The sequence below is a fragment of the Blautia ammoniilytica genome, assembly GCF_025566965.1.
GTDB lineage: Bacteria > Bacillota > Clostridia > Lachnospirales > Lachnospiraceae > Blautia_A > Blautia_A ammoniilytica.
The window spans coordinates 53,942-111,612 of record NZ_JAOQJL010000009.1; the positions used below are offsets into that span (position 1 = coordinate 53,942).

At 43.9% G+C, this 57,671-nt stretch carries 52 protein-coding genes and 1 other annotated feature (2 of these 53 running past the window's edge); of the genes, 47 read left to right on the forward strand and 5 right to left on the reverse strand.

Annotated elements, in window-relative coordinates; all coding sequences use genetic code 11:
• The 10 genes from OCV61_RS06175 to larC all read left to right on the forward strand — a co-directional run.
• A protein-coding gene (locus tag OCV61_RS06175) for a peptide ABC transporter substrate-binding protein (protein WP_158421067.1) crosses the window boundary here: on the forward strand, positions 1–565 show its end. It extends 1,067 nt beyond the left edge of the window; only the last 565 of its 1,632 coding nucleotides appear in the window; the start codon falls outside the window, past its left edge; its stop codon occupies positions 563–565.
• Between the two features lie 115 nt (positions 566–680).
• Positions 681–2,021 carry an MATE family efflux transporter gene (locus OCV61_RS06180; protein ID WP_158421068.1) on the forward strand — a complete coding sequence of 447 codons (1,341 nt, stop codon included), beginning with the start codon at positions 681–683 and terminating at the stop codon, positions 2,019–2,021.
• 11 nt (positions 2,022–2,032) lie between these two features.
• Positions 2,033–3,616: an aminopeptidase gene (locus OCV61_RS06185; protein ID WP_158421069.1), complete on the forward strand. Its 1,584-nt coding sequence runs from the start codon at positions 2,033–2,035 to the stop codon at positions 3,614–3,616.
• Positions 3,613–4,806: a metal-dependent hydrolase family protein gene (locus tag OCV61_RS06190; RefSeq protein ID WP_158421070.1), complete on the forward strand. Its 1,194-nt coding sequence runs from the start codon at positions 3,613–3,615 to the stop codon at positions 4,804–4,806. Before OCV61_RS06185 ends, OCV61_RS06190 begins: the two co-directional genes overlap by 4 nt.
• A 49-nt stretch (positions 4,807–4,855) precedes the next feature.
• The gene (locus OCV61_RS06195; RefSeq protein ID WP_158421071.1) at positions 4,856–6,037 is read left to right on the forward strand and encodes an iron-containing alcohol dehydrogenase; all 1,182 of its coding nucleotides are present in this window, start codon (positions 4,856–4,858) and stop codon (positions 6,035–6,037) included.
• Positions 6,034–7,743 carry a M3 family oligoendopeptidase gene (locus tag OCV61_RS06200; RefSeq protein ID WP_158421072.1) on the forward strand — a complete coding sequence of 570 codons (1,710 nt, stop codon included), beginning with the start codon at positions 6,034–6,036 and terminating at the stop codon, positions 7,741–7,743. Before OCV61_RS06195 ends, OCV61_RS06200 begins: the two co-directional genes overlap by 4 nt.
• Positions 7,736–8,905, forward strand: a complete 1,170-nt coding sequence (locus tag OCV61_RS06205; protein ID WP_330382890.1) for an amidohydrolase — start codon at positions 7,736–7,738, stop codon at positions 8,903–8,905. The genes OCV61_RS06200 and OCV61_RS06205 overlap by 8 nt, the downstream gene beginning before the upstream one ends.
• A 29-nt stretch (positions 8,906–8,934) precedes the next feature.
• The gene (locus OCV61_RS06210; RefSeq protein ID WP_158421073.1) at positions 8,935–9,651 is read left to right on the forward strand and encodes a ribulose-phosphate 3-epimerase; all 717 of its coding nucleotides are present in this window, start codon (positions 8,935–8,937) and stop codon (positions 9,649–9,651) included.
• A gap of 5 nt (positions 9,652–9,656) precedes the next feature.
• Positions 9,657–11,444 carry an aminopeptidase P family protein gene (locus OCV61_RS06215; RefSeq protein WP_158421074.1) on the forward strand — a complete coding sequence of 596 codons (1,788 nt, stop codon included), beginning with the start codon at positions 9,657–9,659 and terminating at the stop codon, positions 11,442–11,444.
• Between the two features lie 151 nt (positions 11,445–11,595).
• Positions 11,596–12,915, forward strand: a complete 1,320-nt coding sequence (gene larC, locus OCV61_RS06220; protein ID WP_158421075.1) for a nickel pincer cofactor biosynthesis protein LarC — start codon at positions 11,596–11,598, stop codon at positions 12,913–12,915.
• A 34-nt stretch (positions 12,916–12,949) separates the two neighbouring features.
• Here the strand turns inward: larC and uvrB are convergent, their stop codons facing one another.
• Complete coding sequence (uvrB, locus tag OCV61_RS06225) at positions 12,950–14,941, reverse strand: excinuclease ABC subunit UvrB (protein ID WP_158421076.1); 1,992 nt, start codon at positions 14,939–14,941, stop codon at positions 12,950–12,952.
• A gap of 265 nt (positions 14,942–15,206) precedes the next feature.
• Between uvrB and OCV61_RS06230 the strand changes: the two genes are divergently transcribed.
• Entirely contained in the window at positions 15,207–15,389 is a 183-nt protein-coding gene (locus OCV61_RS06230) for a hypothetical protein (protein ID WP_158421077.1), read from the forward strand.
• A gap of 58 nt (positions 15,390–15,447) precedes the next feature.
• Here the strand turns inward: OCV61_RS06230 and OCV61_RS06235 are convergent, their stop codons facing one another.
• The gene (locus tag OCV61_RS06235; protein WP_158421078.1) at positions 15,448–16,350 is read right to left on the reverse strand and encodes a ComEC/Rec2 family competence protein; all 903 of its coding nucleotides are present in this window, start codon (positions 16,348–16,350) and stop codon (positions 15,448–15,450) included.
• A gap of 213 nt (positions 16,351–16,563) precedes the next feature.
• Between OCV61_RS06235 and hrcA the strand changes: the two genes are divergently transcribed.
• From hrcA to thiI, 9 genes are all read left to right on the forward strand, one after another.
• Positions 16,564–17,604 carry a heat-inducible transcriptional repressor HrcA gene (hrcA, locus tag OCV61_RS06240; RefSeq protein ID WP_158421079.1) on the forward strand — a complete coding sequence of 347 codons (1,041 nt, stop codon included), beginning with the start codon at positions 16,564–16,566 and terminating at the stop codon, positions 17,602–17,604.
• 16 nt (positions 17,605–17,620) lie between these two features.
• Positions 17,621–18,277 (forward strand): nucleotide exchange factor GrpE, encoded by a 657-nt coding sequence (gene grpE, locus OCV61_RS06245; protein ID WP_173727013.1) that lies wholly within the window; start codon positions 17,621–17,623, stop codon positions 18,275–18,277.
• A gap of 16 nt (positions 18,278–18,293) precedes the next feature.
• On the forward strand, positions 18,294–20,183 hold the full coding sequence (dnaK, locus tag OCV61_RS06250) for a molecular chaperone DnaK (protein WP_158421080.1): 1,890 nt from the start codon (positions 18,294–18,296) through the stop codon (positions 20,181–20,183).
• 132 nt (positions 20,184–20,315) lie between these two features.
• On the forward strand, positions 20,316–21,491 hold the full coding sequence (gene dnaJ, locus OCV61_RS06255) for a molecular chaperone DnaJ (protein ID WP_158421081.1): 1,176 nt from the start codon (positions 20,316–20,318) through the stop codon (positions 21,489–21,491).
• Between the two features lie 113 nt (positions 21,492–21,604).
• Positions 21,605–22,342: a phosphatase PAP2 family protein gene (locus tag OCV61_RS06260; RefSeq protein ID WP_158421082.1), complete on the forward strand. Its 738-nt coding sequence runs from the start codon at positions 21,605–21,607 to the stop codon at positions 22,340–22,342.
• Entirely contained in the window at positions 22,317–23,270 is a 954-nt protein-coding gene (gene prmA, locus OCV61_RS06265; protein ID WP_158421083.1) for a 50S ribosomal protein L11 methyltransferase, read from the forward strand. The genes OCV61_RS06260 and prmA overlap by 26 nt, the downstream gene beginning before the upstream one ends.
• A gap of 2 nt (positions 23,271–23,272) precedes the next feature.
• Entirely contained in the window at positions 23,273–24,019 is a 747-nt protein-coding gene (locus OCV61_RS06270; RefSeq protein WP_158421084.1) for a 16S rRNA (uracil(1498)-N(3))-methyltransferase, read from the forward strand.
• A gap of 1 nt (position 24,020) precedes the next feature.
• Positions 24,021–25,175, forward strand: a complete 1,155-nt coding sequence (locus OCV61_RS06275; protein WP_158421085.1) for a cysteine desulfurase family protein — start codon at positions 24,021–24,023, stop codon at positions 25,173–25,175.
• Between the two features lie 11 nt (positions 25,176–25,186).
• Complete coding sequence (gene thiI, locus OCV61_RS06280; protein WP_158421086.1) at positions 25,187–26,368, forward strand: tRNA uracil 4-sulfurtransferase ThiI; 1,182 nt, start codon at positions 25,187–25,189, stop codon at positions 26,366–26,368.
• 58 nt (positions 26,369–26,426) lie between these two features.
• Here thiI and OCV61_RS06285 read toward each other — a convergent pair whose 3' ends face one another.
• Positions 26,427–26,663, reverse strand: coding sequence for an HPr family phosphocarrier protein (locus OCV61_RS06285; protein ID WP_158421087.1), 237 nt, complete (start codon positions 26,661–26,663; stop codon positions 26,427–26,429).
• A gap of 272 nt (positions 26,664–26,935) precedes the next feature.
• Here OCV61_RS06285 and mtaB point away from each other — a divergent pair, with 272 nt between their 5' ends.
• From mtaB to OCV61_RS06330, 9 genes are all read left to right on the forward strand, one after another.
• Entirely contained in the window at positions 26,936–28,255 is a 1,320-nt protein-coding gene (gene mtaB, locus OCV61_RS06290; protein WP_158421088.1) for a tRNA (N(6)-L-threonylcarbamoyladenosine(37)-C(2))-methylthiotransferase MtaB, read from the forward strand.
• 62 nt (positions 28,256–28,317) lie between these two features.
• Complete coding sequence (locus tag OCV61_RS06295) at positions 28,318–28,590, forward strand: IreB family regulatory phosphoprotein (protein ID WP_158421089.1); 273 nt, start codon at positions 28,318–28,320, stop codon at positions 28,588–28,590.
• Positions 28,591–28,592: 2 nt separating this feature from the next.
• Positions 28,593–29,042, forward strand: a complete 450-nt coding sequence (ruvX, locus tag OCV61_RS06300) for a Holliday junction resolvase RuvX (protein ID WP_158421090.1) — start codon at positions 28,593–28,595, stop codon at positions 29,040–29,042.
• Complete coding sequence (locus OCV61_RS06305) at positions 29,042–29,296, forward strand: DUF1292 domain-containing protein (RefSeq protein ID WP_158421091.1); 255 nt, start codon at positions 29,042–29,044, stop codon at positions 29,294–29,296. The genes ruvX and OCV61_RS06305 overlap by 1 nt, the downstream gene beginning before the upstream one ends.
• Before the next feature lie 71 nt (positions 29,297–29,367).
• Complete coding sequence (locus tag OCV61_RS06310) at positions 29,368–31,278, forward strand: ribonuclease J (protein ID WP_262582715.1); 1,911 nt, start codon at positions 29,368–29,370, stop codon at positions 31,276–31,278.
• A gap of 26 nt (positions 31,279–31,304) precedes the next feature.
• Entirely contained in the window at positions 31,305–31,649 is a 345-nt protein-coding gene (locus OCV61_RS06315; RefSeq protein WP_158421092.1) for a YlbF/YmcA family competence regulator, read from the forward strand.
• A gap of 38 nt (positions 31,650–31,687) precedes the next feature.
• Positions 31,688–32,092 (forward strand): endolytic transglycosylase MltG, encoded by a 405-nt coding sequence (locus OCV61_RS06320; protein WP_158421093.1) that lies wholly within the window; start codon positions 31,688–31,690, stop codon positions 32,090–32,092.
• Positions 32,089–32,754, forward strand: a complete 666-nt coding sequence (locus OCV61_RS06325; RefSeq protein ID WP_158421094.1) for an O-methyltransferase — start codon at positions 32,089–32,091, stop codon at positions 32,752–32,754. The genes OCV61_RS06320 and OCV61_RS06325 overlap by 4 nt, the downstream gene beginning before the upstream one ends.
• On the forward strand, positions 32,739–33,980 hold the full coding sequence (locus OCV61_RS06330; RefSeq protein WP_158421095.1) for a peptidase U32 family protein: 1,242 nt from the start codon (positions 32,739–32,741) through the stop codon (positions 33,978–33,980). The genes OCV61_RS06325 and OCV61_RS06330 overlap by 16 nt, the downstream gene beginning before the upstream one ends.
• A gap of 39 nt (positions 33,981–34,019) precedes the next feature.
• On the opposite strand, the gene sigK is transcribed toward OCV61_RS06330, so the two are convergent.
• Complete coding sequence (gene sigK / locus OCV61_RS06335) at positions 34,020–34,661, reverse strand: RNA polymerase sporulation sigma factor SigK (RefSeq protein WP_158421096.1); 642 nt, start codon at positions 34,659–34,661, stop codon at positions 34,020–34,022.
• 163 nt (positions 34,662–34,824) lie between these two features.
• Between sigK and OCV61_RS06340 the strand changes: the two genes are divergently transcribed.
• From OCV61_RS06340 to thrS, 14 genes are all read left to right on the forward strand, one after another.
• Positions 34,825–38,364 carry a DUF5717 family protein gene (locus tag OCV61_RS06340; RefSeq protein ID WP_262582713.1) on the forward strand — a complete coding sequence of 1,180 codons (3,540 nt, stop codon included), beginning with the start codon at positions 34,825–34,827 and terminating at the stop codon, positions 38,362–38,364.
• Positions 38,365–38,367: 3 nt separating this feature from the next.
• Positions 38,368–39,648, forward strand: coding sequence for a DUF5716 family protein (locus tag OCV61_RS06345; RefSeq protein ID WP_158421097.1), 1,281 nt, complete (start codon positions 38,368–38,370; stop codon positions 39,646–39,648).
• Between the two features lie 13 nt (positions 39,649–39,661).
• Entirely contained in the window at positions 39,662–40,444 is a 783-nt protein-coding gene (locus OCV61_RS06350) for a hypothetical protein (protein WP_158421098.1), read from the forward strand.
• 253 nt (positions 40,445–40,697) lie between these two features.
• Positions 40,698–41,570, forward strand: a complete 873-nt coding sequence (locus OCV61_RS06355) for a transporter substrate-binding domain-containing protein (protein WP_158421099.1) — start codon at positions 40,698–40,700, stop codon at positions 41,568–41,570.
• 128 nt (positions 41,571–41,698) lie between these two features.
• On the forward strand, positions 41,699–42,349 hold the full coding sequence (locus tag OCV61_RS06360) for an amino acid ABC transporter permease (RefSeq protein WP_158421100.1): 651 nt from the start codon (positions 41,699–41,701) through the stop codon (positions 42,347–42,349).
• 14 nt (positions 42,350–42,363) lie between these two features.
• Positions 42,364–43,050: an amino acid ABC transporter ATP-binding protein gene (locus tag OCV61_RS06365; RefSeq protein WP_158421101.1), complete on the forward strand. Its 687-nt coding sequence runs from the start codon at positions 42,364–42,366 to the stop codon at positions 43,048–43,050.
• A 145-nt stretch (positions 43,051–43,195) separates the two neighbouring features.
• Positions 43,196–44,629 (forward strand): adenylosuccinate lyase, encoded by a 1,434-nt coding sequence (purB, locus tag OCV61_RS06370; RefSeq protein WP_158421102.1) that lies wholly within the window; start codon positions 43,196–43,198, stop codon positions 44,627–44,629.
• 246 nt (positions 44,630–44,875) lie between these two features.
• The gene (locus OCV61_RS06375) at positions 44,876–45,433 is read left to right on the forward strand and encodes a LemA family protein (protein ID WP_158421103.1); all 558 of its coding nucleotides are present in this window, start codon (positions 44,876–44,878) and stop codon (positions 45,431–45,433) included.
• A 34-nt stretch (positions 45,434–45,467) separates the two neighbouring features.
• Positions 45,468–47,441: a DUF2207 domain-containing protein gene (locus OCV61_RS06380; RefSeq protein WP_158421104.1), complete on the forward strand. Its 1,974-nt coding sequence runs from the start codon at positions 45,468–45,470 to the stop codon at positions 47,439–47,441.
• Positions 47,442–47,702: 261 nt separating this feature from the next.
• The gene (locus tag OCV61_RS06385) at positions 47,703–48,983 is read left to right on the forward strand and encodes an adenylosuccinate synthase (protein ID WP_158421106.1); all 1,281 of its coding nucleotides are present in this window, start codon (positions 47,703–47,705) and stop codon (positions 48,981–48,983) included.
• 74 nt (positions 48,984–49,057) lie between these two features.
• The gene (locus OCV61_RS06390; RefSeq protein ID WP_158421107.1) at positions 49,058–49,861 is read left to right on the forward strand and encodes an HAD family hydrolase; all 804 of its coding nucleotides are present in this window, start codon (positions 49,058–49,060) and stop codon (positions 49,859–49,861) included.
• A 324-nt stretch (positions 49,862–50,185) separates the two neighbouring features.
• A complete protein-coding gene (locus OCV61_RS06395; protein ID WP_158421108.1) occupies positions 50,186–50,701 on the forward strand; it encodes an SEC-C metal-binding domain-containing protein in 516 nt (171 codons plus the stop codon).
• A 12-nt stretch (positions 50,702–50,713) separates the two neighbouring features.
• A complete protein-coding gene (locus OCV61_RS06400; RefSeq protein ID WP_158421109.1) occupies positions 50,714–51,460 on the forward strand; it encodes a YdcF family protein in 747 nt (248 codons plus the stop codon).
• A gap of 51 nt (positions 51,461–51,511) precedes the next feature.
• Positions 51,512–51,733: a binding site (T-box leader), on the forward strand.
• A 100-nt stretch (positions 51,734–51,833) separates the two neighbouring features.
• Positions 51,834–53,768, forward strand: coding sequence for a threonine--tRNA ligase (thrS, locus tag OCV61_RS06405; protein ID WP_158421110.1), 1,935 nt, complete (start codon positions 51,834–51,836; stop codon positions 53,766–53,768).
• 100 nt (positions 53,769–53,868) lie between these two features.
• Here thrS and OCV61_RS06410 read toward each other — a convergent pair whose 3' ends face one another.
• Positions 53,869–54,738, reverse strand: a complete 870-nt coding sequence (locus OCV61_RS06410; protein WP_158421111.1) for a shikimate dehydrogenase — start codon at positions 54,736–54,738, stop codon at positions 53,869–53,871.
• Positions 54,739–54,815: 77 nt separating this feature from the next.
• On the opposite strand from OCV61_RS06410, the gene aroD reads away from it, so the two are divergent.
• The 4 genes from aroD to OCV61_RS06430 all read left to right on the forward strand — a co-directional run.
• Entirely contained in the window at positions 54,816–55,595 is a 780-nt protein-coding gene (gene aroD / locus OCV61_RS06415) for a type I 3-dehydroquinate dehydratase (RefSeq protein WP_158421112.1), read from the forward strand.
• Positions 55,596–55,803: 208 nt separating this feature from the next.
• Positions 55,804–56,643, forward strand: a complete 840-nt coding sequence (locus OCV61_RS06420) for a sigma-E processing peptidase SpoIIGA (RefSeq protein WP_158421113.1) — start codon at positions 55,804–55,806, stop codon at positions 56,641–56,643.
• 90 nt (positions 56,644–56,733) lie between these two features.
• Positions 56,734–57,387, forward strand: coding sequence for an RNA polymerase sporulation sigma factor SigE (sigE, locus tag OCV61_RS06425; RefSeq protein WP_262582716.1), 654 nt, complete (start codon positions 56,734–56,736; stop codon positions 57,385–57,387).
• A 142-nt stretch (positions 57,388–57,529) separates the two neighbouring features.
• A protein-coding gene (locus OCV61_RS06430) for a hypothetical protein (RefSeq protein WP_158421115.1) crosses the window boundary here: on the forward strand, positions 57,530–57,671 show its 5' portion. It continues 290 nt past the right edge of the window; the window shows 142 of its 432 coding nt (coding positions 1–142); the start codon lies at positions 57,530–57,532; its stop codon lies off the right edge, out of view.

Here is a 57,671-nt window from a genome sequence, read left to right on the forward strand (position 1 = left end):
GGCTGGCCCAATCGTAAAAGATGCATCTGATCAGTCCGAGATCGAAAGAGCACAGCAGCTTCTGGATCAGGGTCTTGAAGAAATCGGCAAGACCAAAGAAGATATGCAGGATGGATTCTCCATTCAGTGTCTGGAAAGCGGCAAAGTTCAGGCTCAGGCTATCCAGAATATGTGGAAAACAAACCTTGGTATCGAGATGCCTGTAAGCGTTCTTGATTTCAACGTAATCCTTCCAATGCTTACAGAGGGAACATTTGACTGCGTAATCGGTGGTGGCCAGGATTCTGACTATCGTGATCCTCAGGGCTTCATGCAGTTTATCTATGATGAAGGCAAGTGGGACAATGATGAGTTCAAAGCATTAGTTGAGAAAGCTCATACACAGGTTGGCGATGAAAGAATCCAGACATGGATGGATATTGAGAAAATGGTACTTGATAACTTTATCTACATTCCTCAGGTATATGCTCTGAATCACTGGGCAATCAAAGGCAATGTACAGGGTCTTGAAATCTTTACTTATGGTTATGAATTTGATTTCAAATATGTTTCAATCACAAAATAAAGATTGCAGGGTCTGCATATATGGAGGATTCCATAAAGTAAGTTAGTCCCGCGGGAGGGATTGCTGATTTTGCAATCCCTCCCGTAAGTTTTTATAAGGGAAAGGATGAAAAAGAATGACTGGTTTGCTGACGGAAGGGCCGGTTAAAAGAAGACTGGCATTATTTACCCTTCCCATTCTTGTAAGTAATATTCTGCAGCAGCTGTATAGTGCAGCAGATGCAGTGATCGTAGGGCGTGTAGCAGGCGGGAACTCTCTGGCAGCAGTAGGTGCCAGTACACCAATCATTACCCTTTTAATTGCACTGATGATCGGCCTTGGGGCAGGAACCGAGATCATCCTGGCCAGAAAGATCGGTGAGAAGGATGCAAAGGGACAGAAGATCACTCTGGATTCCATGCTTACAACGATTTTAGTGATTGCAGTTATAACAATGTTGATCGGTTTTTTTGGTTCCAGATTTTTACTTTCTCTGATCGGTACACCGGCAGAGATATTGGATGAAGCAGTTCTCTATCTGAAATATTATTTTCTTGGGCTTGTGGGTGTTGCAGGCTACAATACATTAAGCGGACTGATCCGCAGTAGTGGAAATGCAATTGTTCCACTGGTTCTTTTACTGATTTCAGCAGTACTGAATATTGGACTGGATCTGACTTTTGTAGGGGGACTGGGTATGGGCGTGAAAGGCGCAGCGATTGCCACAGTTTTGTCTCAGACCATAGCCTTTATCTGCTGTCTTATTTATACAAATACGAAAAAAGGAATGATCAGGTATAATCCATTTCATTTGAAAATAAGCCTTACTGCTATCAAGCAGGGCTTTATATACGGAATTCCCTGCTCTGTGCAGCAATGCGCCAACAGCATCGGTATGATCGTGCTGCAGATAGCAGTAAATTCACTGGGAACGCAGGTGGTTACAGCTTATACGGTAGGGTCAAAGATTGATTCATTTGCAAATATACCTATCTCAGGCATCGGACAGTCCTTATGTATTTTTACAAGCCAGAATCTGGGAGCAGACAAACCGGATCGTGTGAGAAAGGGCAAACGCTTCAGTTTGATGTGGGCTTATGGTTACAGTCTGTTCCTGGTGCTTTTATTCTGGGGAACAGGAAAAGCAATACCATCACTTTTCTGTAGTGATCTTGCAGTGGCAAAAATGGCAGAAAGCTATATCCGGGTTTTAAGTATTGCATATTTCATGGCTTCCTATTGGGTAGTTCTTCATGGTTTTATCCAGGGAACAGGAAATACGGCAGTACCAATGGCTATCACTCTTGTTGGAAATTGGGGAGCAAGGCTTCCTCTTGCATATATTCTGAAAAGCTTCTGGGGAGAAATGGGCGTATGGCTGGCAGTGCCCAGCGGATGGGTGGCTTCTGTGATCCTTACATGGCTGTTTCTTCACAGTAAATATTACAAAGAGAAATTGAAAAAACAGGGAATGTAACCAAGGAGGGCATGATGAAGGAACAAGGTAAAGCACAGGTTGCAGAAAAAGAGCAGTGGAAACGTAAACTTCTGGAAACTGCTGTAAGCCGTGCACAGGATTTTGTAAAAAGTCTGATACGTATCGGAGAAGAAAATCCTTACGAAATGATTCTGGAAAAAGCAACGCCTGAAAGTACAGACTGGATGGAAGAATACGGACTGCCGGTTACAGATACTGACCGGCAAATGATGAAGTTCTGGTTTGGCCTTGAAAAAGAAAAACTGCAGGCAATGGGAAATACCGTTGCAAATGCATTCCTTCATGGCTTTATCAGTCAGAGCAGGGATCGAAAAGACAGAAAAAGAGTAAGGTTCTTTTATCAGATCGGTCAGGAAGCTCTGGCAAAGGAAGTGGTAAAAGCATTAAAGGAAAAAGGCCTTACTCCTGTGATCACAGAACCTCATATATTGTATGCAAGCCAGGGGCAGAAAGATCTTTTGCTTGAGCATGGGGATGTAATGGACGAAGAACTATTTCATGCTGAGTGGGAAGCTTATAAAGCGGCTATGTATTTATATGAGAAAGAGCTTAAGGATACCTGTGGAATGATCGGCATTGATCAGTTTGGTATGGAGCCAGTAGTAGATACAGGTAATGAAAATGCTTTTCTTTCAGAAGAAAATAAAGAGTGGCTTACAAAACTTTCACAGAAAAAACGTGATTTTGAAGCACAGTGGATCCGCCCCTCTGAGATTTCTTTCTGCAAGGTGGCTTTTCCCAATATGCTGGTGGGAGAACGGTTTGAACAGATTTTTGATGACTTTTTCCAGATGAATGCAGAAGTATCTGAGCCTTTTGAACTTCTTCAGCAGGTACTGATCGATGGGCTTGATACCTGTGAGACTATGGAGATCAAAGGCTGTAATGGAAATGAAACAGACATTAAGATCAGCCTTTGGCCTGTGAAGGATCCGGAAAAAGAGACAAAATTTCTGAATTGCGGCGGAGATCTGAATATTCCTTATGGAGAGGTTTTTACAACTCCTAGGCTGACTGGGACAACGGGACTTTATCATGTGGAGGAAATCTGTCTGAAAGGTATCTTTTATCATGATCTTCGGCTTACCTTTAAGGATGGATGGGTTGTGGATGCTACCTGTAAAGAAGGAAAAGAGTATGTGATGAACCGGCTTTTGTATCCTTATCAGCAGGTGACTATGGGTGAATTTGCAATCGGAAGCAACACAAAGGCGTATTCTATTGCCCATAGATATCAGCTGGGAGGCAGAATGCCGATCCTGATCTACGAGAAAATGGGACCTCACATTGCAATCGGAGATCCGTGTTTTGCAAGATCTGAGGATGCACCGATTTACAATATGTATGACCATAAAGAAATGGTGTGCAGGGAAAATGAAGTGACAAAGGACCGGGAGAAAAAAGAAGATGTGTATTTTGAAAACCATGTAGATATAACACTTCCCTATCATCAGGTGGAGTATTTAAGAGGCATAAAAAAGGACGGCAGCAAAGTTGCTTTTATTGAAAAAGGCAGATTTGTACTGCCTGGAACAGATGGATTAAATACCGGATTTGGAGGCGGTGAAAAATGAGAACATTATACTTAGGAAAATGGCTGTACACAGCAGATGCAGCAGGAACAGTGATTGAAGATTTTGCAATGCTGACCGAAGGGGAGCAGATCCTCTGGGTGAAAAAAAGAGAGGAAACAGACCAGACAGAGGCAGATCAGGTGATCGATCTGAAGGATGCATATGTTGTTCCAGGATTTATTGACTGTCATGTGCATTTTCTTGGAAGCACCAGCCACGGAGGCGGAGATTATGCAAATGAAAACCGTGAGATCGCCAATGTAGTATGTGAGGGAGCAGCCCATGCGAAACAGCTGCTGAAAGCAGGTGTGGTTGCCTGCAGAGATCTGGGTTCATATAAAGGTTATGCGCTGGGCATTCGTGATGCTATCAATCGTGGACTGATCGTTGGGCCTAAGATACTTGCCTGTGGTTATGCAGTGTGTGCAAGAGGCGGACACGGTTATGAGATCAGTTATGAAGTAGATGATCCGGATCAGATGCGTGGAGCAGTCCGGCAGGTTGTTAAGGATGGTGCTGATGTGGTGAAACTGATGGTATCTGGAGGCGTTAATTCACCAGGACCGGAGCCAGGACCATGTGAGCTTACCTGGGAAGAGATTCAAACAGGAATTGAAACTGCTCATAACTGGGGCAGAAAAGTGGGAGTACATGCCCATGGAAATACAGCTATTCGCAGATGTGTAGACGCAGGCGTGGACTCTATTGAGCATGGCGTATTTATGACGGAGGATATTATGGATAAGATGAGCGCACAGGGAACTTTCCTTGTCCCCACCTTATGCGCTCCATATTATGCAGTAAATGAGGGAATCCGCCTTGAACCGGATAATCCTGACCACAAGAAGAGCAAAGAAGTTCTGCAGCGTCACAGAGATGTTCTGAAAAGATGCTGGGAAAAAGGAGTTAAGATCGCAATGGGAACAGATGCAGGCTGTCCCTTTAATCCATATGAAGCAGCAGCCCATGAAATGGTGCTGATGGTTATGGCTGGCCTTACTCCGAAGGCTGCTTTGGATGCTGCAACCAGAGGCGGGGCAGAGCTTCTGGATCTTCCAGAACTTGGATCTCTGGAAGCAGGAAAAAAAGCAAGCTTTGTGTGCCTGAAAGGTAATCCACTGGAAAAGATCAATTATGTAGATGAACTGACAGCTCTTTATATGGATGGAAAGAAAGTGAATCTGGATTAAATCATAACTGTAATGGTATTGAAAATCATATTAAAGGAGGAACACTTAAATGGCAGATTTTATGTTTTACCAGCCCACCAGAATTGATTTTGGTGCAGGAAAGCTTGAAAAGGCAGGAGAGATCGTTGCATCCTACGGCGACAGTTGTCTGCTTGTCACTACCACAAATAAGGAAGATGTATTGAGACCTTTATATGACAGGGTAAAAAAGATCCTGGAGAAAGCAGGAATCCGTTACGTACATTTTGATGAAGTTGTTCCAAATCCGGATATTCGGGGAATTGCAAAGGCAATTGAGATTGTAAATAAAGAAAAATTGCAGGTAATACTGGCTGTAGGAGGAGGCAGTTCCATGGATACAGCTAAATCTGTGGCATTGTTCCATGATGCAGGAGAAATCCACTGGAAAGAAGTATTTTCAAAATATTCCAGCCCTTCTGCTGTATATGAACTTCCGGGGAAAAGTGTACTGCCGGTGATCGCCGTACCAACAACTGCAGGAACCGGAAGCGAACTTACCCAGGCAATGATCATTTCTGACCAGGAAAACAATGATAAAGAATGTGTGTACCATCAGGCAGTTTTCCCACGGGTTGCCATCATTGACCCGGAGCTTTGTCGTACATTGCCGCCTTATCCAACTGCGATTACAGGATTTGACGCATTTACTCATTCTTTTGAAAGCTATGTAAGAGAACTGGCATCTCCTTATACCATGCTTCTTGGGAAGGAAGCTATGCGTACTATTATACAGGTGCTGCCCAAGCTGGTAAAGGATACTTCCAATATGGAATACAGGGAGTCTATGTCAAGAGCAGCTGCATTTTCCGGGATTTCCCTGAGCAATGCTTCTGCAACCATTCCGCATCCATTAAGTGAGGTGATCGGAGGGGTAACACCAAGAATCGCACATGGACAGTGTCTGGCATGTCTGTATCCTGCATTTATCAGATTCCAGATCACAAAAACACCGGAAAAATGTGCAGATGTGGCAAGGCTTTTTGATCCTGCTCTTGCACAGGTTTCTGATGAGGAGGCTGCATCCCACCTTCCGGCACAGATTGAAGGCTTTTTGAAAGAAATCGGACTTTACAATACACTTTCTAATTTGGGAGTGACCAAAGAGCAGTTTGAGGAAATGAAAGGAAATTTTGTATTTAATGTTCTTCCATTTGCACCGAAGGAAACACTCCTTCAGATCATGGATGAAAGTTATGGAGAAAAAGTATGATCAAATTTAAAGATATTCCATTTTACAGATTGGACATGGTGTCCTATAAACGGCACTTTGAAGAAGAATTGGAACGCTTTTCCAATGCAAAAACAATGGAAGAAGCTTATGATGCAATGCTGGATCTTGATACACTGATGGTGAAATACCAGACAATGGCAACCATCGTTGAGATTCGTAATACTATGGATGTAACCGATGCTTTTTATAAAGAAGAAGCTGCCTGGTGTGATAAGATCCGGCCAGAATATGAAGCATTGGAAAGCCGCCTTAGCAGTGCTATGGAAAAGACTCCCTTTAAAGAACAGCTTTCTTATTTTACAGGCGGAGAAGCCTTCAAAAAGGCAGGGCTGAATGAACAGTGTTTTTCAGAAGAGATTCTGGAGGATCTAAGAGAAGAAAATAGACTGTCTGCCAGATATTCAGAGCTTACAGCTACACTTAAGGCAAAAACAGCAGAAGGTGAAGTGCCGCTGGTAAGTCTTGCCAAAATGGGATCAAGTGAAAACAGGGAAGAAAGATCTAGGTTTTATAAAATATGGGAAGAAAGCTGGATGGGAATTGCACAGGAACTGGATCAGGTTTATGACGGTCTTGTCAAGACCCGTGCAAAGATTGCCGGAAAGCTTGGAAAAGACAGTTATACTCAGATCGGATACTGTTCCATGGGAAGAACCAGCTATGGAAAGAAGGAAGTTGCGGCTTTTAGAAATGCAGTAAAAGAGCAGCTTGTCCCGGTCGTGACACAGCTTTTTGAAGAACAAAGAAAACGACTGGGTGTGGAAACACTTTATCACTATGATGAGGATTTCAGTTTCCCTGGTGAAAAGTACGACATAACAGATAATGTGGTAGAGGCATTTAAGAAGATCTATGGCTCTATGTCCAAAGAAACAGCTGTATTTTATGACGATCTGACAAGAGGGGAGTTTTATGATCTTGCAGTCCGTCCAGGGAAGATCAATGGCGCTTATTCCAATCTGGTAGGCCGGTATAATATGCCATTTATTTTTGAAACCTATAACAGCACGTTTGGCGCATTAAAAACCTTTGCCCATGAAACAGGACATGGTTTCCATTCTTATCTGAAGCGTGGTGAGCCATTTAGGTTTACAGAGAACTGCAGCAGTGATCTTGCAGAGATCCATTCCATGAGTATGGAATTCCTTGTGTGGCCTTACCTTAATGAGACCATGCCGGAAGCACAGATCGACAGATATAAATATCAGCATCTGAAAGGGGCTCTTTCCTTTATCCCTTATGGCTGTGCAGTTGATGAATTCCAGGAAACTGTATATGACCATCCGGAGATGACACCAAAGCAAAGACTTGATTTATGGAAAAAGCTGGAACAGGAGTATATGCCTTTCAGACATTACGATAATCAGAGTTTTCTTTCAGAAGGCAGATTCTGGCAGAGACAGACTCATATTTATAAATGGCCATTTTATTATATTGATTATGTACTGGCACAGACCTGTGCAATGCAGGTGCATTTCCTCTGTGAAGAAAACAGGGAAAAGGGCTGGAACTGTTACATGGATATCCTTAGATACAGTGGAAAGTATGGTTTTACAGATACTCTTCATAAAGCAGGACTGCAGGTTCCGTTTGAGGACGGGGTGATCCGAACGCTTTCTGAGAAAGCGATTGCCCAGATGGAGCAGTTATCTGAAAGAATACAGGGAGGTGGAAGCAGTGAGTGAAACAGTTCTTATAAAGAACGGTACCATTGTTACCATGGCTGCAGAAGGAACCATTGAAAATGGCTGTATACTGCTGGAAGATGGGAAAATCGTAAAGGTAGGACATACGGTTGACCAGCCAGAAAACTGCAGAGTGATTGATGCACATGGCGGTTTTGTTATGCCTGGTATCATTGATGCACATTGTCATATTGGCGTTTTTGGATCCGGGATCGGTAATGCAGGTGTGGATGGAAATGAGGAGAATGATCCAATCACTCCTGAAATGCGTGGATTGGACGGGATTTATCCGCTGGATCCGGAGTTTAAAAAAGCATATGAAGCAGGAGTTACCTGTGTAGCTACAGGCCCTGGCAGTGCCAATCCAATTGGTGGGCAGTTTCTTGCAATGAAAACAAAGGGGCGTACCATGGAGCAGATGGTGATCAAAGAGCCTCTTGCCATGAAAATGGCTTTTGGGGAAAATCCCAAAAATGTATATGGCAGCAAACGGACTCCATCCACAAGAATGGGTGTGGCTGCACTGATTCGGGAAGCACTTTTTAAGGCAAAGGAATATGCTGATAAAAAGGAACGGGCAGCAGGGGATCCGGATAAGATGCCGGCTTTCAATATGAAGCTGGAAGCCCTTGTTCCTGTGATAAAGGGAGAACTTCTGGTAAAGGCCCACGCACACAGGGCAGATGATATTATGACTGCCATCCGTATTGCGGAAGAGTTTGGCCTTAAGATGACCATTGAGCACTGTTCAGAGGGGCATTTGATCCCAGAAGAGTTTGCAGCCAAGAACAGGATCGCCATTCTTGGACCATTTACCGGTTTTCCTCATAAAAACGAAGTGATCCATCAGGATGAATCTTCAGCAGGGATCCTGGAGAGGGCCGGAGTAAAAGTGGCTATCATGACAGACCTTCCGGGAATGCATGAGGAGAATCTGATCGTATGTGCTGGAATCTGCCACAGAAAAGGCATGAGTGAGGAAGGGGCTTTAAAGGCAGTCACCCTTCACGCAGCACAGGCTATTGGCCTGGAGGACAGAATAGGATCCATTGAACCAGGCAAAGACGGAGATATTGCAGTGTTTGATAAGAATCCTGTAAAGAATCTTGATGCAGCATGTATCTGCACATTGATCGATGGCAGGGTTGTATATGAAAAATAATTATTTAGGATAAGAAGGAGGAAATCATTATGAAACACATTAAAATCGCAGCAGGACTGGCACATGTAAGTTACGCAAGGATCGCAGACAGGGTTCTGGAGGCTATTGACGGCGGAGTTGATTATATCCATTCAGATGCAGCAGATATGTATGACCTGAAAAATATGCAGCTTATGGGAGGCCCACAGATCATTTCCGGACTTCGTGAAGTAACAGATAAGCATATTGAATGTCATATCTATACCATCGAGTGTGACCGTCTGTTTGTTGAAAAGCTGGCAAAAGCTGGCTGCACGATGCTGATCGTACCGGCTGAACACTTTATTGGAGCACCTCTTGCTTACCTGATCAATTATTGCCGTGAGTTTGGCATGAAGATCGGTCTTACCGTAGGATGCTATACACCTCTTTGCTTTGTTGATGAGTCTATTAATGATATTGACCGTCTTCAGATCGTAACCCATGGTGTAGATGAGACAGATGGACAGGATAACTGGGGCTGGAGAAAATCTGCAGTAGATCTGGTTCAGAGAGCAAGAAAGCTGATCGATGAGAAGAATCCACGCTGTGAGCTTGCTATTGATGGCGGCCTTCGTCATGATAATATGGATCCGCTGATCGCATGCAATCCAGATGTGATCATCCTTTCTTCTGCAATCTTTAAGGATCCGGATGGAATCAAGGCCGGAGTCCAGAAGTGCAGAAAAGCCATTGATGAGGCTGCTGCAAAGTACGGATTAGAGTAAGAAAAATGTCAGAGGTGATCAGGGAACGGCTGGAAAATTTCAGGAATGTAATGAAAAAATATGGGATAGATGCATGGATCGCACCTACCAATGATTTTCATGGTTCTGAATATATTGGAGAACATTTCAAAGTCAGAAAATACCTTACCGGTTTTACAGGAAGCGTTGGCACTGTGGCAGTAACACAAAAGGGAGCATGGCTATGGGTGGATGGACGATACTTTGTACAGGCTGAAAATCAGCTGGCAGGTACGGAGGTTCATTTGTTTAAAAGCGGACAGCCGAATGTGCCGACTTTAGAGGAGTTTTTGGCACAGGAATTAAAATCCGGAGAAACTGCCGGATTTGACGGCAGGGTGCTCAGCGCATCAGAAGGGAAAAAACTCCGATCTGTTTTAAAAGAAAATAAGATCAATATCAGCAGCTCCAGAGATATTGTAGATGAAGCGTGGGAGAATCGGCCGGCAATGGAAAAAACACCGGCCTGGTTCCTTACAATGGATGAGGCAGGAGAAAGCAGGGCAGATAAGCTGGAACGTGTCAGGGAAGAAATGGTGAAACAGGGAGCGGATGTACATCTGGTTACTTCGCTGGATGATATTGCATGGATTTATAATCTTCGTGGAATGGATATAGCCTGCAGCCCGGTAATTCAGGCCTATACCATTATTACCCTGGACGGTGCAGTTTTATTTGCACAAAGTGGGGTACTTAATGAGGCACAAAGAGATGTACTGGAAAAAGACAGAATCTTTGTAAGGGACTATGGTGATATCGTTCAGGTCTTAGAGAAGCTTCCGGAATGTACGCTATTAATGGATCCGGAAAAGGTAAGTGATGAACTGTATCATTGCCTGCCGGAACATGTGACCAAAAAAGAAACAACGGATCCTTCGGTTCTCATGAAGGCTGTGAAGAATCTGCAGGAGATAAAACAGGTACGAAGTGCTCATCTGCGGGATGGGGTGGCAATGACCAGATATATGTACTGGTTGAAGCACATTCCGGAAACAGTACATGTAACGGAGATGGAGGCTGCGGATCATCTGGAAACGCTTAGAAGAGGGCAGAAGGGTTATCTGGAGCCCAGCTTTGAAACGATTTCTGCTTATGGCAAAAATGCAGCTATGTGCCATTATATTTCCACAAGAGAAACAGATACAGAAATCAAAAAAGAAGGCTTTTATCTTGTAGACGCAGGCGGGCAGTACAGAGCTGGTACAACAGATATTACAAGAACGGTTGTAATGGGAACCGTAACGGAGGAACAGAAGTTTCATTATACGCTGGTATTAAAGGGTATGATCGATCTGGCAAAGGCCAGATTCCATCAGGGTACAAATGGGCAGATGTTGGATTATCTGGCAAGAGGGCCGCTGCTTGAGCATGGACTGGACTTTAATCATGGTACCGGACATGGAGTAGGCGCACTTCTGAATGTACATGAGCCGCCTAATTTTATTCACTGGAGATTGCCAGATCATCTGAAAACAGTTTTTCAGGAGGGGATGATCACTTCTGATGAGCCAGGAGTTTACGTAGAAGGAAGCCATGGGATACGTATAGAGAATCTGATTTTGTGTGTGAAGGATTCCCAGGATGGACTTTTGCATTTTGAAACACTGACTCTTTGTCCGATTGATCTTTCCGCTGTGAAAATGGAATACCTGGATTGTGAAGAAAAGAAATGGCTGGATCAGTATCACGAAATGGTATATGAGAAGATTAAAGCCTTTTTGCCGGAAGAAGAGCGGGAATGGCTTAAAAACGTAACAAGTCCCATCAGGGACTAAAAGTATGGAAAAGCTGTTGTTATAAAGCAACGGCTTTTCTTTTTTTGGTTGAGAGAAGCAGGTTTTTGCTTTATAATAAGGCGGTGTGGATAAAAAACGATGAAAAACACATAACAGTTACGAACGAAGAGAAAACAGGGAGTATTTATATATGCAGAAACAGGAAAAAATGATTTATCTGGATTGTTCCAGTGGAATCAGCGGAGATATGACAGTAGCAGCTCTTCTGGATCTTGGGGCTGATCCGGAGCATCTGGTAAAAACTCTGGAAAGCCTGCCTTTGGACGGCTGGAAAGCAGAGATTTCAAATGTGACCAAATCCGGTTTAAGGGTTTGCGATTTTAATGTGATCCTTGAGCATGATAATTATGACCACGATATGGAGTATCTTCACGGACACAGCCATGAAGAGCATGTTCATCATGACAGTGTCCATAAAAACGGACATCATGGACGAAATCTTCAGGAGATCACCCGGATTCTTCAGGCTGGAAATATGACTCCTTATGCACTGGAACTGGCGCTTAAGATTTTCAGGATCCTGGCAGAGGCAGAAGGAAGTGTGCATGGAAAGCCGGTGGATCAGGTACATTTTCATGAAGTGGGTGCAGTGGATTCTATTATTGATATTGCAGCAGCTGCGATATGTCTGGATGATCTTCAGGTACGGGAAGTGGTTATTCCGATTGTAAATGAAGGACAGGGACAGATCCGCTGCCAGCATGGCCTTCTTCCCATTCCTGTTCCTGCAACATCAGCTATTGCTCAGGCATATCAGCTGCCACTTCATATTACTCATGTGCAGGGAGAACTGGTAACGCCTACCGGTGCGGCGATTGCAGCGGCGATTAGAACCAGGGATACTTTGCCGGAGCAGTTTATCATCAAAAGAATGGGTATGGGCGGTGGTAAGCGAGATTACGGGATTGCAGGGATTCTTCGTGCCATGTGGATCCAAGTACCTGAGGAGAATAAGAATCCGGAGAGTCTGGGAGAAACTGGCGAAACCAGAGAAGCCCCGGATGATAAAGAAAGAGATCAGGTGATGGTACTGGAAAGTAATCTGGACGACTGTACAGGAGAAACACTTGGTTTTGTTATGGAAGAGCTGTTGCAGGCAGGAGCACTGGATGTCTGGTATCAGCCAATTTATATGAAGAAGAATCGTCCCGCCTACAAGCTGAGTATCCTTTGCAAAATACAAGATCGGAAAAGTATGGAAAAACTGGTCTTTGTCCATACCACAGCTATAGGGATCAGATATTACCTGGTAAACCGCTCTAAAATGATTCGGGAGATTAAGAATGTGAGTACGGTTTATGGGATAGCAAAAGTGAAATCCTGCACCTGGGAAGGAGAATGCTATTGCTATCCGGAAAGTGATAGCGTGGCAGAACTGGCACGTAAAAATAAAAAGAGCTTTTCAGAACTTTATCATGAGATTAAATTAGAAGCTGAAAAGACAATGTAACAGAAAAAAGAGCCCTGCCGGGCCGGGAATGCTGTTAATTCCCTTCAAGCTCGGCAAGGCTTTTTTTCAATTCGATCATCTTATCGCGTAGCTGTGCGGCCTGTTCAAAGTTAAGATCAGCTGCAGCAGCACGCATCTGTTTTTCTACCTGGGAGATCAGTTTGGTAAGCTCTTTTTTGTTCATTGATTCAGGATCCTTGGCAAGCTTCACTTCTGTTTCTGCTACTGCCTTGGATACTGCGATCAGATCACGGACGGCTTTTTTGATAGTGGTTGGCTTAATACCATGTTCCTGATTATAGGCATCCTGTAACTGACGGCGCCGTCTGGTCTCATCAATGGCCTGACGCATGGAATCGGTCATGGTATCTGCATACATGATCACATGGCCTTCACTGTTACGTGCAGCACGGCCAATGGTCTGTATCAGGGAGGTTTCCGAACGGAGGAAGCCTTCCTTGTCTGCATCCAGGATTGCTACAAGAGTGATCTCCGGGATGTCAAGGCCTTCTCGAAGCAGGTTGATACCTATCAGTACATCGAATATATCAAGACGCATATCCCGGATGATCTGTGCACGCTCCAGTGTATCAATATCCGAGTGAAGGTAACGTACACGGATCCCCACATCCTTCATATATTGGGTAAGATCCTCTGCCATCCGTTTGGTCAGGGTTGTGATCAGGATCTTATGCTTCTTTTCTACCTCTTTATTCACTTCTCCGATCAGGTCATCGATCTGGCCTTCTACAGGACGTACCTCTACTTCCGGATCCAGAAGGCCGGTAGGACGGATGAGCTGTTCTGCACGAAGAAGTTCATGATCTGCTTCGTATTCACCAGGAGTAGCAGATACAAACAGAACCTGATCTAACTTCTGCTCAAATTCATCAAAGCTTAAAGGTCGGTTGTCCTTTGCAGAGGGAAGACGGAAACCGTAATCCACCAGGGTCTGCTTACGGTTTTGATCACCGGCATACATGGCACCGATCTGAGGCACCGTTTTATGGGACTCATCTATGATCAGAAGAAAATCATCTCCGAAATAATCCAGAAGGGTGTAAGGGGGCTGACCAGGAGCAAGACCTGCCAGGTGCCTGGAATAATTCTCAATGCCAGAGCAGAAGCCGGTTTCTTTCATCATTTCGATATCAAAATTGGTTCGTTCGGAAATACGCTGGGCTTCCAGAAGCTTGTCTTCGCTTTTAAAGTAAGTAACACGTTCTTCCAGTTCTTCTTCGATTGCCTTGGCTGCACGCTGGATTTGTTCCATTGGTACTACATAATGAGAAGCCGGAAAAATCCCTGCATGGGAAACCTCACATTTGATCTCACCGGTAAGCACATCAATCTCTGTGATCCGGTCGATCTCATCGCCGAAAAACTCTACACGGATCGCACTGTCAGAGTAGTTGGCAGGGAAGATCTCCAGAGTATCTCCACGTACCCGGAAGGTACTGCGGTGAAAATCCATTTCATTCCTGGTGTACTGGATATCGATCAGTTCCCGGATCACTTCATCCCGGTCTTTGGTCATGCCAGGCCGAAGAGAGATCATCATGTCCTGGAATTCCTGAGGAGAACCCAGACCGTAAATGCAGGAAACAGAAGATACAATGATCACATCACGCCTTTCGGACATGGCAGCAGTAGCGGAAAGACGAAGCTTATCGATCTCATCATTGATGGCTGAATCCTTGGCAATATACGTATCAGAGGAGGGAACATAAGCTTCCGGCTGATAATAGTCATAATAGGAAACAAAATATTCCACTGCGTTCTCAGGGAAGAACTCCTTAAACTCACCATACAGCTGTGCTGCCAGTGTTTTATTGTGGGCAAGGACAAGGGTAGGCTTATTCAGCTGTGTGATCACATTGGCCATGGTAAAGGTCTTACCTGAGCCGGTAACACCCAGCAGGGTTTCAAACTGGTTACCTTCTTTGAAGCCCTTGACCAGTTCCTCAATGGCCTGCGGCTGATCGCCGGTAGGTTTGTATTCGGAATGTAATTTGAAATGATCCATGGAAACACCTCTTTGTCAGAATCTATTTATGGGTGGACGTTACCGTCTGCGCTGTACTCTGTTTCCCGATTATAGCAGAAATACTTTTGAAAGTATAGGGATAATACTGATTATTTCTACTGCAACTACAGAGTAGGTTGCAATCTTCATCAGTATTTCAATCACAAGTAACCAGAGTGAAAGAAATTCAAAAGAGACTGCGTTTGTCGAAAGGAAAACCACAGATAAAATAGATAATAAACCTATGTAAGGAGGGATGAATCTCTTGAGATTTATGGAATTAAGCTATCCGGTGTGCTATATGGGCTTTTATGTGAGGAAGGCAGCTGCGTTTTGGAAATGTCAGCGGTACAGCAGGGAATACCATTCCAGGGGATTTAATCTCCCTGAATCTGAAAGAAGTGGAAAATCTTATAAAAAAACTTATGAAAATGACCGGCAGGTGTAAACACATCTGACCGGTCATTTTGTGATCTTACAGGAAATCCCAAATCTTCCTGCAATTTTCAGTGAATGATAACGCTTCGCCTGGAACTGTTGTAGGTATATACCTGTCCGCCAAGTGCTTTTATATTTTGAAGATTCCGGGCTACTGCAGGATAAGTCCGGAGAAAAGCAGGGGCATCCACAAAAGTGATATCAGCACCGATATATTTATAGAAGGAATAACGACCTGTATTATTGCCGTGGTGCGGCGCCTGCAGAAAGGTGGATTTTAGTTGCTTCTTATATGTACTGATCAGCCGTCTGCCTACCTTTGTGAGAATATCTCCTGTGAACAGCATGCTGGTTTTCCTGCCGGATACTTTAAATACCAGGGAGGAACCATTGCAGATGTCTTTGGTGGTATTGGTAAGGGTGTTGCTGTAACCGTTGAAAAACTGAAATTTCAGTCCGGAAAAACGGAAGCTGTCACCTGCTCCTTTCCAGTGGATTTTGGAGGTGCCGCACATTAATTTCATAAACTGCTGAAACACAGGATATTCATCCCAGCTGTGTTTAAATTTACGGTAGCGACTGTCATTGATCTTAGGAGCGATCACTTTTCGAATCTGGATATCTCCTGGAGAAGAAAAGATTTTGATAAAAGCACCGGCATGATCCGGATGCGGGTGAGTGATGATCCACAGATCAACTTTGCTGCCCAGACTTTGGATGGTCTTACGGACAAAGGCCTCCTGATCTGTCCAGCCACCATCTACTACGATCAGTTTGCCGTTACTGCCCTTGATGGTATAGAACATGGACTGCTTTCCGGCATGGTCATCGCCGTACTGGGTAACGCGCCAAGTGACAGAAGCAGTGCCGGCTGAGCATGGAACAGCAGGAGAAAGAAATAAAGCCAGTAAAAGAGTCAGAAGCCCGATAGCCAGTCCTGTAAAATAGGTCAGATGTTTTTTATAATCCATTGTAGTGTTTTCCTTTTTTTATATTGAGTAACTATATTATAAGCCGTTTACAATCATTTCTCAATCAGGAAAAATCATCACCAAATTTTCACACAAATATTTTGTAAAAAATATTGACAAACTTTTACAACAGGTGTATCTTAAGACCATAGATGTTAGCACTCCATTATGTTGAGTGCTAACAGAAACAGATGGAGAAAGGAGCAAACATTCATGGATGACGTATTAGATGAGCGCAAAAAGAAAATACTGAAAGCAATCATCAAAACATACATGGAAACAGGTGAGCCGGTAGGTTCCAGGACAATTTCCAAATATCCAGATCTGAATGTAAGTTCAGCAACCATCCGGAATGAGATGTCAGACCTGACCGATATGGGATATATCGTACAGCCTCATACATCTGCAGGAAGGATTCCATCTGACAAAGGCTATCGTCTCTATGTAGATGAACTGACCAGGGAAAAGGAATCAGAGATCGCAGAGATCCGTGAGATGATGATAGAGAACACGGATAAGATGGATAAAGTATTAAAGAAGGTTGCCAAGGTTTTGGCAGCCAATACTAATTATGCCACTATGATCACGGTTCCACAGTACAGCGGAAGCCGATTGAAATTCATTCAGCTTTCCCGAGTCAGTGAGCACCAGCTGATCGCAGTTGTTGTTTGTGAAGGCAATGTGATCCGCAATCAGATCATTGATCTGGACGAAGAGATGGATGACCAGACTATTCTGAAATTAAACCTTCTTCTGAATACCAACCTGAACGGAGTTCCTATCCAGGATATCAATCTTGGTATGATCGCCAGACTGAAGGAGCAGGCAGGAACCCACAGCGGTGTGGTAGCTACCGTGTTAGACGCAGTGGCAGCCACCATTCAGGTGGATGAGGAAGATTTGGAAGTATATACATCAGGAACCACCAATATTTTTAAATATCCGGAGCTGGCTGACAAGTCCAGAGCAAGCGAGCTGATCTCCACTTTCGAGGATAAGAAGGAATTGGCAGATATGGTTCGTGAGAGCATGGGTGATCAGGAAAGCACAGGTGTTCAGGTGTACATCGGTGATGAGGTTCCCATTCAGACCATGAAGGATTGCAGTGTTGTGACTGCCTCTTATGAGTTGGGCAATGGGATGCATGGAACCATCGGTATCATCGGACCTAAGCGTATGGATTATGAGAATGTTGTGGACAGCTTGAAGAAGCTTAAGGTTCATCTTGATGAAGCAGTAAATAAGAAAACATAGAAAGGCGGTTGACAGCGTGTCAGATATAAAGAAAGAAACCGAAGCTACAGAAGAAACAGTTGAGATTCCGGTGACTGACGGCAGCGAAGAAGAGACAGCAGCTGAGGCTGAGGATACAGAGAAAGAATCTTCCAAAGAAGAGGAAAAAGAAGTTCCAGAGGCTGAAGCATCAGAAGAGCCAGAAACAAAAGATGCCAAACCGGAAGAAAAGACAAAGACTTCTTTCTTCGGAAAAAAGAAAAAAGATAAATTTGAACAGCAGGTGGAAGAGCTTACCGATCGTTTAAAGAGAAACATGGCTGAGTTTGATAATTTCCGTAAAAGAACGGAAAAAGAAAAGGCCAGCATGTATGTGATCGGAGCAAGAGATATTGTTGAAAAGATCCTGCCTGTTGTGGATAATTTTGAAAGAGGACTTGCACAGGCTCCAGAGGGAGATGCCTTTGCAGATGGCATGAAGATGATCTACAAACAGTTGATGACCGCTCTTGATGAGATGGGTGTTAAGGAGATCGAGGCCAAAGGCAAAGAGTTTGATCCGAACCTCCATAATGCAGTGATGCATGTAGAGGATGAAAATGCAGGTGCTAATGAAGTAGTAGAAGTATTCCAGAAGGGATATACCTATAAAGATTTTGTTGTAAGACACAGTATGGTTAAAGTTGCAAATTAATCAGGAGGGAATTATCATGAGTAAGATTATTGGTATTGATTTAGGTACTACAAACAGTTGTGTAGCAGTTATGGAAGGTGGAAAACCTACCGTTATTGCAAATACAGAAGGATCCAGAACAACACCGTCTGTTGTTGCATTTACAAAGACAGGTGAGCGTCTGGTAGGTGAGCCTGCAAAACGTCAGGCTGTAACAAATGCAGAGAAGACAATCTCCTCTATCAAGAGAGAGATGGGTACAGATTATCGTGTAAATATTGATGGCAAGAAATATTCTCCACAAGAGATTTCCGCTATGATCCTTCAGAAGCTGAAAAAAGATGCAGAAGGATACTTAGGTGAGCCTGTAACAGAGGCTGTGATCACAGTTCCAGCATATTTCAATGATGCACAGCGTCAGGCTACCAAGGATGCAGGTAAGATCGCAGGTCTTGATGTAAAACGTATTATCAACGAGCCTACAGCAGCAGCTCTTGCTTATGGTCTTGATAATGAAAAAGAGCAGAAGATCATGGTATATGACCTTGGCGGTGGTACATTTGATGTTTCTATCATTGAGATCGGCGATGGTGTTATCGAGGTTCTTTCCACAGCAGGTAATAACCGTCTTGGTGGTGATGACTTCGACCAGAGAATCACAGATTATATGCTTTCCGAGTTCAAGAAGAACGAGGGTGTTGATTTAAGCAACGATAAAATGGCACTTCAGAGACTGAAAGAAGCAGCTGAGAAAGCAAAGAAAGAGCTTTCTTCTGCAACAACAACCAATATCAACCTGCCGTTCATTACAGCTACAGCAGAAGGTCCGAAGCATTTCGACATGAACCTTACAAGAGCTAAATTCGATGAACTGACACATGATCTGGTTGAGAAGACTGCTGAGCCGGTTCGCCGTGCACTTTCAGATGCAGGTCTTACAGCATCTGAGCTTGGTCAGGTACTTCTGGTTGGTGGATCTACACGTATCCCTGCTGTTCAGGATAAGGTTCGTCAGCTGACTGGCAAGGAGCCAAGCAAATCTCTTAACCCGGATGAGTGTGTTGCACTTGGTGCTTCCGTACAGGGTGGTAAGCTTGCAGGAGAGGCTGGCGCAGGTGATATCCTTCTTCTGGATGTTACTCCGCTGTCACTTTCTATCGAGACAATGGGTGGTATCGCTACAAGACTGATCGAGAGAAATACAACCATTCCTACAAAGAAGAGCCAGATCTTCTCTACAGCAGCAGATAATCAGACTGCTGTAGACATTAACGTAGTACAGGGTGAGCGTCAGTTCGCAAAAGACAACAAATCCCTTGGACAGTTCCGTCTGGATGGTATTCCGCCAGCACGTCGTGGTGTTCCGCAGATCGAGGTTACATTTGATATTGATGCCAATGGTATCGTAAATGTATCTGCAAAAGATCTTGGTACAGGCAAAGAGCAGCACATTACCATTACAGCAGGATCTAATATGTCTGAGTCCGATATCGACAAGGCAGTAAAAGAAGCTGCTGAGTTTGAGGCACAGGATAAGAAACGTAAAGAAGCAATCGATACAAAGAACAATGCAGATTCCATGGTATTCCAGGTTGAGAATGCCCTGAAAGAAGCAGGAGATAAGATCGATGCCAATGATAAGGCAGCAGTCGAGTCTGATCTGAATGCCCTGAAAGATATCCTTGCAAAATGCACAAATCCTGATGAAGTTACAGATTCTCAGGTAGCTGATATCAAAGCTGCACAGGAGAAGATGATGGAAAGTGCTCAGAAGCTTTTTGCAAAGATGTATGAGGCACAGAATCCACAGGGTGGAGCTGCAGGAGCAGGCCCGGATATGGGAGGCGCATCCCAGGGCGGAGCTACAGGCAGCAATGAAGCCGGATATGGTGATGATGTAGTTGACGCTGACTACAAAGAGGTGTAAAATAGCAGCTGTCTGTTTTTAATAGCACAGACGGCAGCATAAATAAAGTGACTGTTATGACGGCTGCTGCTTTGAAATAGAAGTGGCAGCCGATGTTAAGGTTCTAAATAATTATATTAGGGAAAAGAGACTATGGCTGATAAAAGAGATTACTACGAGGTTCTTGGTGTTGACAGGAATGCGGATGATGCAACACTGAAAAAAGCATATCGACAGTTAGCCAAGAAGTATCATCCGGATGTAAACCCGGGAGACAAAGAAGCTGAAGCAAAATTTAAAGAAGCCACAGAAGCCTACAGCGTGCTAAGTGATCCTGCGAAAAGAAAACAGTATGATCAGTTCGGGCATGCAGCCTTTGAAAATGGCGGCGGCGGTGGTGCTGGTGGTTTTGGTGGATTTGATTTTTCAGGTTCAGACATGGGAGATATTTTCGGGGACATATTTGGCGATCTGTTTGGAGGCGGAAGCAGGAGAAGACCGAATAACGGGCCTACAAAGGGAGCCAATCTCCGTGCAAGAGTCAATATTACATTTGAGGAAGCTGTTTTCGGATGTGATAAGGAGCTGGAGATCACATTAAAAGATGAATGCACTACCTGCCACGGCACAGGAGCCAAACCGGGTACATCTCCGGTTACCTGTCCAAGATGTAACGGGGAAGGTCAGATCGTCTATACCCAGCAGTCCATGTTTGGCATGGTGCGTAATGTACAGACCTGTCCGGACTGCCATGGAACTGGAAAGATCATCAAAGAAAAGTGTTCCGCTTGTCGGGGAACCGGTTATACTTCCAGCAGGAAGAAGATCCAGGTGTCCGTACCGGCAGGTATTGACAATGGACAGAGCATCCGCATCCGTGAAAAGGGTGAGCCAGGAGTAAACGGAGGACCAAGAGGAGATCTTCTTGTTGAAGTGAACGTGGCTCGTCATCCTATTTTCCAGAGACAGGATATGAATATTTTTTCTACAGCTCCTATTACTTATGCTCAGGCAGCATTGGGCGGAGATGTGAAGATCAGCACTGTGGACGGAGATGTGGTATATACAGTGAAGCCCGGCACACAGACAGACACTAGGATCCGCCTGAAAGGCAAAGGAGTTCCTTCCCTGCGGAATAAGAACATACGTGGTGATCATTATGTTACCCTGGTGGTTCAGGTTCCTACAGGCCTGAATGAAGAGGCCAAGGAAGCCCTTCGCAGATTTGATGAAGCTTGCGGCAACCGTCCTGCTGAATCCAAAGGGGATGGATCAGAAAAGAAGAAAAAAAGCTTCATGGACAAATTAAAAGAGACTTTTGAAGAGTAAAACAAAGGTTTGATGGTGAGAAATACGAGAAAAGAGGGATTCACCTCTTTTCTTTTTTTGTGTCTTATTGTATATTAAGGGTTAGACCTAATATAGAAAAGGAGTCGTCGGCTTTGAAAGAAAAAGCAAAATGGAAACAATTTCTTGATAAATATGTACCCAGATGGGCGGTTCTCCCGCTTTTGACTATCCTGGCAGCTAATTGTCTGATCTACTGGGGAAGTGATCTTCTTACTGCAAACAGGCATCATTTCGACTTTACCATGGGATTTGACCGGGCTGTGCCTCTGGTTCCATTTTTTGTGTGGTTTTATATCCTGGCATTTCCTTTCTGGGCAATTGGATATCTTCTGTCTGCAAGAAGGGGTAAAAAAACATTTTACAGATTTGTGGCTACAGACCTGACCATTCATCTGACATGCTTTATTTTATTCCTTGTAATCCCTACCACCAATATCCGGCCGGAGCTGACAGATGGCACTATTTCTGAAAAGATCCTGGGTATTGTGTATGCTATGGATGGAGGTGTGCATCCATCTAATCTTTTTCCTTCCATCCATTGTTATGTAAGCTGGATGTGTTATCGTGGACTTAAGGGAGCCAGGGAGATTCCTGTGTGGTATCAGAGATTTTCCTTTGTATTTGCATCACTGATCATTGTTTCCACCCAGGTATTGAAGCAGCATTATATTGTGGATGCTGTGGCAGGAGTGGCACTTGTGGAAATATTCTGGAGATTTTACGGTAAAAAGCAGCGTTACCAGAAGCTGATGGGATTTTTTGAGGTGTTAAATCACAAGATTTGGAAAGGAGAAGGAAATTTAGATGAAGTGGAATCGTTTTACCATTAAGACAAAAACAGAGGCAGAGGATGTGATCATTTCAGCTCTTGCGGATGTGGGAATCCAGGGTGTGGAGATCCAGGACAAGCAGCCTCTTACAGATGAAGATAAAGCACAGATGTTTGTAGATATTATGCCTGATTGTCCAGAGGATGACGGGATCGCATACCTGAATTTTTATCTTGAAGAAGATAAGGATACAGAAGAAGTACTGCAAAATGTACGCCAGGTACTGGATGAGGTCAGCTCTTATATGGATATTGGAGAGGGCAGTATTGAACAGTCCCAGACAGAGGATAAGGACTGGATCAATAACTGGAAAGAATACTTCCATCAGTTTTATGTAGATGATATTCTGATCGTACCTTCCTGGGAAGAGGTTAAAGAAGAGGATAAAGGGAAAATGATCCTTCATATCGATCCGGGCACTGCTTTTGGCACTGGTATGCATGAGACGACCCAGCTGGTGATCCGTCAGCTGAAAAAGCTGGTCCATAAAGATACACAGATGTTGGATGTAGGAACAGGAAGCGGTATTCTTGGCATTGTAGGATTGAAGCTGGGAGCAGCCCATGTAGTTGGCACGGATCTGGATCCCTGTGCAGTTCCTGCAGTCGCAGAGAATAAAGAAGCCAATGGGATCCCGGATGATGCCTTTGATATGATGATCGGTAATATTATTGATGATAAGAAGATCCAGGATCAGGCAGGCTACGAGAAGTATGATCTTGTAACAGCCAATATCCTGGCAGATGTATTGGTTGCTCTGACACCAGAAGTGGTAAGCCATATGAAAAAGGGCGCTTATTATGTAACATCAGGGATTCTGGATGTGAAAGAGGACACGGTGGTACAGGCTGTGAAAGCTGCCGGTCTTTTGGTGGAAGAGATCACCCATCAGGGTGAGTGGGTATGTGTGACAGCAAGAAAGGAATAAGCATGCAGAGATTTTTTGTAGAGCCTGGACAGGTAGATGAAGCTGCAGGACAGATCCTGATCTGTGGGGATGATGTGAACCATATCCGGAATGTTCTCCGTATGCGGGAAGGTGAAGAACTTTGGATCAGTGCAGGGGGCGAAAAGGAATATTATTGCAGCATCCAATCCCTTTCACCGGAACAGATAGAACTTAAGATTTATTATATTTCCAGGCCGGATTATGAACTTCCAACCCGGCTGTATCTTTTCCAGGGGATTCCCAAAGGAGATAAGATGGATCTGATCGTGCAGAAAGCAGTGGAGCTTGGGGCTTATTCCATTATCCCGGTAGAGATGAAACGGTGTGTGGTACGGCTTGATGCCAAGAAAGCCCAGAAGAAACAGCAAAGATGGCAGCAGATCGCAGAAGGTGGTGCAAAGCAGTCGAGAAGGATGATCGTTCCAAAGGTAGAGCCGGTAATGTCCTTCAAAGAAGCTTTGGATTTTGCCGGGCAGATGGATCTTTGTCTTATTCCGTATGAGAATGCTAAGGGAATGGAAGAAACACGACAGATTCTGTCTCAAGTAAAGCCAGGGATGAGCGTAGGGATATTCATTGGTCCTGAAGGCGGTCTTGAAAAAGAAGAGGTCCAGCTTGCCATGGAACATGGAGCAAGACAGATCACACTGGGGCACAGGATCCTGCGTACAGAGACAGCAGGAATGGCGATCCTGTCAGTACTGATGTTCCAGCTGGAGGAAAGATAAGATGGAAGCATATTTTGATAATTCAGCCACAACCAGATGCTATCCTCAGGTAGCACAGATCGTGGTAAAAACAATGACAGAGGATTTTGGCAACCCTTCAGCCATGCATCAGAAGGGTGTGGAAGCAGAAAAATACATCCGCGATACAAAGGAGATCCTTGCAAGGATCCTGAAAGTAAAGGAAAAAGAGATCTTTTTTACATCCGGTGGGACAGAAAGCAATAATCTTGCCTTGTTTGGGGCAGCCCAGGCTAATGCAAGAAGTGGAAAACACGTGATCACTACAGCAGTGGAGCATGCAGCAGTAGGGCAGCCAATGGAAAGGCTGGCGCAAATGGGCTATGAAGTTACAGTCCTTCCTGTAGATCGTACAGGTGTGGTAGATATGAAAGCCTTGGAAGAAGCACTTCGTCCGGATACGATCCTTGTTTCTACCATGTATGTGAATAATGAAGTGGGTGCAGTGATGCCTGTGGAAAAGATCGGAGCACTTGTCCATGAGAAAAGCCCTAAGGCTTTGTACCATGTGGATGCTATCCAGGCATTTGGAAAATATACCATCCATCCTAAAAAGACAGGGATTGATCTGTTGTCTGTAAGCAGTCATAAGCTGCACGGACCCAAGGGGGTTGGTTTTTTGTATATCAACGAGAAAGCAAAGATACAGCCCCAGATCCTTGGTGGCGGACAGCAGGATGGGATGCGTTCCGGTACAGACAATGTACCGGGGATCGCAGGTCTTGGTGTAGCTGCACAGATGGTTTATGACCATTTGGAGGAAAACAGGGAGCATCTTTATCAGCTGAAGGAATACTTGGCAGAGGGGCTTTTAAAGCTGGATGATGTATGCCTGAATGGTATGGGATTACGGGAAGGGGCACCACAGATCTTAAGTGCCAGCTTTCTTGGTATTAGAAGCGAAGTACTGCTTCATACACTGGAAGACCGGGGAATCTATGTTTCAGCAGGAAGCGCCTGCTCAAGCCATAAACGTAAAGCAGCAGGTACTTTGGCTGCCATGGGAATGCCGGTCTCCCAGAAAGAGAGTACACTTCGGTTCAGCTTTTCAGAAGAAAATACATTTGAAGAAATTGATTACTGTCTGGAAGTCCTTCGGGAAGTGGTTCCTGTACTTCGCAGATATTCCAGGCATTAGGAGGAGAATTAATGATATATCATGCATTTTTGATCAAGTATGCAGAGATTGCCATCAAGGGAAAGAACAGATACCTGTTTGAGGATGCCCTTGTAAAGCAGATGAACATTGCCCTTTCTGCAGTAGAAGGAGATTTTAGTGTTGTTAAGGAGCAGGGACGCATTTATGTATTCTGCCCGGAAGAATATGATTATGAAGATACAGTGGCAGCTTTGAAAAGGGTATTTGGCATCGTATATATCTGCCCTGTTGTGATTTATGAAGATCAGGGCTTTGACCAGATGGCAAAGGATGTGGTTTCTTATATGCAGGCCTGCCATCCGGGATATGCAGGCACTTTTAAGGTCTATACAAGAAGGGCAAAGAAATCTTATCCTATTCCATCTATGGAGGTAAGTGCAAAGCTTGGCGGCAGTATTCTGGATGCTTTTCCGGAGGCCAGGGTGGATGTACATGAGCCTGCGCTTACACTTTCCGTGGAGATCCGTGAGAAGATCTATGTTTATTCCCAGGCTATCAAGGGACCGGGCGGTATGCCGGTTGGAACCAATGGCAAGGCAATGCTTCTGCTTTCCGGCGGTATTGACAGTCCGGTAGCAGGATATATGATCGCAAAGCGTGGAGTAAAGATTGAGGCTGTCTATTTCCATGCTCCGCCATACACCAGTGAGCGTGCAAAGCAGAAGGTTGTGGATCTGGCAAAGTTGGTGGCAAAATACAGCGGTCCTATCCGCCTCCATGTAGTAAACTTTACAGATATCCAATTATATATTTATGATCAGTGTCCACATGATGAGCTGACCATTATCATGCGCCGGTATATGATGAGGATCGCAGAGCATTTTGCTAAGAAGGACAATTGTCTGGGACTGATCACAGGAGAGAGCATCGGTCAGGTAGCCAGTCAGACCCTGCAGAGTCTTGCTGCCACCAATGAGGTGTGTACACTGCCTGTATACAGACCTGTGATTGGATTTGACAAGCAGGAGATTGTGGAAAGAGCCTGGGAGATCGGCACATATGATACTTCTGTCCTTCCTTATGAAGATTGCTGTACCATTTTTGTGGCAAAGCATCCGGTAACAAAGCCAAATCTGAAGGTGATCAGCCGTTCAGAGGAGAAGCTTTCTGAGAAGATCCAGGAGTTGATGGATGAGGCATTAAGAACCACAGAGGTGATTGAGATAAGATAAAAATAAAAAAAGAGGAACTGTGTACAGTTCCTCCCCAGATGGCTGGTGATGATGAAAATTATTCTACAGTATATTTCTGGATAATATCCATTACACCGTCAAGTGCGGATCCGTCAGCGTGGATGTTCAGGTCGATAGGCTTGGATAAGTCAAGGCTGAAGATACCCATGATTGACTTGGCGTCAATAACATATCTGCCGGATACTAAATCAAAGTCACAGTCAAATTTGCTGATTTCATTAACGAATGCTTTCACCTTGTCAATAGAGTTAAGTGAGATTTTTACTGTTTTCATTTTAATAACCTCCCTTGGGATAATTGTTATTTGTAACGGTTCAGTAACTGACAGGATGCTGCCGGCTGAATTGTTACGTTATCTTACAGATTTCATCTTACCTGTGCATATTCTAAAAGTCAAGGTGAAAAGAGATAAAAAAAATCGAAAGAATTAGTGAAATTGTATAAAAAATAAAAACGCTGCAGAAGCAAGATATACGTTGTATGATGCACATCTTGCAGTAAGAATGCCTGTGAGCATTCATGAAAGGAAAGTAGGAATCGGAAAATATGAAGAAAAAAGCAGCATTGCATAACCTGGGATGCAAGGTAAATGCCTATGAGGTAGAGGCCATGCAGCAGCTTTTGGAACAGGCCGGGTATGAAATCGTACCTTTTGAACCTGGGGCAGATGTTTATGTGATCAATACATGCACTGTTACCAATATTGCAGACCGTAAATCAAGACAGATGCTTCACAAAGCAAAAAAAATGAATCCAGAAGCAGTGGTAGTGGCTACCGGGTGTTATGTGCAGACTGATCAGGGAAAGCTGGATAAGGATCCGGCTGTGGATCTGATCCTTGGAAATAACCAGAAAAAGAACATTGTACAGGCACTGGAGGAATACCAGGAAGTCAGAGAAAAGGCTGCCCATGTGATCAAAATCAACCAGACAAAAGAATACGAAGAATTGAATATCCAGAAAACAGCAGAGCATGTGCGTGCTTATATCAAAGTACAGGATGGATGCAATCAGTTCTGTACCTATTGTATCATTCCTTATGCAAGAGGCAGAGTCCGCAGCAGGAAAGCAGAGCATGTGTTGAAGGAAGTGCAGGCACTGGCAGATGCAGGATACAAGGAAGTGGTGCTTACTGGGATCCATTTATCTTCCTATGGTGTGGATTTTCAGGAAGAAGAAAAAGAAACCCTTCTGTCTTTGATACTGAAAGTGCACCAGATCGACGGGATCCGACGGATCCGCCTGGGGTCCTTGGAGCCTGGGATCGTAACAAGGGAGTTTGCACAGACTTTATCTGGCCTTCCGAAAATTTGTCCCCATTTTCATCTTTCCTTACAAAGCGGCTGTGATGCAACGCTTCAGCGTATGAACCGGAGATACAGAAGTGATGAATACAGGCAGAAGTGTAAGCTTTTGCGGGAGTATTTTTCCAATCCTGCGCTGACCACAGATGTGATCGTAGGTTTTCCAATGGAGACAGAAGAAGAGTTTTTACAGTCAAAGAATTTTGTGGACAGCATCCATTTTTATGAAACCCATATTTTTAAATATTCCATGCGTCAGGGCACTAAGGCAGCAGCTATGGAAGGACAGATCCCGGAGCCAGTAAAAGCAGGACGCAGTGATCAGATGCTTCAGATGCATCATATTCATGCGGCTGAATATGAAAGATCTCTTCTTGGACAGAAGCTGGAAGTGCTTCTGGAAGAAGAAATTCAGGTAAATGGCAGAGAATATTATCTGGGACACAGTAAGGAGTATGTAAAGGTAGCAGTGGAGAAATCCAAAGGGTATGGCATAAATGATATTATCACACTTCAGGCAGAGGACTTTTTGGACCAACATATGCTCCTTGGAAAGTTTTGATTGTATTTTACTGAGAATTATATTATTATAAAATAGAAATAATTTTAAGGACGTGAGAGACAATGGCAGAGAACAATCTGGGAAGTACACAGTATTTCCGTTCAAAACCGGACCAGGATCTGGAAGTTAAGGAGATTCTGGATCTGGTGTACAATGCGATGGAAGAAAAGGGATACAATCCTGTGAATCAGATCGTTGGTTATATTATGTCTGGTGATCCCACTTATATCACCAGTCATAAGGGAGCCAGAAGCATGATCATGAAAGTGGAACGTGACGAACTGGTAGAAGAGCTTCTTACCGAGTATATTAAGAACAGATCCTGGGAAGGCTGATTATGAGAATTCTGGGATTAGATTACGGTTCTAAGACTGTGGGAGTTGCAGTGAGTGATCCGTTAGGCATAACAGCACAGGGTGTGAGTACGATCTGGCGCAAGCAGGAGAACAAGCTTCGCCAGACACTTGCCCAGATCGGGAAACTTGTGGAGGATTACCAGGTGGAACGGATTGTACTTGGATATCCTAAGAACATGAATAATACAGTAGGAGAGCGGGCTTTGAAATCTCTGGAGTTTAAAGAAATGCTGGAGAGACGTACAGGCCTGCCTGTTGTTATGTGGGACGAAAGACTGACTACAGTAGAAGCGAACCGTACATTAATGGAATCAGGAGTAAGGCGTGAGAACCGCAAACAGTATCTGGATGAGTTGGCGGCTATTTTTATTTTGCAGAGTTACCTGGACGCATACGGACGGGAAGATGCAGTGAGAGAGGTTAATATCTGATGGAAAAGATCAAATTTCAGTCCGAGGACGGAATCGTAGAATTTTATGTTGAAGAGCAGACCACAATTGCAGGGATCACCTATCTCCTTGTTTCTGATTCGCAGGATGATGAAGCAAATGCCTATATTTTGAAGGATATCTCTGAGAAAGACAGTCAGGAAGCATGTTATGAGATGATCCAGGATGATTCGGAGCTTGAAGCTATATCCAGAGTCTTTGCCCAAATGTTAGATGACGTGGACCTTGAAGCATAAAATGGAGGACGAAGCGATTGAAAAGCGAAAACAATGAGAACAGGAACAGCAGCGGGCAGTCACCGGCTGCTATGTGGGGAACCAAAAAACAGTCCACAAATACAAAACAGAAAAATTATAATTATAAATACAAATCAAAATCAGGATATAACAGGCAGAATTCGAAAAGTACAGGCAAGCCGGCTGTAAAAGCTGCTGTGAAACCAGAAGCAAAGGCAGTTGTAAAGCCATCACCAAAGTCGGCAGAAAAGCTGGCAGAAAAGCCATCCAGGCAGCTCCCCAAGAATCCTGTAAAGGGTGTGGCGAAAAGAGGCAGAAAGTCCGGTTATACAGGTAAGAAGCTAAAGATCATCCCGCTGGGAGGACTTGAGCAGATCGGTATGAATATTACAGCTTTTGAATATGATGACAGCATTGTAGTAGTGGACTGCGGTCTTGCTTTCCCTGAGGATGATATGCTGGGTATCGACCTGGTGATCCCGGATGTGACTTATTTGAAGGATAATATTTCCAAGGTTAAAGGATTTGTGATCACCCATGGGCATGAGGATCATATCGGGGCATTACCTTATGTACTCCGGGATGTAAATGTGCCGATCTATTCCACAAAGCTGACCCTGGCACTGATCGCCAACAAGCTGAAAGAGCACAATCTTACCAGGACAACTAAATTAAAAGAAGTAAAGCATGGACAGGTTATCAATCTTGGCGATTTTTCTATTGAATTTATTAAAACAAACCACAGTATTCAGGATGCATCAGCTCTGGCTATCTACTCACCGGTAGGCATTGTTGTCCACACCGGAGACTTTAAGGTGGATTATACACCTGTATTCGGAGATGCCATTGACCTGCAGCGTTTTGCCGAAATTGGCAGAAAGGGAGTGCTGGCACTGATGTGCGACAGTACCAATGCAGAGCGTCCGGGATTTACCATGTCTGAGCGGACAGTGGGTCATGTTTTTGACAATTTGTTTAATGAGCATAAATCTTCCAGGATCATTATTGCCACTTTTGCGTCCAACGTAGATCGTGTACAGCAGATTATTAATACTGCATACCGGTTTGGCAGGAAAGTGGCAGTTGAAGGACGCAGCATGGTAAATGTTATCACCACTGCTGCAGAACTGGGATATCTTCGGGTACCGGATCAGACCTTGATCGAGATCGACCAGGTAAAGAATTATCCGGATGAGCAGGTAGCACTTATCACTACTGGAAGTCAGGGAGAGTCTATGGCAGCACTTTCCCGTATGGCAGCCAATATCCATAAGAAGATCACTATAAAGCCTAATGATACGATTATTTTCAGCTCAAACCCTATCCCTGGCAATGAGAAAGCTGTATCCAAAGTAATCAATGAGCTTTCTATGAAGGGGGCAAAGGTTATTTTCCAGGATGCCCATGTTTCCGGACATGCCTGCCAGGAAGAGATCAAGCTTCTTTATTCCCTTGTTCGTCCAAAGTATGCCATTCCTGTACATGGTGAGTACCGCCATTTGACTGCACAGAAGCATGTTGCAGAAGAACTGGGATATTCTGATGAGAATATATTCATTCTTTCATCCGGCTGTGTGCTTGAGATGGATGGCCAGGATGCAGAAGTAACTGGCAAGGTGCATACTGGTGCGATCCTTGTGGATGGACTTGGTGTAGGTGATGTAGGGAATATTGTGCTCCGTGACCGTCAGCATCTTGCAGAAGACGGGATCATGATCGTTGTTATGACACTTGAGCGTCACAGCAATGTAGTACTTGCAGGACCGGATATTGTTTCAAGAGGATTTGTTTATGTGAGGGAATCTGAGGACTTGATGGATCATGCCAGAGAGACAGTGGAGAATGCGCTGGATGAATGTCTGGAGAAGAATATCACAGACTGGAGCAAGATCAAGACAAATGTGAAAGATGCATTAAGCGATTATGTTTGGAAGAGGACAAAGAGAAGTCCTATGATCCTGCCCATTATTATGGAGGCGTAGCCTCCAGGGAGGTACAAAAGAAATAAATGGATACGAAAGTAATTGAAGAAAAGATCGATTCCCTGCTGGATGCTGTTAAAAACAGCAGGGAATATGAGGAATACAAAAAACAGGAAGAACTTCTGGATCAGGATCCGGATTTGAAGGCAAGGGTTTTTCAATTCCGCAGTAATAATTTTCGGATGCAGAATGAGACCGGAAGGGATGATCTGTTCCAGGTGGCAGAACAGCTGTCAAGGGAGTCCAAAGAGCTTCGCAGGAATCCGCAGGTGAATGCATACCTGGATGCAGAGCTTGCCTTATGCAGGCTGATGCAGAAGATCTGTATACGTGTGACAGAAGGAATCCATATACAGATTCCGGAGTTCTGACAGACGGCCACAGGAAAGCCTATATAAAGGAGGTTGTAATGGGAAATACCAGAGACAAGATAGGAAAAGCCGGACTGGTTTTTGCAGGCGGAGTGTTCCGGATCGCATTGTACGTATGTGTTGCAGTGTTTATATTCTGGGCAGGAAAGACTACCTATCAGTTTGGATATGACATATTTAACCAACAGGCAATGAGCCCTGGGGATGGACAGGAAGTAACTGTTGTGATCCCAGAAGGATCTTCTGAATATCAGATCGGAGAGATTCTGGAAGCCAAAGGACTGATCAAGGATGCCAAGGTGTTCTATGTACAGGAGAAATTATCCAATTACAAAGGAAAGCTGAAAGCCGGTACATATTTGCTCAGTACAGCATATACACCTACCAGGATCATGGGGATCCTTGCAGGAGATACAGAGCAGGAAGGGGTAAGCAATTCGTGATCGTAGAAGAGAGAATGCGGACCTTTATTAATTCCCTGGATACCGGGAATACACCATTTCTTGAAGAATTGGAGCAGTATGCTTTGCAGGAAAGGGTTCCGGTGATCCGCAGGGAAATGCAAAGCTTCATAAAGATGCTTCTGGCACTGCAAAGACCGAAGCGCATTCTTGAGGTGGGGACAGCCATTGGCTTCTCCACACTTCTTATGTGTGAATATGGTCCTGCAGATGTACAGATTACTACTATAGAAAATTACGAAAAAAGAATTCCCCTGGCAAAGGAGAATTTCAGAAAAGCCGGGCAGGAGTCAAAGATCACCCTTCTGGAAGGGGACGCAACAAAGATACTGGCCGGTCTTTCTGGTTCTTATGACCTGATCTTTATGGATGCTGCAAAGGGACAGTACATCCACTGGCTTCCGGATGTGATTCGCCTGCTTAAGAAAGGAGGGGTTCTCTTGTCTGACAATGTGCTGCAGGATGGAAATCTTATAGAGTCCCATTACATTGTGGAAAGGCGTGACCGTACGATCTACAAAAGAATGCGGGAATATCTGTATCAGCTGAAACATGATCCATTACTGGAAACCTCCATTCTTCCCCTGGGAGACGGAGTGACTGTAAGTGTGAAGAAGGAGGAAATAGAATGGGAGAACCATTAAAAAGACCTGAACTGCTTGTTCCAGCCAGCAGTCTGGAGGTGTTGAAGATTGCGGTTATTTTCGGGGCTGATGCAGTATATATCGGTGGAGAAGCTTTCGGACTTCGTGCAAAAGCAAAGAACTTTTCTCATGAAGATATGTTTCAGGGGATTGCTTTTGCCCATGAGCATGGGGTAAAAGTATATGTTACGGTGAATATCCTGGCACACAATTATGACCTGGAAGGAGTGCGGGAATATTTAAAAGAATTAAAAGAATTGAAACCGGACGGATTGATCATTGCAGATCCAGGTATATTTACTTATGCCAGGGAGATCTGCCCTGAGATTGAATGCCATATCAGTACCCAGGCCAATAATACCAATTATGAAACCTTCCTTTTCTGGCACAGGCTTGGAGCAAAGCGTGTAGTTACAGCAAGGGAGCTGTCTCTGGAAGAGATTCGTCAGATCCGGGCACATATCCCGGAAGATCTGGAGATAGAAACCTTTGTCCATGGGGCAATGTGTATCTCTTATTCTGGACGCTGCCTTCTCAGCAATTATATGGTGGGAAGAGATGCCAACCGGGGAGCCTGCACTCATCCCTGCAGATGGAAATATTCCATTGTAGAGGAGAAACGCCCAGGCGAGTATATGCCTGTTTATGAAAATGAAAGAGGCACTTATATTTTTAATTCCAAGGATCTTTGCATGATAGAGCATATGGATGATATTATGACCAGCGGCATTGACAGTCTGAAGATCGAAGGCAGGATGAAAACGGCTTTGTATGTAGCTACGGTTGCCCGCACCTATCGGAAAGCCATTGATGATTATATGGAATCACCTGAGAAGTATCAGGCAAATATGCCTTGGTACCAGGAGCAGATTTCCAATTGTACTTATCGTCAGTTTACAACCGGGTTTTTTTATGGGAAGCCGGACAGCAATACCCAGATTTATACAGATAATACCTATGAGAAGAATTTTACTTATCTGGGCTTTGCAGAGGCTGTTGATGAAAGCGGTCGTATCCAGATCACTCAGAGAAATAAGTTTTCTGTAGGTGAAACCATACAGATCATGAAGCCGGATGGATGGAATCTGGATGTAACTGTCCGTGGGATCTATGACTGTGATGGCACATCAATGGAAAGTGCACCTCATGCCCAGCAGAAGCTGTGGATCGATCTTGGGGCAGATATCCAGGAGTATGATATTCTGCGAAGAGAAGAAGAACAATAGACATATTTACGACAACTGTGAATGTCCAGCAGTTGCCGTTTATGAAAAATGCCTTTGCCCGGCTGGGAACAATTTCCGAAGCTTGGTCAGGGCATTTTTTTCAATGCGGGAAACATAAGAACGGCTGATGCCCATCTGTCTGGCAACCTCCTTCTGTGTCAGCTCCTGCTGGCCGAAAAGACCGAAACGGCAGCAGATCACCTGGTATTCCCGAGTGTTTAAAACCTTATCTATGGACTGAAAAAGAAGCTTTAAATCTTCACGTATAGAATAATCTTCTACCACATCTGTAAGAGGACTTTCAATCACATCTAAAAGACTGATCTCGTTTCCTTCCTTATCCATTCCGATTGGTTCATAAAGAGAAACTTCCCTGGAAAATTTTTTTCTGGAACGAAACATCATAAGAAGCTCATTATCAATACATCTTGCTGCATAGGTGGATAATCGGGTGGATTTGCTGATATCAAAAGTAGAAATCGCCTTGATCAGACCGATGGTGCCGATGGAAATAAGATCATCCAGGTCTTCCTCGCCGCTTTGATACTTTTTAACGATATGGGCTACCAGACGGAGGTTGCGTTCTATCAGGATTTTCTTTGCCTCTTCATTTCCCTCCTGGTATTGTTGAAGATAGAAGCGTTCCTGTGCAGGAGTCAGGGGTTTCTGGAAAGTCTTCAAGTCCGCACCTCGAAAGGGATTTCTCTATATTCTATGCCGCAAAATGGAAGCTGGTGCTTTTCCAACTTGGATTTGCTTCTAATTTTGCGTTGAAATAGAGCTGTAAAATCATTATAATGGAAAACAGTACAGCGAATAACAAAAGACAGTAAGGTGAAGGATATTGAAGAAAAAAACAGAACAGCTATTAAATGGAAAATTTGAATATGAACAGCCCCATCTTCTTTTTTCAAAAGAAAAGATTTCCCTGACCCTGAAAGCAGGAGAAACCAGGCGGGGAGAAGTATATCTTGGAACCGAAGATAACTGCAGGATCCGGGGATATGTTACATCCTCCTCCAGACGGCTGGTGCCGGGTCTTGATAAGTTTACCGGAACAACAGTCTGCCTGCCATATGGTATTGATGCAGTAGGCATGGAACCAGGACAGGATCTGGAAGGCTGGATCTGCTTTACCACCAATATCGGAGAATACAGACTTGGTTTTGAGATACATGTAGAAAAAGAAGAATTAAAAACAGCGAAAGGTACAGTGAGTGATCTGGAAGAATTCTGCCAGATTGCAAAAAAAGATTTCAGAGAAGCCTTTCGTATTTTTACTGATCCTTCTTTTTCCTCTTTGTTAAAGAATGAAGAGGATCAGAAAAAGGCTCTTTTTGCCGGTCTTTCCAGACAGCCAGTGACTTACCAGCATCTGGAGGAATTCCTGATCGGTATTGGCATGAAAGAGCAGGTGAGCGTTTCTTTGAAGGACCCTGGTGCCAGATACTACGAAGTGAAGCAGGATATGCAGGAGGCTTTTCATATCCACAGAAGCGGATGGGGACATCTGCGCCTGGAAATAGAAGCATATGGGGATTTCCTGGAGATTCCCAAGAAGGTTGTTACAGATGAAGACTTTATTGGCAGCTATTATGAAGTGGATTATCTGATCAGCTGTGACAAGCTGGGGGCAGGCAACCAGTTCGGTAAGATTGTAGTAAAAAGTCCTTATCAGCAGCTTACTTATGAGCTTCTGGTGTCACGAACACCAAAGGTAGAGGTTAATGTGCGGGTAGTGGAGGAGCAGCACAAGCTGGCTATCCTTAAGGACTACCTGGATTTCAGGTGCAATAAAATGGATGCTTCCACATGGGCGGCAAGCACTCATTATGAGCTGAACCAGCTGCGTGAAAATGGATGTGATTATCCAGAATATCAGATGTATGAAGCTTTTCTGCTCCATCAGGAAGGAAATGATGAAGGAGCAGTGCAGATTCTTGAAAAATACCAGGACAAAGCCTTTACAAAGGACGACCTGGAATTTGCAGGATTTTACTTGTATTTGTGTGTGGAAACAGGGATTTACAGAGATCAGGAGCAGGCTCTTAGGAAGCTTCGCAATTTCCATATGCAGAAAGAGGATAGCTTTACTCTTTTATGGGTATTGCTAAGAAAGGATCCTGAGCTTTGCCAGTCATCGTCCAAGGCGATTTTTATGATGGAGGAGCTTTATGAAAAAGGATGTAAAAGTCCGTTCCTGTATTTGGAGGCTTGGGAGCTGGTAAGCAGGAATATTTCCCTTCTGCACAGATTAAATGGGTTCTGGGTACAGGTATTTTTGTTTGCTGCAAAAAGGGATCTGCTAACCCAGGAGCTGGCTATGCGTATTGCCTATTTGTCCGGATATGAGAAGAATTATAATGAAAGTCTTTATCGTGTGTTGGCAAAAGGGTATGAGTACTTTCCATCTGAGGATACCCTGGAAGCAGTGTGCAAATATATCATAAAAGGGAATCCCAGGAAACCTGAATATTTTATATGGTACAGCCGGGCTGTACAGCAGGGATTGCGGATTACCAGATTGTATGAGTACTATGTGGAGACCATGGATATGGCCGGCCAGCAGGAACTGCCCAAGCCTCTGCTTATGTATTTTACTTATAATAATGATACGCTGGGGGATAACAAGAAAGCATTCATTTATTCCAGGGTAATTGCTGATAAAGAAGCAGATCCGGCAAATTACCAGAGTTATCAGAAGAGTATGGCTGTTTTTGCAAAGAAAAAGTTGTCAGAAGGATGTATGAATGAACATTATGCTGCAATCTATCAGGAATTTCTTACAGATCCAAAGACAAAGGAAGAGGCAAACGCTATTGCCGGCAGGATGTTTACTTACCGGCTTTTCTGTGATGACAAAAAGATCCGCAGTGTGATCGTAAAGCACAGTCAGATGGCTGAGGAAGAAGTGTACCCATGTGTACAGGGGGTGGCCTATCCAAGAATCTATACAGAGGATGCGGTGATCCTTTTCCAGGATGAGCAGCAGAGACGGTATGCTTCTACCGTTGGCTATAATTTGAAAAAGATGTTGGACGAAGAAGAGATGATGCCAAAGGTGCTGGCTTTTGGTGTGGAGGACACAGGTGTGCTGCTTCACTATTGCATGGAGCATCCTATTTCCAGGGATGATCTGGAACTTTTCCAGAAGCTGGCCGGACTTCCTGGAGTGAGCAGTGATTATAGGGGAGGAATCCGCAAAGAGATCCTGGATTATTATGCTGGTCATATCCATGGGGAAGACCTGGACGGATACCTGAAAAGGTTGGATTGCAGGGAATATGCACTGGTAGACAGGGAAACTTTGTTGTCTGTATTGATTTCCAGAGGGCTTTTTCCGCAGGCAGCAGCCATTGTGGAAGAGTTTGGCTTTGAAGGACTGGATATGAAGAGCCTTCTGAAGCTGGTAAGCAGGATGATCATCCGCTGTGAAATGGCAGAGGACGAAGAATTGCTGGCACTGGCATCTGAAGTATACAGAAGCGGGATTTATGATGAAGTAATCCTTCAGTATCTGATGAAGTATAGGTTTGGGCCAATGGACGAGATGTTTTCTATCTGGAAAAGTGCCAAAGGCTTTGAAATGGATACTTATGATATGGAAGAAAAGCTGCTGGGGCTTCTGATCTTTACCTCTGACTATCGAAAAGAGGGAGAGAGTATTCTGGCAGATTATATCAAGCATAAAGGAAAAGAAAGACTGATCGGTGCTTATCTGACACAGGTGGCATATGGGATTTTTGTTAAAGAGTTTTCCATGAGCAGTCTTGTGAAAAAATCCCTGAAAAAGGCATATCTGGAAAAGTGGCCGGTAGATTTGATCTGCCATCTGGCGCTTTTTAAAGAACTTGTAAGGGAAAAAGGAAAAAGCGAAGAGATCCTTTCTATGGAGAGAGAGCTTCTGAAGGAATGCATGGACAGAAACATGGAGTTTGCCTTTTTCCATAAATTATCTGCAGAGCTTCTCAGCCCTTATCAGCTGGATGATAAGACCTATGTAGAGTTCCACGGCAGTCCAAAGTGGAAGGTTACACTGTTTTATGCATTGGATACTGGCCTTGGAGCAGAACCGGAATACAAAAATGAACCACTTTATGATATATACGAAGGGATCCGCACAAAGTCATTTACACTTTTCTATGGAGAAACCCTGCATTATTATTTCCAGTCAGAATATAAAGGGAAAATAAAAAAGACTGCAGAACGTACTATGACCATGAGCCGGGTGGAAGGCGCACCAGGCAGCAAATATCAGATGATCAACCAGATCCTGTCAGCCAGAAGGCTGGACAAGGATGCAGAAGTAGCTGCAAAGCTGAAACAGTATCTGCGGCAGGAACAGTATGTGAATGAGATGTTTGTGATCAGGAAAGAGGACTAAGGGATGAATGAGATTCGGGACTTGATTATTGGTATTGACTTTGGCAAGGAATACTCCCAGATCTGTTATTATGACAGAAAGGGTGATGAGCCCAGGTCTGTTTCCATGAAGGTGGGCAGCGAACAGTTTGAAGCTCCTACCCTTCTCTGTCACAGAGGAGAGCATAAGGATTATTGTGTAGGTCTGGAGGCTGAATATTTTGCAAGAGACCGTGGGGGCATACTGATCGACAGTCTGTATGATCTTTGCAGAAAAGAGGAAGCAGTGCAGGTGGGCACAGAAACAAAGCAGCCTTGGGAGTTGCTGGCAGTATTCTTAAAAGGAATGCTGAAATTTTTAGGTGTAATGGATGTGGTGAAAAATACCAAATGCCTGGTGATCACTGCGCAGGAGCTGGATCAGGTGCAAGTGTCTAATTTTCAGAGAGCTTGCCAGGCGCTGGGCTTTTTGGAGGATAAGTATCTGCTTCTTGATTACGGAGAAAGCTTTTTCTACTATATTATGACCCAAAAAAGAGAAACCTGGAACCGAAGCGTAGGTTGGTATGATTTTAACGGGGACAGGGTGCAGTTCCGTAAGCTGGTGATGCAGGGCGGAGGTCCTGTACTGGTGCAGCTGGAAGATCTGGGAGAGTGCAGCCTTACAGGGCTTTTGACCGAGGAGGCGGAAGCTTCCAGAGAAAAAGCAGCCTTGCACCGTGATTCGGATTTTCTGGCTTTCATTCAGAAAACTCTGGGAACAGATCTATATTCCAGCATCCAGATCACCGGCAAGGGGTTTGATCCAAAGTGGGCTAAGCAATCTGTAAGACTATTGTGCCAGCAGAGAAGAAAAGTGTATTTTGGAAACAATCTTTTTGCAAAGGGAGCCTGCGGAGCAGGTAAGGAAAAAACAGAGGACAGGAATCTGAAAGGCTACCGCTACCTCAGTCCTTCTTTGGTGCTTACAGATGTAGGTATGGAAATGCGGGTGATGGGATCACCTACCTACTATCCGTTGATCCATGCAGGAGTGAACTGGTATGAATGTAAAGCCGGCTGCGAATTGATCCTGGATGATACAAAGGAGCTGGTGTTTGTGGTGAGTACCATGGGACAGGAAGGTAAGAAACGTATTTCCATGGGGCTTCCAGGACTGCCTGTGCGTCCAAATAAAACTACCAGGCTTTCCCTGGAGTTACAGTATATTTCCAAAGATCTGTGCAGGATTACAGTAAAGGATCTTGGCTTTGGAGAAATGTATCCCTCCAGCGGCAAGGTATGGAAAGATTCCGTAAAGTGGTAAGGAGGAACGAGGAATGAGCGGATATATTTTATGTCAGACTAAAAAAGCCAGATCTCCTTATTTTATCCAGAATATCAGCACCAATATCTATACACTGGAAGAATTGTGTTATTATCTTTATCACAATATTTATCTGGTGGATCAGACGATTATCAATGAAGCATTGTGCAGCTGGATCACCCAGGAACTGGAGCTTCCAAGGCTGGCTGCAAAGCTTCGTCCTAAGCTGGGTAAGTTTGCAAGCGCAGAGGATATTCTGTATCCTGTTTTCAAGGAGATCAATTATCTTACATATGAAGAGCTTCGCACATTAAATGCAAAGCTTTCCAAGATGGATGCAGAAGCCCCTGTAGTCCGTGAGAAGAAAAAGGGAGATGCATTGGTAGAGAATGGGATGCTGGTAAGTGCCATCCATGTATATGAGAAGCTTCTGAAAAAAGAAGGACTGGAGCAGGGACAGGCAGGGCTTACAGCACAGATCTATCACAATCTGGGATGTGCCTGCAGCTATCTTTTTCAGATGGAAAAGGCAGTGGAATGCTTTTGGCATGCGCATCAGCTGGATGAAACAGAGCAGTCTCTGATCACCTATCTTCTTGCTTATAAAAGCATCCGGACACCTATTGAATATGAAAGCCGTCTGACTGCACTGAATGTAAGCGACCAGGTAAAAGAGACTGTGCAGCAGGCTCTGGAGCGGTTTGCCAAGAAGCCGGAGATACCGGTGTATTCTCAGCATATTGATGAGTGCCTGGTAAAATTTACAAAAGAATATCATAGAAGCACAGGTTCCTGATTCAATAAGGAACCTGTGTTTCTATGATAACTGTGGATTGTTTCGTACTTGTGTATTTCAACAATTCCGGTATTTACAAAAACTCCTCTTGACAGCTATGGATTCCTATGCTACCATATCAACATGCTTTAATACGGTAGAGTGACTACGTACTAAAGAAATGGTAACAATTTATCAGGCAGTGAACAGTTACGAAAAGAATGGTTTTAGAACATGAAGTTTTTTAAAGGAAGACGAAGAGGAGGATCACAATATGAAGAAAAAGATGATGGCTGCAGTTCTGGCAGCAGTAATGGCAGTGGGAATGGTATCTGTTGTTCCGGTTTACGCAGATGCAGACAGCAAGACACTGGTGGTAGGCTTTGATGCAGAATATCCGCCTTTTGGATACATGAATGATGATGGAGAATATGTAGGCTTTGATCTTGATCTGGCTCAGAAAGTTTGCGACAATCTTGGTTGGGAGCTGGTGAAAACACCGATTATGTGGGACAGCAAGGATGCAGACCTGAATTCTGGTATTATTGACTGTATCTGGAATGGATTTACCATTAACGGTCGTGAGGATGACTATACATGGTCAGACCCATATCTTAATAATGAGCAGGTAATGGTTGTGGCAGCAGATTCCGGTATTGAGAAGCTGTCAGACCTGGCTGGTAAGAATGTGGTTGTACAGACTGCATCCGCTGCACTGGATGCACTGAACAGTGATGACAACAAAGATCTGACTGCAAGTTTTGCTTCTCTTACTGAGAATGAGAACTACAATACAGCATTTATGAATCTGGATTCAGGTGCAGCAGATGCCATTGCTGTTGATATCGGGGTTGCCAAATATCAGCTGTCCAAAAGAGAAGAGGGCAAATATGTGATCATGGATGAGCCTATTCAGAGTGAGCAGTATGGTATCGGCTTTAAGAAGGGCAATGAAGAACTGAGAGATACTGTATGGGCAGAGGTTATGAAGCTGTATGAGGCTGGCGAAGTAGAGAAGCTTGCCCAGCAGTATGAGGTTGCTGATATGCTGTGCATCGGAGACGATGATGCACAGGAGGCTTCTGAGACAGAAGATGACAGTGAAACAGAAGCTGAAACAGAAGCAGAAGAAACAGAGGCAGAGTGATAATTTTGATGACGGCTGTCACCTGAAAGAGGTGGGAGTCTTCTCGACTGAGATAAAACAGGACGAATGTATAACAGACAGAGGGTACAGCTTGCACCCTCTGTTGTTGTGCTAATGGAGGAAAGTATATGGATTTAAGTACAATGCTGGAACAGCTGGCAGGCGGAATGGTCACTACTGTGGAAATTTTCTTTGTGACTTTGATCTGTTCCCTGCCACTGGGGCTTCTGATATGTTTTGGAAGAATGTCAAAGAATAAAATATTGAAAGGAATCGTATCTGCTTATATTTCGGTGATGAGAGGAACACCGCTGATGCTGCAGCTGATGGTGGTTTATTTTGGCCCTTACTTTATTTTCGGGATCCGTATATCCAGAGGTTACAGTCTAATCGCAGTGTTTATCGGATTTGCTATCAATTATGCTGCTTATTTTGCAGAGATTTACAGAGGCGGGATTGAATCCATGCCTGCAGGACAGTATGAAGCAGCACAGATTCTTGGGTATAGCAAGTCCCAGACCTTTTTCAGGATCATCCTGCCACAGGTTATTAAAAGAATCCTTCCGTCCATCACCAATGAGGTGATCACTTTGGTAAAAGATACGTCCCTTGCATTTGTAGTATCTGTTGCCGAAATGTTTACCATTGCCAAACAGATTGCAAGTGCCCAGACTACCATGACTCCGTTTCTGGTTGCTGCCATCTTCTATTACATTTTTAACCTTATTGTAGCTGTAGCTATGAACAAGATCGAGAAAATGATGAATTACTACAAATAAGGGGGAAAAGTAAAATGATATTATTTGAAATGAAACATATTAAGAAAAGCTTTGGTGCACTGGATGTGTTAAGAGATATCTCGCTGGAGGTAGATAAAGGAGAAGTGTTAAGCATCATTGGGCCTTCCGGCTCCGGAAAGTCCACGTTGCTTCGGTGTGCTACAGGGCTTGAGACACCGGATGCCGGCGAGATCGTAAAAAACGGGGAAGTAGGTCTGGTATTTCAGAACTTTAATCTTTTCCCTCATTTTTCTGTGCTGAAAAATATTATTGATGCACCGATGCGTGTGCAGAAGCGTAAAAAAGAAGAGGTGCTGGTGCAGGCAAGAGAGCTTCTTAAAAAGATGGGACTGGAAGGAAAGGAAGATGCATATCCTTACCAGCTGTCTGGCGGTCAGCAGCAAAGGGTTTCCATTGCAAGGGCACTTTGTATGAATCCAGATATTTTGTTTTTTGATGAGCCTACTTCTGCACTGGACCCGGAGCTTACCGGTGAGATCCTGAAGGTGATCAAGGCCCTTGCTGCAGAGCATATTACCATGGTGATCGTAACTCATGAGATGACTTTTGCAAGAGATATTTCAGACAGGATTATTTTTATGGATGATGGTGTGATCGCTGTAGAAGGTACACCTGAGCAGGTATTTGCTTCCGAACATGCCCGTATGAAGGAATTCCTGGGTAAATTCCATCAGGGTTGATGCCTTTTTGGTTGCTTTTGCATGGGCAATGTTATATAATTTTAGACGAATAAGTATGTTTATCCGTAAAAAGCGGGGAAACATACATTTTATCATGTGCAGGAACTGTCAGTTCCTGAATATACAAAGAAATAGGAGAACGAAGATGAGCACAGACAGATACACAAGTCCGTTATCCGAGCGTTATGCAAGCAGAGAGATGCAGTATATTTTTTCACAGGATATGAAGTTCCGTACCTGGAGAAAGCTGTGGATCGCACTTGCAGAGACAGAGAAAGAACTGGGGCTTCATATTACCCAGGAGCAGATCGATGAGATGAAAGCCCATGCAGAGGACATCAATTATGATGTGGCAAAAGCAAGGGAAAAGGAAGTCCGTCATGATGTAATGTCTCATGTGTACGCTTACGGAGTTCAGTGTCCCAAGGCAAAAGGAATCATCCATCTGGGAGCTACCTCCTGTTATGTAGGGGACAACACAGATATCATCATTATGGTAGAAGCATTGAAGCTGGTTCAGAAGAAGTTGGTGAATGTTGTTGCAGAGCTGTCCAGGTTTGCAGACAAATACAAGGATCAGCCCACACTGGCTTTTACACATTTTCAGCCTGCACAGCCTACTACAGTAGGGAAAAGAGCAACCTTATGGTGTCAGGAGTTCCTTATGGATCTGGAAGATCTGGAGTATGTACTAGGAACCATCAAGCTGCTTGGCTCCAAAGGAACTACAGGTACACAGGCAAGCTTCCTGGAGCTTTTTGACGGAGACCAGGAGACTATCGACAAGATCGATCCAATGATCGCACAGAAGATGGGATTTAAGGCATGCTATCCGGTATCCGGCCAGACCTATTCCAGAAAGGTTGATACCCGTGTTGCAAATATCCTTGCAGGTATTGCTGCCAGCGCACATAAGATGTCCAATGACATCCGTCTTTTACAGCATCTGAAAGAAGTGGAAGAGCCTTTTGAGAAGTCTCAGATCGGATCTTCTGCTATGGCATACAAGAGAAATCCTATGAGAAGTGAGCGTATTGCTTCCTTATCCAGATATGTGATGATAGATGCATTGAATCCGGCTATCACCTCTGCCACCCAGTGGTTTGAAAGAACTTTGGATGATTCAGCAAATAAGCGTCTTTCCATTCCGGAAGGATTCCTTGCTATTGATGGTATACTGGATCTGTGTCTGAATGTGGTTGATGGGTTGGTTGTTTATCCTAAGGTGATCGAGAAGCATATGATGGCTGAACTTCCGTTTATGGCTACTGAGAACATTATGATGGATGCAGTAAAGGCAGGCGGAGACCGCCAGGAACTGCATGAGCGTATCCGTGAGCTTTCCATGGAAGCAGGAAAGACTGTAAAGGTAGAAGGAAAGGATAACAATCTTCTTGAACTGATCGCTGCGGATCCTGCTTTCAACCTTACATTGGAAGAACTGCAGAAAACAATGGATCCTAAGAAGTATGTTGGCCGTGCAAAAGAGCAGACAGAAAGCTTTGTTGCAAAGGTAGTAACCCCTGTGCTGGATGCCCATAAAGAGATGCTTGGCATGCACGCAGAGATTAATGTATAACAGCCATTTATCTCAGTCGAGAAGACTCCCATTTCTTTCAGGTGGTAAGTAACAGCAAGTTCGTCTCAGTGGGAGTCCAATCTCCGACTGAGATAAACGCTCCGCGAGGATGCGCAGTGATTCTGTAAAGAATATGTCAGCTTACGCTGACCAGAATCACGCGCCAAGTCTCGCGGCTGCTCGACTTGAAAGCTGTGGCTGTTCTGGAAAGCCTGATGGTTTTCCGTGATGGAGGGAGAAAGAAAAATGTTAAAAATTGTGATTATTGTACTGGCAATAGTTGTACTTTTGGTGCTCTGGCTTGTGTCCTCCTATAATGGATTTGTCAGACTTCGCAACAAAAGCGAAGAAGCCTTTTCAGCTATGGATGTATCCTTAAAGAAACGGTATGATCTGATTCCTAATTTTGTGGAAACTGTAAAAGGTTATGCCAAGCACGAACAGGACACACTTCAGGCTGTGATCAATGCCAGAAATATGGCTATGAATGCCAACAGTCCGGAGCAGAAAATAGCAAATGACAATGCACTTTCAGGTACACTGAAAAGTCTGTTTGCACTTACAGAAAGTTATCCGGATCTGAAAGCAAACCAGAACTTTCTGAGTCTGCAGAATCAGCTTTCCCGTATTGAGGAAGAAATTGCAGGTTCAAGAAGATACTATAATGGTGTTGTTAATAAATACAACACGAAAACAGAGATGTTCCCAGGCAATATTCTTGCGTCACTTTTCGGCTTCAAGAGAAAACCTCTTTATGAAGTAAATTCTGATGCTGAAAGAGAAAATGTAAAGGTTTCTTTTTGACATCAAACAAGAAACCTGAGCAGGAGGAGAAAGTATGCTTAAGAAAGTCAGCCTGTCAACAATATTCCAGATCGGCATACTGGTTGTTATTGGAATCATGTTTTGTATGACAGGGAATATCCTGGGAGTGGTAAGCGGTGACAGCAGCACCCTTGAATATGACCACAATATGGATACTGAGAATTACCATGTGGAAGTGACCATTGGGGAAGACAACAGTTACCTGGTAAGTGAGACGATCCAGGTGGACATGCTTAGGGAACGCCATGGAATTTACCGCTATATTCCAATGAAAGGCACCATTCAGAATGTGCAAGGGGAAAAGATCCCTTATTTTGCTGATATAGAGTTGGAATACTGCAATACAAATGTAGAAGAGAGTACAGACGAGGGTTTCTATGTTCTTAAGCTTGGAGATGCGGATCATACGGTATATGGCCCACAGACCTATTACATGGAGTACTCAGTTACACCGTTAGTACAAGAAAAAGCATATACAGATGTATATTACAACCTGTTTCCTTTAAGCTGGCAGAATGTGATTCCAGAAGGCAGCAGCTTTATAGTAAGCTTTCCAAAGAATTTTGATCATGAAAAGCTGGAATTATATTATGGAAGTTACGGATCGACTGCAGATGGGAAGGAACTGATGGATCTTGTCTGGGATGGGAATACCCTGGAAGGTACGCTGACCCAGGATATGGAATTTGGCAGCGGCATTACCATGTATGTCCAGATGGGAGATGATTATTTTACAGGAAGTAATCTGATCCCTCCTGTGAATACGATCCTGGTGGCTGCTTCCGTGGTGATCCTGGTGCTGGTGATCTTTATGTTCCAACATTTCGGGAGGGACGAAGAGATCATTACATCTGTACAGTTTCAGCCCCCTGTAGATCTGGACAGTGCAGCAGTAGGGTATATTATTGACGGCAGTGTGGAGGATAAGGATGTTTTGTCCCTGATCCTTTACTGGGCAGACAGAGGTCATCTTCAGATCAAAGATACCGGCAAGAAAAAGGATCTTACACTGATAAAGACAGCACTTCCATTGCCTGTGGATGCTCCCAAATATGAAAGAACCCTGTTTGATAAGCTTTTCAAAAAAGGGGATTCTGTCAGGATTTCTAGCCTGAAATATAAATGTGCAGGTACAATTGATACGGTTAAGAGCCAGGTTAAGGATTATGTGAAGGCAAAGGGCGGTCTTTATACCACTTCCTCTACTGTGGCAAGAGTGTTTGCTGTTCTGATCAGCTTTGTGCCCATGTGCATCTTTCTTGTGATGATGCTTGTGCTGAATAAGTTTTGGATCCTGCAGCAGATTTTCAGTGTGTTTTCACTGATTCTGATGGTGATCGGTATGGTTCTTCTTTGCTCTGCTGTTGATAAATGGCATGGCAGGCGAGGTGCCGGCCGTATTGGAGGCGGGTTCATAGGAATCTGTTTTTACCTGTGTGGGATTGCACTTGTGACAGGTATTTATCTCTCCGGCTTAAGACAGCAGAATGTGTTTGATTTTACACGTGGGCTGGCAGTGGCAGCAGTGGCATCCTTTATATGCCTGTTCTTTACAGCATTTATGAAAAAAAGAACTGAAAAATGTGTGGATTGGATGGGACGTTTGCTTGGGCTTAGGGAGTTTATTAAAACAGCAGAGCTTGACCGTTTGAAGGCAATGGCAGAAGATAATCCGGAATGGTTTTATAGTGTACTGCCATACACCTATGTGTTCGGTCTTTCTGATGTATTTGCAAAGAGACTGGAAACCTTAGCTATTCCTGCACCTGAGTGGTATGTAAGCAGTTCCCCGGATTACGTAACATGGAATTATTATATGTTCAGCAGGCAGATGTCAAAGAGCATGCAGCATGTAACAAGCACCCTTACCAAGGTGGATCCGGGAAGTTCATCAGGAGGCGGAAGCAGCGGAGGATCTTCCGGTGGAAGCAGCAGCGGAGGCTTTTCTGGCGGCGGTTTTGGCGGCGGAGGCGGCGGAAGCTGGTAATGTGGTTTTAGAAATATCAGCTGGGAGATGACTCCCACCTCTATAGGTGGTGAGCAACAAGCTGGTATCAGTGGTGGGAGTCAATCCCCCAGCTGATATAGCCTCCGGCAGGATTGCAGAGGTGCGCAGGAGAAGTATGTCATGCAATTGCATGACGCGCACCTCGCAGCAAGAATGCCGAGGCATTCTTGAATAAAAAAATAGTATAGGATGTTTCCGGATTTACGGTAAACATAAAAAGACACGAGGAGGAATTGTGTTATGATCAAAGCAGTAGTAGGCGCTAACTGGGGCGATGAGGGAAAAGGAAAGATTACCGATATGTTGGCTCAGGAAGCGGATGTTGTTGTAAGATTCCAGGGAGGAGCTAATGCAGGACATACCATCGTCAATGACTATGGCAAATTTGCACTGCATACACTTCCATCTGGTGTATTTTCCGGTCGTACCACAAGTGTGATCGGAAATGGTGTGGCACTGGATATTCCTGTATTTTTTAAAGAATATAATGAGATTGTCAGCAGAGGCGTACCGGCACCTAAGATCCTGATCTCTGACAGAGCACAGATCGTTATGCCTTATCATCCTCTGTTTGATCAGTATGAGGAGGAAAGACTGGGAGGCAGATCCTTTGGATCTACCAAATCAGGTATTGCACCTTTCTATTCCGACAAATATGCAAAGATCGGTTTTCAGGTAAATGAACTGTTTGACAATGAGAAACTGAGAGAGAAGGTTGAAAGCGTTTGCCAGGTTAAGAATGTTATGTTAGAGCATCTTTACCATAAGCCGCTTCTGAATCCGGATGAGATCATGGATAAGCTGATGGAATACAAAGAAATGGTTGCTCCATATGTAGGAGACGTATCTCTTTTCCTGTGGAACGCACTGAAAGAAGGGAAAGAGATCCTTCTTGAGGGACAGCTTGGTTCCATGAAAGATCCTGATCATGGTATCTACCCAATGGTTACATCTTCTTCTACACTGGCAGGCTATGGTGCCATCGGTGCAGGAGTTCCTCCATATGAGATCAAGAAGATCATTGCTGTAAGTAAAGCATATTCCAGTGCTGTAGGTGCTGGTGCATTTGTATCTGAGATCTTTGGTGATGAGGCTGATGAACTGAGAAAACGCGGTGGTGACGGCGGTGAGTTTGGTGCTACTACCGGACGCCCAAGACGTATGGGATGGTATGACTGTGTTGCATCCAAGTATGACTGCCGTATCCAGGGAGCTACAGATGTGGCTTTTACAGTTCTTGATGTTCTTGGATATCTGGATGAGATTCCGGTTTGTGTAGGATATGAGATTGACGGTCAGGTAACAACTGATTTCCCAACTACCTGCAAGCTGGAAAAAGCAAAACCCGTACTGGAAAAGCTTCCGGGATGGAAATGTGATATCCGCGGAATCAAGAAATACGAAGATCTTCCGGAAAACTGCAGAAATTATATTGAGTTTATTGAGAAGCAGATCGAGTGCCCGATTACAATGGTTTCAAACGGACCGGGAAGAAATGATATTATTTATAGAAACAGGTAAAAGTTTTGAGGGACCGGCCAGTGGAGAACAGCTTGCTGGCCCCTCTTTTTATCTGTCAGGAAGGCGGAAGTATTATGAAAAATTTAAAAAAGGCAGCTGCGATTTTAGGAATAGTGGTTCTTCTGCTGGCAGCCTGTATGCCAATGTTTTTTGCAATGACAGACAGCAATCTGTTCAGGGCTTCCTGGGGAGTAGCCATTCTTGTGCCTATTCTTGGATATCTGTTTTGGATGATGTACAGGCTGCTGGATAAAAGAAAAGGGAGTGCAGAGGGTAAAATGAAAAATGTGATTTTTGATGTAGGACTGGTTCTGGTTGACTTTGACTGGCAGGGGTATCTTAAGTCTTTTGGCTTTCCAGAGGAAGAGAATAAGCTGATCGGTGAAAAGGTATTTCTCAGCCAGCAGTGGAATGAGAGAGATCGCGGCCTTTATGATGAGGAAACTTACGTAAAGGCTTTTGAAAGAGCATTACCGGAATATGCACAGGATGTAAGGAAGGTTCTGGAAGGTTCCGGTAAAACTATTAAGGTGCGGGATTATGCAGATACCTGGACAAAGTACCTGAGAAGCAAAGGGTATCGTCTGTATGTGCTTTCCAATTACTGTGATTATGCATTAAAACAAACAAGAAAGGATCTTACTTTCCTGAAAAATATGGATGGGATCATTTTTTCCTGCGAAGTGCAGCAGCTGAAACCGGAAAAGGATATTTATGAAACCCTGCTGGGCAGATACGGGCTGAAAGCAGAAGAAAGTGTATTTCTGGATGACAGGGCTGAGAATTGTGAGGCGGCCAGACAGCTTGGCATCCATGCCATCCAGTTTCATGATTTTAAGCAGGCAGTGGCCGAGCTGGAGAAGCTGGGCATAAAATAAATGCGGAAAGCAGTCCTTATCTGTACCGCATTCCGCATTTTCCAGGGGAGGATATAAGTTACAGTAACTGTTTGGTACCGGCAGAAGCCTGCCTGCTGAACAGTTACTTTTGCTTTATCATTTGTAATGACGTCATTGAAGGGGTTCAATGAACAATCATAGTATAGGCATATAGAATTGATTTTATACATGGAAAAAAACGCGTAATCTGCTAAAAGAATTGCGTAATGATTTAAAAGATGTTATAATAGATGAAATCCGGTCTGCAGATGCAGGACCTAAGGAAATGAAAAATGAATCTTATTTGAAAAGAGGAACCAAGAAATGAGCGACAAGACCATTTTAGAGCAGTGGCGTGGGATTGCCTATGATCAGCAGGCAGACCGCAATAAACTCCAGAGATTCTGGGCAAATTATTTTAACATTGAAAAAGGTATTTATGAGCAGCTTTTAGAGAATCCGGATGAGGTTGTTACCGGCACAGTAAAAGAGCTTGCTGAGAAATATGGACAGGAAGTACTTACCATGGTAGGTTTCCTGGATGGTATTAATGACAGCCTGAAGGTGAAGAATCCTATTGAGACTATGGATGAGAATACAACTGTAAGTCTGTGCTTTGACAAAGAACTTCTGTATAAGAATATGGTAGATGCAAAAGCAGACTGGCTGTATGAACTGCCTCAGTGGGATAAGATCTTTACTCCTGAGAAGAGAAAAGAACTTTATTTGGAGCAGAAGAAGTCAGGAACTGTGATCAAGCCACATAAAGTAGGCCGTAATGATCCATGTCCTTGCGGAAGCGGCAAGAAATATAAATATTGCTGTGGCAGAAATAAATAAAACGGTTTTTTGATGAACGTATTCATTTTTTCGGCAGGTATTCTTTGCCTGACCTATTATATAGTAATTATTATCCATGCAGGTATTACGGCAGATTTTGCCTGGATCTGGCCTGCAGGAACTGTTCTTTTGTGGGGATGGTGTCTGGTCAGACGACACATGGAACGATATGAACTGCAGCTTCCTGACTGGATCAGTATGGCAGGTTATGTGCTGCTGGCAGCAGGTATTTGCTTATTTACATTTCTGTTGATCTGTGTGATCCACGGGATGCAGGCAAAAGGAAAACCGGGACTTGAGTATGTAGTTGTTCTTGGGGCGCAGGTGAGAGGGCAGAAGCCATCAAAGGCATTGAAGATGCGTCTGGAAGCGGCCAGGGCTTATGCCAGGGAGAATCCTGATACTGTCCTGATCTTGTCCGGCGGGCAGGGACCTGGTGAAGATATCACAGAAGCAAAGTGTATGGCAGAGTATCTGCTAGTACATGGGATAGGAAAAGGGCAGATGATCCTCGAGGAACGGTCTGTAAGTACCAGGGAGAATCTCGTTTTTTCTGATCAGTTGACTGGATGCAGTCATGGGAATTGCGGGATCTTGTCCAATAATTTTCATATTTATCGTGCACTGTGTCTTGCAAGAAAGTTAGGATATCAGGATTTATGCGGTATCGGAGCAAAGTCGGATCTGATCATGCAGGTACATTATGTGATACGGGAGACAGCAGCCCTAATAAAAGAAAAAATATCCGGGAATATCTGAGTCAGCCCATTGACAAACAGAATTTCCGCATATATAATGAGTGCGTAATAAGGAAAAACGATGAAGAGAAGAGTAGGCTGCAGAACGATTCAGAGAGAGACATATAGGTGTGATTGTCTTATCGTAAAGTAGTTGAAGACCACCTCCGAGTGACTTTAATACAGTCCGGTGATTCCGTTATCATCAAATAAGTGGCCATTTTATACGATAGTATCAGCAGATAGTATGATCTGGCAAGCAGGGTGGAACCGCGAATGTTTATTCGTCCCTTACAGTGCATATGCATTGTAAGGGATTTTTTTGTATAATTTCATAAAAAAAGAGACGCATCCGTTGGGAACCCTCACATTAATAAGTGAAAAGGAGAAAGAACATGGTTGTCACATTAAAAGATGGATCTAAAAAAGAATATTCCGAACCAAAGTCTGTTATTGAGATTGCTTCCGACATCAGTGAAGGACTTGCCAGAGTTGCCTGTGCAGGAGAACTGGACGGAGAGGTTGTCGATCTTAGAACAGTTATTGATAAAGACTGTGAGCTCAGCATTCTTACATTTGAGGATGAAGGCGGAAAAGCTGCATTTCGTCATACAGCATCCCATATCCTGGCTCAGGCACTGAAAAGACTGTATCCGGATGTGAAGCTGGCGATCGGACCTTCTATTGCAGAGGGATTTTATTATGATATTGACAGTGAGACACCAATCCAGACAAATGATCTTGCAAAGATCGAAGCTGAGATGAAAAAGGTGGTAAAAGAAGCACTGCCTATTACACGCTTTACAAAGCCAAGAGAAGAAGCAATTGCTTATTTTGAGGAAAAAAATGAGCCTTACAAGGTAGAATTGATCCAGGATCTGCCAGAAGGTGCCGAGATCAGCTTTTATCAGCAGGGTGAGTTTGTAGATTTGTGCGCAGGTCCCCATCTGATGAGCACAAAACCTGTCAAAGCATTTAAGCTTACCAGTCTTGCTGGTGCATACTGGAGAGGCAGCGAGAAGAATAAGATGCTTACCAGGATCTATGGTACTGCTTATACCAAGAAAGCAGAGCTGGAAGAATACCTGAACCGTATGGAAGAAGCAAAGAAACGTGACCACAGAAAGCTTGGTAAAGAGCTTGGTCTGTTTATGATGAGTGATGAAGGACCTGGCTTCCCATTCTTCCTTCCAAAGGGTATGGTTCTGAAGAATACACTTCTGGATTACTGGAGAGAGATCCATCAGAAGGCTGGATATGTGGAGATTTCCACACCTATTATCTTGAACCGTCATCTGTGGGAAACATCCGGACACTGGGATCATTATAAAGAGAATATGTATACAACAGTGATCGATGAGCAGGATTACGCCATCAAACCAATGAACTGTCCTGGCGGCATCCTTGTATATCAGTCAGAACCACGTTCTTACCGGGATCTGCCACTGCGTATGGGTGAGCTTGGTCTTGTCCATCGTCATGAGAAATCCGGTCAGCTTCATGGCCTGATGCGTGTACGTTGCTTTACACAGGATGATGCCCATATCTTTATGATGCCTGAGCAGATCCGTGACGAGATCAAAGGCGTTGCAAAGCTGATCGATGAAGTATACCAGCTGTTTGGATTTAAATATCATGTAGAACTTTCCACACGGCCTGAGGATTCCATGGGAAGTGACGAAGATTGGGATATGGCGACTACAGCACTTCAGGGTGCTTTGGATGATTTGGGTCTGTCCTATTCTGTAAATGAAGGAGACGGAGCATTCTATGGTCCTAAGATTGATTTCCATCTGGAAGATTCTATTGGAAGAACATGGCAGTGTGGTACGATCCAGCTTGACTTCCAGCTGCCAATGAGATTTAACTGCGAATATATCGGAGCTGATGGAGAGAAGCATCGTCCGATCATGATCCATCGTGTTGTATTTGGTTCTATTGAGCGTTTCATCGGTATCCTGATTGAGCATTTTGCTGGTGCATTCCCTACATGGCTTTCACCAGTACAGGTAAAGGTACTTCCTATTTCTGACAAATATATGGATTATGCAGGAAAAGTACTTGATGACCTGAAGGAAAATGGTATCCGTGCAGAAATCGATACCCGTGCAGAGAAGATCGGTTACAAGATCCGTGAGGCGAGACTTCAGAAGATTCCGTACATGCTTGTTGTAGGTGCAAAGGAAGAGGAAGAAGGCAAGGTTTCTGTAAGAAGCCGTTTCCTTGGTGATGAAGGAGCTAAAGACCTGAGCGTATTTGTCTCTGATATTAAAGAGGAGATCAGAACACGAGCAAACCGTAAGGTTGAAGTGCAGGAAGAAAAGAAATAAACCAGCAAAAGAAATAAAACAGTAAAAGAAATTATGAAAGGACTGCAATCCGGGAAAAACCTGCGATACAGTCCTTTTGTAAAATGAAGGTTTATAAGCTTTATTTTGAGAAGAAAGCCGCTTTGATCTGTTCAACTGGCATATCCTGGCCAGTCCACAGACGGAAGGCTTCTGCACCCTGATACAGAAGCATATACATGCCGTTAAAAGTATGACAGCCAGCAAGCTTTGCTTCCTGCAGAAAACGGGTTTCTCTGGGATTATAGATCACATCAGAAACGATCAGATCTTTATGGTATATGGAGGTATCTGTGATGATAGCATTCTCTGTATTTGGAGCCATACCAAGGGATGTGGCATTTAAAAGCAGGTAGCTTTTTGAAATGGCATTTTTAAGAGCCTGCTGATCCTGGTTTTCGTGAAGATAAGCATTGCAGGGCAGATTATGGTTGATGTTATCCACAAGCCTGCGGGTGCGATCCCAGAAACGGCTGGTTTTCCTGGCGAAAATGTGTATATCCTTTACTCCGTCCAGTGCTGCCTGTGCACAAATAGCAGTGGCAGCTCCACCAGCACCCATTATGGTAAGCGTCTTCCCGATAAGGTCATAGCCGGCGTCCTGTACTGCACGCATATATCCCATACCATCTGTATTATAACCGATCAGTCTGCCATTATCATTTACAACTGTATTAATGGCACCGATCAAAGAAGCAGCAGGAGATAGTTCGTCCATAAGCTCTACTGCTTTGTTTTTGTTTGGCATTGTCAGATTAAAACCGCGGATACCACAGGTTTTCAGTCCCTGTACAGCAGCAGGAAGACCCTCTTCTCCTACATCAAAGCAAAGATATACGTAATCAAGCCCTAACAGACGAAAGGCTTCATTATGCATGGATGGTGAAATACTGTGTGCAACCGGGCTTCCAAGAAGAGCAGTAAGTTTTGTATGGCCAGTGATTGGAATCATAATATACCTCCATTTACAGATCAGTGTGATCATCGTGTTGCTTTTATTTTATTTCAGTGAAAAGGAGATGTCAAGAAATGACAAAACCCATTCAGGTAAAAAACATTATACTGGGAGAGGGAATGCCCAAGATATGTGTTCCTCTCACAGAAAGTAAATCAGAGGAAATATATACACAAGCTGTGAATGCAAAGACGGCAGGAGCAGAGCTGGTGGAGTGGAGAGCAGATTTTTACTGCAATCTTTGTAATGAGGATGATTTAAGGGACACATTGGAAGAATTGATCAGGATTTTGGATGGTATTCCGTTGATATTTACTATTCGTACAAAAAAAGAAGGCGGAAACGCAGAATTATCCACAGAGGAGTATGTAAGGATCAATCTGGTCGCAGCCAGAACAAAAAAAGCTGATTTTGTGGATGTAGAAGTATTTGGAGAAGAGGAGGAGAAGAAGTCCCTGATCTTACAGCTCCAAAAAGAAGACTGCAGGGTAATTGCATCCAGTCATGATTTTGAAAAAACGGAAGAAAAAGAAGCGTTGGTTCAAAGATTTAAAAGAATGGATGAAACCGGTGCCGACATCTTAAAAATTGCTGTGATGCCAAAGAACTTTGAGGATGTTGCTGCAATTATGCAGGCAACAAAGGAAATGTGCACATGTACCAGCAAACCATTGATTTCCATGTCTATGGGAAGTATAGGCTCCATTAGCAGGATCGCAGGAGAAAATTTTGGTTCCTGCCTTACTTTTGCTACAGTAGGAGCTGCATCAGCGCCAGGGCAGTTCCCTATCCAGGAGCTTCGTGTAATGATGGAGACGCTTCATCAGGAAAACAGGCGGCAAGAAACCAAGTGATCAGAACTGACAGGAAAAATGAAGAATAAAGTAGAAGGATAAAGTAGAAGGATAAAGTAGAAGGATAAAAAGTCGAAACATATCGAAATGTCACGAGAAATTCTAAAGATCCTGGTGGTTGTTTTGACAAAATCCGCACCCCCTATCACCTTATAATGAATTCGCTCACCAAAGTGAAGGATTGACAGGTCATAGGGGGTTTTTATGTATGAAGATATACATAGATGTAGTCTTTGTAACAAATCTCTTAATGGACTATATTCTTCTGCAGGCAGTCGGCGCATATCTGTCCTGCTGCAAAAGCCAGAAGAGAACCTTTGCCGGGGCAATGATTGGTGCCCTGTTTTCCTGCCTGATTCTTTATGTACATATGGATGGGATTCTGACTGTAAGTATTTTGCTTCACGGTGGATGTGCCTGTTGCATGACCTTTTTGGCGTATGGATTAAAGCAGAAAGGAATTCTGGCAAAAGCAATTTTGTCGCTGTATCTTGCTGCGTTTCTTGCAGGAGGATTGTGGGATATGCTTATGCGGGGAAGAAAGAAAGGATTTTTGATTTTTCTTCTTTTTTCGGCGGTCACTTATTTTTGCTTTATGTTCCTGGCTTATATTTCACAGGTTGTGGATGTGAAAAAGAGGAATCTTTATCCGGTTGCCCTGTCTTATCAGGGAAAAGTACAGTCATCTTATGGATTATATGACACAGGGAATCTGCTGACAGATCCAATCAGTGGAAAACCGGTTTCTGTTGTAACACCGGAATTTCTGGCAGGTTTACTGCCTGGATCGCTGGCAGAAAAAGTAACACATTTAAAAGAGAACCCAGGGGAGATTGAAAGTACGGAACTTGCAGGGCTGCATCCTCATTTTCTGATCTGCAGGAGTGTAGGAGGAGAAAGGATGCTTCTGGCAGTGACACTGGAAGATCTGATCATTCACACTCCCAAAGAAGTGGTTCATATTGAAAGCCCGGTGTTGGTATTACCAGAGGAACCCTCTGCTTTGGGAAAAGAGTGCCAGGTGCTTTTGAATGCTAAATTGTTGTAACAGGAGGGGAATATCTATGAACAGAGCAGCAGATGTAAGTTATTATCCGTTTCAGCTTTTTCCAGGTTCGTATTCACAAGACCCAGGGAAATTTATTATATTGGAGGCAATGATATATTGCCACCACCCCTTACGCCGGAGCAGGAAAATGATGTGTTGGAGTGTTTGGGAACAGAACGGGAAAAAGAAGCCAAGGCTCTTCTTATTGAGCATAATCTTAGGCTGGTTGTTTATATTGCAAAGAAGTTTGATAATACAGGGGTAGGGGTAGAGGATCTGATCTCTATAGGAACCATAGGGTTGATCAAGGCAATTAATACCTTTAATCCTGTGAAAAAGATCAAGCTTGCAACATATGCATCCAGGTGTATAGAAAATGAAATTCTGATGTATCTTCGCAGGAATAGTAAAATCAGAATGGAGGTTTCCATTGATGAGCCTTTGAACGTAGACTGGGACGGAAATGAGCTGTTGCTGTCAGATATTCTGGGAACAGATGAAGATGTGATATCCAGACGTCTGGAGGATGAGGTGGAGATTACATTACTGGGGAAAGCTATTGCAAAACTTTCACCAAGGGAGCAGACGATTATCAAATTACGTTTTGGAATTGGAAAGACGGATGGACGGGAGAAAACACAGAAAGAAGTGGCAGATCTTTTGGGTATTTCCCAGTCCTATATTTCCAGGCTGGAAAAACGTATTATGAAAAGGCTGAGAAAAGAAATCGTCAAGTACGAATAAAGAGGTAAGATTCAGAAGCATGGTTTTGGGAAAAGACTTATTCCGGGGATCATGCTTTTGATGTGTGAAAGAACTATGATATGTGAAATGCATAAAGTCTCTGAATATGGGGATAATATCACAAAAGAGAGGAGAAAGAACAATGAATGAAAACGCAGAATTACTGAATTATGTATACCAGAATTCGCAGATGGGCGTAGAATCCATAGACAGGATTCTGGATCTAACAGAAGATGAATCATTTCGGGAGGTATTAAAGGAGCAACAGAAAGATTATATGAGAT

Bases quoted from the DNA above. Each gene is read 5' to 3' on its own strand.
- OCV61_RS06180 (WP_158421068.1), top strand. From the start codon at position 681: ATGACTGGTTTGCTGACGGAAGGGCCGGTTAAAAGAAGACTGGCATTA.
- OCV61_RS06185 (WP_158421069.1), top strand. From the start codon at position 2,033: ATGATGAAGGAACAAGGTAAAGCACAGGTTGCAGAAAAAGAGCAGTGG.
- OCV61_RS06190 (WP_158421070.1), top strand. From the start codon at position 3,613: ATGAGAACATTATACTTAGGAAAATGGCTGTACACAGCAGATGCAGCA.
- OCV61_RS06195 (WP_158421071.1), top strand. From the start codon at position 4,856: ATGGCAGATTTTATGTTTTACCAGCCCACCAGAATTGATTTTGGTGCA.
- OCV61_RS06200 (WP_158421072.1), top strand. From the start codon at position 6,034: ATGATCAAATTTAAAGATATTCCATTTTACAGATTGGACATGGTGTCC.
- OCV61_RS06210 (WP_158421073.1), top strand. From the start codon at position 8,935: ATGAAACACATTAAAATCGCAGCAGGACTGGCACATGTAAGTTACGCA.
- OCV61_RS06215 (WP_158421074.1), top strand. From the start codon at position 9,657: ATGTCAGAGGTGATCAGGGAACGGCTGGAAAATTTCAGGAATGTAATG.
- larC (WP_158421075.1), top strand. From the start codon at position 11,596: ATGCAGAAACAGGAAAAAATGATTTATCTGGATTGTTCCAGTGGAATC.
- uvrB (WP_158421076.1), bottom strand. From the start codon at position 14,941: ATGGATCATTTCAAATTACATTCCGAATACAAACCTACCGGCGATCAG.
- OCV61_RS06235 (WP_158421078.1), bottom strand. From the start codon at position 16,350: ATGGATTATAAAAAACATCTGACCTATTTTACAGGACTGGCTATCGGG.
- hrcA (WP_158421079.1), top strand. From the start codon at position 16,564: ATGGATGACGTATTAGATGAGCGCAAAAAGAAAATACTGAAAGCAATC.
- dnaK (WP_158421080.1), top strand. From the start codon at position 18,294: ATGAGTAAGATTATTGGTATTGATTTAGGTACTACAAACAGTTGTGTA.
- dnaJ (WP_158421081.1), top strand. From the start codon at position 20,316: ATGGCTGATAAAAGAGATTACTACGAGGTTCTTGGTGTTGACAGGAAT.
- prmA (WP_158421083.1), top strand. From the start codon at position 22,317: ATGAAGTGGAATCGTTTTACCATTAAGACAAAAACAGAGGCAGAGGAT.
- OCV61_RS06270 (WP_158421084.1), top strand. From the start codon at position 23,273: ATGCAGAGATTTTTTGTAGAGCCTGGACAGGTAGATGAAGCTGCAGGA.
- OCV61_RS06275 (WP_158421085.1), top strand. From the start codon at position 24,021: ATGGAAGCATATTTTGATAATTCAGCCACAACCAGATGCTATCCTCAG.
- thiI (WP_158421086.1), top strand. From the start codon at position 25,187: ATGATATATCATGCATTTTTGATCAAGTATGCAGAGATTGCCATCAAG.
- OCV61_RS06285 (WP_158421087.1), bottom strand. From the start codon at position 26,663: ATGAAAACAGTAAAAATCTCACTTAACTCTATTGACAAGGTGAAAGCA.
- mtaB (WP_158421088.1), top strand. From the start codon at position 26,936: ATGAAGAAAAAAGCAGCATTGCATAACCTGGGATGCAAGGTAAATGCC.
- OCV61_RS06295 (WP_158421089.1), top strand. From the start codon at position 28,318: ATGGCAGAGAACAATCTGGGAAGTACACAGTATTTCCGTTCAAAACCG.
- ruvX (WP_158421090.1), top strand. From the start codon at position 28,593: ATGAGAATTCTGGGATTAGATTACGGTTCTAAGACTGTGGGAGTTGCA.
- OCV61_RS06305 (WP_158421091.1), top strand. From the start codon at position 29,042: ATGGAAAAGATCAAATTTCAGTCCGAGGACGGAATCGTAGAATTTTAT.
- OCV61_RS06310 (WP_262582715.1), top strand. From the start codon at position 29,368: ATGTGGGGAACCAAAAAACAGTCCACAAATACAAAACAGAAAAATTAT.
- OCV61_RS06315 (WP_158421092.1), top strand. From the start codon at position 31,305: ATGGATACGAAAGTAATTGAAGAAAAGATCGATTCCCTGCTGGATGCT.
- OCV61_RS06320 (WP_158421093.1), top strand. From the start codon at position 31,688: ATGGGAAATACCAGAGACAAGATAGGAAAAGCCGGACTGGTTTTTGCA.
- OCV61_RS06330 (WP_158421095.1), top strand. From the start codon at position 32,739: ATGGGAGAACCATTAAAAAGACCTGAACTGCTTGTTCCAGCCAGCAGT.
- OCV61_RS06345 (WP_158421097.1), top strand. From the start codon at position 38,368: ATGAATGAGATTCGGGACTTGATTATTGGTATTGACTTTGGCAAGGAA.
- OCV61_RS06350 (WP_158421098.1), top strand. From the start codon at position 39,662: ATGAGCGGATATATTTTATGTCAGACTAAAAAAGCCAGATCTCCTTAT.
- OCV61_RS06355 (WP_158421099.1), top strand. From the start codon at position 40,698: ATGAAGAAAAAGATGATGGCTGCAGTTCTGGCAGCAGTAATGGCAGTG.
- OCV61_RS06360 (WP_158421100.1), top strand. From the start codon at position 41,699: ATGGATTTAAGTACAATGCTGGAACAGCTGGCAGGCGGAATGGTCACT.
- OCV61_RS06365 (WP_158421101.1), top strand. From the start codon at position 42,364: ATGATATTATTTGAAATGAAACATATTAAGAAAAGCTTTGGTGCACTG.
- purB (WP_158421102.1), top strand. From the start codon at position 43,196: ATGAGCACAGACAGATACACAAGTCCGTTATCCGAGCGTTATGCAAGC.
- OCV61_RS06375 (WP_158421103.1), top strand. From the start codon at position 44,876: ATGTTAAAAATTGTGATTATTGTACTGGCAATAGTTGTACTTTTGGTG.
- OCV61_RS06380 (WP_158421104.1), top strand. From the start codon at position 45,468: ATGCTTAAGAAAGTCAGCCTGTCAACAATATTCCAGATCGGCATACTG.
- OCV61_RS06385 (WP_158421106.1), top strand. From the start codon at position 47,703: ATGATCAAAGCAGTAGTAGGCGCTAACTGGGGCGATGAGGGAAAAGGA.
- OCV61_RS06390 (WP_158421107.1), top strand. From the start codon at position 49,058: ATGAAAAATTTAAAAAAGGCAGCTGCGATTTTAGGAATAGTGGTTCTT.
- OCV61_RS06395 (WP_158421108.1), top strand. From the start codon at position 50,186: ATGAGCGACAAGACCATTTTAGAGCAGTGGCGTGGGATTGCCTATGAT.
- OCV61_RS06400 (WP_158421109.1), top strand. From the start codon at position 50,714: ATGAACGTATTCATTTTTTCGGCAGGTATTCTTTGCCTGACCTATTAT.
- thrS (WP_158421110.1), top strand. From the start codon at position 51,834: ATGGTTGTCACATTAAAAGATGGATCTAAAAAAGAATATTCCGAACCA.
- OCV61_RS06410 (WP_158421111.1), bottom strand. From the start codon at position 54,738: ATGATTCCAATCACTGGCCATACAAAACTTACTGCTCTTCTTGGAAGC.
- aroD (WP_158421112.1), top strand. From the start codon at position 54,816: ATGACAAAACCCATTCAGGTAAAAAACATTATACTGGGAGAGGGAATG.
- OCV61_RS06420 (WP_158421113.1), top strand. From the start codon at position 55,804: ATGAAGATATACATAGATGTAGTCTTTGTAACAAATCTCTTAATGGAC.